Consider the following 57671-nt stretch of genomic DNA (forward strand, 5'->3'; position numbering starts at 1 on the left):
GAACAAGGTATTAAAGTATCGGTATCCGTGAGTGTTTAAGAAAAATCTATTGATAAATTCAGGGGGGGTCACTGATTGGCTCCCTAAATCTTTTAATTCATCAAGCATCATAGAGGAGGGATACTTTGTATTACGAATATATTTCTAAAGCGATGCTTGAAAACTGTATGAAAGTGATCGTTAGAAGGACTAAACAATCTAGAAATTTATCTGTTGGTATGTATGTAAATCATGGATCGAAAGATGAAAACAACAAAAATAACGGAATTTCCCATTTCATTGAACATATGGCATTTAGCCACGAGAATATGAATCCCAATGCAAAGAAGATGGTAGGGAATTTACTGGACAGTGGAGCGTTATATGAAGCATTCACTGGAAAAGAGATGACAAGGTGTTGTATTACGTCACAGAGAAAATACCTACCTGATATCATAAAAACATTATCTGAGATAGTGAAGCTTCACAACCTTCCTGATGAGAGAATTCAACATGAAAGAGCAATCATACTACAGGAGGCGGAAACCTATTTTGCTTCTTCAAAAGTCAAAACCGAACTTGCAGAACGTGCACTATGGGGTGAGCGATCTTTAGGTTTATTTGTCATCGGAAACCAAGATAATATTTCTCGATTTACAAAGGAAGAAATAGAAAGCCGATTTAGACAATTTTATTCACCTAGTAACACCATGATTGTTATCCAAGGTGATGTCGATCCAGACGAAACAATCGGGCAGATTGCAGAAGCGTTTGATTTTTGGAAAAGTGAAGCAGTCAGTAACCCGTCACCATTGCTTGAGGTTTCTCCAAGTGTATTAGGAATAGGAAATGCCAATAGAGTCAATTTGACTGCGACATTTGTAGGACCTTCATTTCGATCGAGAAAAAGACATGCGATGGCTTTGCTCTCAGACATTTTGGGAGAAGGATTGAAATCACGGTTATTTGTAGAACTTAGAGAAAAAAGAGAGCTAGTCTATTCGGTATATTCGTATGCACTGAGTTACGGTCTTGGTGGATACATGGCAATTGATTTCAATTGTTCCAAAGAGTCACTCGAAGAAAGTTTTAAGGTTGTAATGAACATCATCGATGATATTCAAAACAACGGTGTCACAGATGAGGAAATCGAACGTGCACGTGCTTCGCGTATTACCTCGACATTACAGATCCCTAATGATGCAGTCAGACATTTGAATACAACAGGTCGCTATGCATTATATAACAAAGATTTTTTCGTAGATACTGAAGTTTTTGATTTAATGAGCGTAACCAAGGAAGAAGTTAGAGAGATTGCTAGGGAAATGTGTGATCAGTCTAATATGGCTTTGTCTGCACTTGGCACAGATTCTGAGTCACTGGTAACTCTACTTTAAAAAAGAGGTGGTAATATGACAAAACCAGCTGAATACATAGCTAATGCTGATAGCAATTTCCTGGATACGATCTTACATGAGGGCGGTATGGAAGTATTGAGCCTTCTATCAGTTTCTTCTCTTACAGCAACAGAAGTTTCAAGGCAAGTTAAAGTTCCGTTAGCAAAAGTAAACTATATCCTAAAAATCTTAGAAAAAAACAACCTAGTTTATGTAGGGAGTAAAAGATATAAAGAAGATTTCGTGGAGTCAGCGTATAAAGCAGATGTAAACTCATTTGGAATTAAATTAAGTAATCAAAATTCCAATGAGGTTGAAAAAATAAGATTAATCTCTTATATGATTGAAGAAGTACGAAATGGAATGCTTAACGCAGTATCTGGGAAAGCGCCGGCTGAATTTTCAATTGTAAAAGCCAGAATACCGAAAGAAAAATTAAAGGAATATATCCAAGGTTTGAATGACCTGAAAGATGATATTGACTCGAACCAGGAAAGTGATGATGATCCTTACACATTTGCCGTATCATTGTTCCCCGATATCAAAAAGGATGGAGTGAATTAAATAATGTTATCATTCCTACAACCTTCAAGTATGGAAAATGATCAAATTTATAAACTCAGTATAAGATATTTTTCTAAAAAGCTCGAAACAGTCTTAAGGAAATTTGAAAAATCAGGAAGTATACCTCCTGATATTGCATCAAATATAAAAGATGCATTATACAATCCTGATTTTATAAGAGATGTGTACCATCCAGGGCTGAATTATTTCATAAGTTTGATGAAAACATTTTCTACCGAAGAATTCCTCAATAAAATTAATGGTTCCAACTTGACTGAGAAATTCATGAATTATTTAATTGTACCCTGCGCAAAGCATGGGGTGACACTTCGAAGCAAAATCGAGTGTAACGGTGACGGGATAATAGATATTCCTAGTTTAAATTACAAAATTAAGTTAGCAGATCGTGTACCAAATTGCTCAGTGATAACCTCTAAAAATAAGGTAACATTTTTGATAGATGGTGTGAGTATGGGGAGCATTCGTATAGAATATGATTCTAATATACAGGTTGAACTAACAGATGCAAAGGATATTAGCTTAATTCGTAAATCTTGTGACACTACCGGAGTTATTAACTTCGAGCTGACAGATTCGACTATCAGTCAATACCTTGCAGAGAATTCGGAATTACTTAATATTAGAAAAAAGGATTTGGAAGATAATCAATTCCGAAGCATTGAGTTTACGACGAATGATCATGCCTTCTATAATACTTGTTTAAATTCAATTCGAGATATTTGGCCCGAATATTATTTGGAGATAGAAGGCCACATAAAATTGATTGCAATTATGGATACGAATGCATTTGGGGGGTTCACCTCAGGTGTATTGCCTGATGCTATCTTCCTATCACATAACCCCTATGATTACTTGTGGGTAACTGAAAACATTATCCATGAATGTGCCCACTCAAGGTTGGATCAACTTTTTGTCATTGATCCGATCATCTTGAACGATGATGACGAAAGATACAAGTCTCCTTGGCGGGAAGATCCACGACCACTAAAAGGCGTGTTACATGGTGCCTATGCTTTTGCAAGAGTAGCAATTTGGTTGGAAAAGCTTCACCACTTCTACCCTGTTGATGAAGTTTTGAATAGGCTGGATGTTGTGAAACAACAATTGAGCGAAGCAATAGAGGTAATAGAGAAAAATGGATATCTAAGTCCGATAGGTGAACATTTATTTAAGGAGATATCATCTGTTGTAAAGCCTTTATCATACACTTAATTCGATGTAGAAATATCTTCAGAAGCCCAATGATAATTTAGGAGTTTAATATCTCAGTCTGATGTAATAAGTAAATTGCAGCAATCATTTGATTGATGACTTTACAGGGTGATTGAGTATCTACTTGGAAAAATAATTGAGATGGAGGGGAAACATGTCTGAATCATCAGCAGAAGCTAAGATCATTACGGAAAGTGAAGAACAAAAGGATAGTTTCAAGAACCTGATCGCAATTAAAGATTATCGTTTATTGATTGCTGGCCAGTTTGTTTCTGCATTGGGAGATGGGGTATATGCCCTATCACTTATTTGGGCTATGAAAATATTGACTGGATCAGCTTTGCTTATGTCATTTGTATTGGCTGCCGAAGTGGTTCCAACGATACTATTTGGTATCATATCTGGGGTACTTGTTGATAGAGGAAACCAAAAAATGTATATGCTTCTAGCAGATATTTTCAGAGGTATAGTGGTAGTCACCCTTGTACTTCTATTCTGGTTCAATATGCTCAACCCTTGGATGCTGATTGCAGCAGCAGTATTGGTATCTTCGTTCGATGCATTTTTCTTGCCTGCTAAGACAGTGGCCATCAAAACGATTGTACCTGATCATTTAATGACTCGTGCTCAAAGTGTATCTGCTACCATCCAAACCGTTGTAGGTTTAGCAGCTCCTGCACTTGCCGGTGTATTGTTGTTATATAGCCTTTCAACTGCATTCCTTTTCAATGCTGCGACTTTCTTTATTTCGTTCCTTTTCATTCTGTTTATAAAAAACAAAGCTTTGTCAGAAAAATCAACAGAAAAATTGAATTTAAAAATATTCGGTAAAGATCTCAAAACCGGGTTTAAAACAATTGTAAAAGTGCCGATTTTAAGAGGAATGATTATATATTTAGTACTAATCAATTTCATGTTGGCGCCAATTGCTATATTATTTCCGTTATTCGTAGACAATGTGTCCCAGCTTGCGATTGTAGAAATTGCATTTTTCATTGGTATTCTCGTTGGATCAATTTCAATCAACTTTATGAATAAATTCCCCAAAATTGTACCTATGGTCACAGGGTTAATTCTCATGTTAGGTGCATTTGGCGCATTAGCATTTACAAATAACTTTATCATTATTACAGCTTTAGTAGCTATTGCAGGGATTGGTAGCCCATTAGTAAGCATCGCATTGCAATCATTGTTTATGGTGAAGGTACCTAGGGAAGTATTAGGAAGATCTCAAAGTACGATGAGGGTGTTATTGGAATCAAGTAAACCAATCTCACTCCTGTTAACAGGTGCATTACTGGTACATTTCAGCATCAGTTCATTCTTCCTCGGAATCGCCATCTTCGGTGGTATCGTCGTTCTTATGATGATCTTGAATCCTGTCATTAGAAAAGCAGAGTAATAGGTCACCTATACAAACGTTCTATGTATCTACATAGAACGTTTTCTTTATGCTTTATTGAAGGAAATTAATGATTGAGTTCACCAAGTTAATTTGAAATAATTTGTATTAAGAGAATGAGAAGAAATGTGCTGAAGATTGTGGGGGAGATAAATTGAAATTTCTTGTTGTTATTCCGCTTATTCTTTTTGGGGCTTTTTTGTTTGGACTAACAATTGACAGCCTTGGAGATATTGGAAACTTAATATTGAAATTACTAGGTGGAGTTTGTCTATTTGTTGCAATATTAATTGGTAGAAAGAAGAAATAGCACATCATAAATAAATGTTATTTAAGGAGATTGGTATGTTCGTTGGTCGAATTTTGTTTTTATTAGGTATAGTATTTGTTTTATTTAGTATCGTTATGTTAATTTTGGTTCCTTTTTCAAATGGTGGAGGTGGTTATACTATGCCATTATTTGGATTGCTTAATGGATTTATTGCCATAGGAGTCGGTGAGATGGTCATCGATTTGAATCATAGAAGAGTCTCGAATCCAGAAACTAAATAGTTTTATCATTTTACATGGTTTATGCGAGGGGATTAAGGAGGGGAAATATTTACTGGGAGACGTTGCCAAACTGGGTTTGGGTAATCTATTACACGGTTTTAGTTGTAACGTTCGTAGCTGCAATATTTAGTATGACTATTAAAAAGCACATGATCGTTTTTTCCTTTGTAGTAATTTTGAACACAATTACATTACCGATTGCAGGCTTAATGAATAGTATGGGGCGAGGAAAAGGAATGAATGAACTAGAATTTTTTATTATTCAGTTACAAAAAGGTTCATTTTGGTCCATTTCTATAGTAATTGGGTATTTGTTTTTATTAGTATGGTGGGTTTTATTCATTAAAAAGCATACGAGTTTGGAGGTTTAAATTGAATTTTTTCACAGGTGTAAGTTTAGTAACCTTAATTGCAATATATCTATGGATTAGTCAGTACTATTTAAAAAGACACCTTGGTATACAGAACAAATGGCGTTGGTTACTTTCAGAGGATAGAAATAAGCTCGCTGTTATGATTGATGTTATTATATTAGTCTTATTCATCTTTACATATATGTTTTTCAATTTTGAGGAAAATCATTATTCAACAATGGTAAGAGTTAGCCCGATGTTTATGTTGTTTTTCCTTCAAAATATTAATCAAGGCATTGAAAAATTTCTTGTACACCGATCTGATCAATCATATTACCATAATTGGTTAGGAGCATTTGTCATACTAGTCACATTCATTATTATGTTTATAGGAGAACAACAGTAAGGAAATATCTATCCTATGTTTAATTTTGTGGAGGAGAATATACACACATCACAAGGGAAGATGAACATGATTCCTTTATAATGAGTAATGATACGAAAAAGGCACGCTCACTGAATGCGAACGTGCCTTTTTTCATTCTTCTTATTTAATATATGATTCTGTTTGATCTATCCATTCTTCAATATATGATAAAACCGGTTTTAGACTGTTTGCTTCAAATGGAGAGGAAATATGGGCTTGTTTTATTAGATCATTAAATGGAAGCTTACCTCCATTTCGACACATCTCCAAATAGTTCACCCATGTTTCCTTTGGACTCTCTTGATTGTTTTTCCATAGCTGGACTGCACAAAAGTGTGCGAGATCATAGTCCATAAAATAAAATGGGGTAGTAAACAAATGACCTATTTCATAAAATTTTGTTCCACTTTCTAAAAATTCATTTCCATCATAATCTCGTTCTGGAAGATATTTATGTTCTAGTTCTCTCCACTTAGTTTTCCTTTGATTGACTGAAACATCTGGATGATCATATAGGTAGTGTTCGAATTCATCTACAGCACTTGCAAAAGGCATATACATAAAAGGAGTAATCAACTGCTCATACTGGTAACGTTTTGAATCCTCACCAAAGAAAGACTCAAACCATGGCCATGCAAGACGCTCCATTCCAAATGAAAATATTTCTGCAGAGTCGTATGGGATAATATATTCAGGTATATTCCAGTGTCGTGACATAGTAAATTGAAAAGCATGTCCGGTTTCATGTGTTAGAATGCGTACGTCATTTGCTGTTCCCTGTAAATTAGCAAACAGATAGGGGTGTTTATTATAACTGATGTATGTAGCAAAGTTCCCACCCATTTTATTCGTTCGTGAACTTAGATCCATTAAATTGTTGGCTATCAGTTCATTGTAAAAAGCTTTTGTCTCTGGCGATTGTTCAGTAAGGAACTTTCTATAATGATTTAATACATCTTGATGAGAGTCAGTAATAGTTCGGGATCCGTTCTCGAATAAATATCCTTCATCATAGTATTTTAGTTTTTCAACACCAATTCGATTTTTTTGAGATTCACGTAGTTTAGATACAAATGGAACACCATAATTTTTAACTTGGTTGCGATAAATGGATAAATCCGATGAAGTATGTCCAGTTCGATTCATTCTTTTGTAACCTAATTGTATAAAGGAGGAATATCCTAACTTAGTTGCAATTTTGTTTCTTGTACAAACAAGTTCATGTAATATTTCATCAAATTGGCTTTCATTATCTTTGAAAAACTTATATTTTGCTTCATGCGCTTTTTTACGTGTGAGTTTATCTGAGGAGTTTAGATATGGAGTGATGGTTGAAAGACTTAATTCTTTATTAGAGAAGCTGATTACTGCCTCTCCTAGAAGAGCGTGGTACTCCATAATGAGCTGGCTTTCTTTTTTTAGATCATCTTCAATAGCTTTAGAGTATGTATCATGCTTTAATTCTGCAAGTTGAAAAATTTGTTTACCCCATTGTTCTTCTAGATAATTTCTATAAGTGGCATTAAGAATGGAATTATAGTATTGCCCCACTAAAGTTTGATAACGAGGCTCTATCTTACTAAGAATCGAGAACTCCTCTTTGAACATTCCATCATTCATATCTCGAAAATGTTGAAGTCTTACATAGTTATAGGTAGTTTCAAAAATAAAACGTTGGTCGTTAATTTTACGGAACCACTCAGACTGCTCCTTGTAATTACTAGCTTTCTCAAATCGATTTAACAAATAATTAAACTCATTTTCATACTTTTCCATATTGATACCGATATATTTCTCAATAATTTCTCCCATATTCGTCCAATCCCTTCAGTGTGATTACATATATTGTAATGTATATTACCCTTTAAAGTAAATATAATTATTTTGAAGCGTAATAATTCTAATGGTGGGTTTTGGCTCTCATCATTTTTATAGAGGCGGTTTCATATGTTTAAACAGTATATAAGATTTAATTTGTTACTACTGCCACTTTACCTACTATTAGGTATGGCACTAATCATAGGCATACTATTGACCGCAGAACGTGAAGGGTACTTTACCCATATGGCAATAGTTATCCTGCAATTATGGGTGTTAACAATCATTCCAAATATTATTTACTGTGTGATGAAAAGAAATGAGCCGGGGAATATTTTAGGATTTCTAATCACATTGGTGGTATGCCCTGTTCCATACTTCATCATAGCTGTAATAATGAGGGTGACATATGTTCAACAGTTTTAATATGAATCAGATGGAAAATTAGGATAAATTCATTGGAATAAAAAGGATAATGATAGATGGTTATGGAAGATTTCTGAAGAAGCTTAGATAACCTAAAATGATGAGAGGAGACTGAACTTATGGAAAAAGTTAATTCTATTAGGACATGTGGAGTAGAGGAGGTTTCCGAAAAGAAGCTGGTCGGCTTTCGCGTCGTTTGTGACGATATGAACGGATATATCCAAGAAATTCCTAAGGCCTAGATGTTACTAAGTAGACGTAAATCAGAAATAAAGCACTTAGTAGAACCAGTCAAGCTTATTGGTGCATTCAAATCTTCTGAGACTAAAGAAGACAATGGCTACTGGGTTTGTTATGAAGTCCGAAATTTTGAGGATGTTCCTGAAGGGATGGTTCGTCTCTTTACCCCAGCACAAATGTATGCAGTTCTTCACTATGAAGGTCACGCCTCTAAAATTCACCAAGTTTATTCTCATTTGCATCAATGGATTGAGGAGAACGGCTACAATAGACTACGAGAAAAATGGTCACTAGAAATTTATTCTAAATGGACAGAAAACGAAGACAATGTGAAACTTTGTGATCCAGTCGACTAATTGCAATTAGAAAGATTACAGTCTATCAGTGTACAAATGTTCATTTTTTTCATCTCTATTATATTCAATCTGGATGAAAGTCTATCTTTTTGTTATAAAGGAAAGAGTACAACGTTATAGAGAATTGTGAGCGATGCCTTATTTAGAGTAATCGCTCCTTTTTATTTTGAATACAGTATAAATGGTGCATTAATCCAGTTAAAGGGGTTGTTGGCATGACAGATAAAAAGGGATAAGATAAGTCTTCTAAAGGTGGTCCATACATAGGTGTTGGGATCGCATTAGGAGTTGCGCTCGGTGTAGCTTTTGATCGAATTGCAATCGGAATTGCGCTTGGTGTTGCTCTTGGAGCAGCAGCTGATCATTACAAAAAAATCAAAAAATAAACAAATAGATAGTGGGACAAGGTACCTGTCCCCTCGTCCCAGGAGGATTATTGAATGTTAAATAGGCAACAGATTGAAGCAGTGGAATATATAGAAGGACCATTATTGATTTTAGCTGGTCCGGGTTCTGGGAAAACTCGAACCATTTCAAGTCGTTATGAACACTTGTTAAGACTTGGCGTGAAACCGAAAGAAATTCTGATGGTAACATTCACGCGTAAAGCTGCGAACGAGATGAAATCTAGGATCGCTCATAACTTTCAAAATTTCAGAATGGAAGAGACCTGGGTAGAGACTTTTCATAGGATCTGTATGGAGATCTTGAAGAAAGATGGGAATCATTTAGGTGTCCCTAGGGACTTTAAAATTTGTAATCAATATGAATCCAAAACGATTGTGCAAAATATTATTAATCGTTTTGATTTGAGAGATGGAAATGATGAGGAAGAGGATCGAGTAACTAAAGAGGTAGCATTAGATGCTATGAATAAATTAAAGACGAACCTTATATCTCCTCATGCGCTAAAAAATGAGGTTCCGACTCTCCGTTGTATGAACTGGGATCAGTCTAAGAAGATTATTGATGATTTGAAAGAGAATGACACTAGTCTGTTCAATGCGCTTAAAGTAATCTACCCAGAATATCAGAAGGAATTATTAAGGAATAGATTAATGGATTTCGATGACATGATGTTCTATACCGTAGGATTGCTTGATAAGTGTCCAGAAGTGTTAGAAAGGTATCAAGAGCAGTTCAAATATATCATGGTCGATGAAATGCAGGACACAAATCATGTGCAATTTAAAATACTAGAGCTTCTAGCTGGAGATAAACAGAATATTTGTGTCGTAGGCGATGATGCTCAAAGCATTTACGGCTTCCGGGGTGCTGCAATTGAAAACATCTTAGACTTTGATCGCCATTTTTCAGGAACTAACGTCGTGAAATTAGAGCAAAACTACCGTTCGACAAAACGGATTGTTGATTTTTCTAATTCTATTATTCGTCATAATAAAAACCAGAAAGTAAAATCGTTATTTACTGAAAATGAACTAGGTGAAAAGATTACAGTCATGAAAGCTGATAATGATGAACAGGAAGCGGAAGTAGTTGCTAAGCGTATTCTAGCAATGCATCAAGAAGAACGTTTTGACTTTAACGAATTGGCTGTACTTTTCAGAAATAACTCTCACATGAATAAATTTGCGAAAGTTTTCGATGAACATAGCATTCCTTTTCGAATTACTGGGGATATTGAATTTGTTGATCGCATCGAAATAAGAGATATCTTGGCTTATCTAAAACTGATTGAAAATCCTGAAGATGCAACACAATTAAGAAGGATTATTAATAAGCCGAAGAGAGGCATCGGTCGAAAGTCTATAGAGTATATCTTTGATCATATCGGTGAAAATGCGATTGGCTTTTTAAAGGAGAAAGAAACACTTTCTAAGATGACAAAAGCTGGACAAAAAGGGATTAAAGATTTAGTAGCTGTTATTGAATCATGCGGTCCTATTTTACATGAAAGAGGTCTTTCGTACACAATTGAACACCTGTTAAGAGCATTGGATTATGAAAATAAGGTATATAGCAAAAGTTTAGATTGGATGAAGGACGAGGTTTCGGAAAGCTTGAATGAGCTAATCAGATTAGCGAAAATGGCAGAGTCAGAAAAGCCTGGTCTGTCCGTTGAAGCGTTCAGAGAATATCTTGCTAATCTTTATGTGGAGGATGAGAATCAAAAGTCAAAAGTGACATTGATGACGATTCATAAATCAAAAGGACTTGAGTTTCCTGTCGTGTTTGTATCTGGAATGGACAATTTAACGTTCCCGAACGAACAGAAAGAGGACTTCGAATCAGAACTGGAAGAAGAGAGAAGAGTCCTTTACGTAGCAGCAACGAGAGCAGAAAAAAGACTATTCCTTTCCTATCCACTTTCAAGGGAAAAACGGGTAGAAGGTACGATGAAAAAGTTAAAATCCGAAAAGTCATTGTTCCTTAAAGAAATCGGTGACTCTGAATATATTGAAGAATTGTAAAAGGAATCATGCTTACATTCTGTCATGTGCGTATTAAACTCGTGTTAGAGTAAAGAAAGGAGTCTGTACGATGAATATATATATTGTACGACACTGTAAAGCTGAGGGGCAGCCAGCTGAGTCACCGCTCACAGATGTTGGAAAAAAACAAGCTGAGGAGTTAGCTAGCTTTTTTGCTGATAAAAGCATAGACACGATAGTTTCAAGTCCATTTAGACGAGCGCGACAATCTATTGAACCTACAGCTATTAAACTTGGAATACAGTTAAAACTAGATGATCGTTTGTCTGAACGTGTACTTTGCTCAGAATCTACTGAAGACTGGAAACAAAAATTAAGGGGCTCATTTAATGAGTTAGATCTTAAATTAGCTGGTGGTGAATCTAGTAGAGAAGCTATGAGTAGAGCAGTAGAGGTTGTTGGTGATTTAAGGACCTCGGGAGTTGAAAACACAATACTTGTTACGCATGGAAATTTGATGACTTTATTGCTTAAGCATTTTAATGATCGTTTCGGATATGATGAATGGGAGCAATTAAAAAACCCGGATGTTTTTCTTTTAACAATTAATAATCATGAACACAATTTAACTAGGGTTTGGGAGTAAGAACGCTCAAACTCTTAATTTTATTAATGCTTCTTTCACATTTCGAACTGTGCGGATTGTGGAGATATCTTGTCCGAGTTGAACCGTCTTTTGGGCAAGCGCTGGTCTGATTCCTGATAATACGGGTTGGATTCCGAGTAATTGTAGAATTGAATTGATCTTAAATAGGAAATTGACGACATCAAGATTCATTTGATAGATACCTGAAAAATCGATAATCAAATACTCTAGCTGATGCTTAGTCAGTTGGTTGGGAATGAAGTCTAAAAGGTGGTTTACTTTGTCTGAATCAAATGATCCAACAAGTGGGATGATGCCGATGCCTTCAGAAATAGGAACTATGGTAGAAGAAATCTCCATAATTTCTTTGGATGCTGTCTTTAATTGTCTTTCTGCTTCTTTACGTGAGGTAATATCTCTAATAATGGATTGAACTGCGATATGATTACCGAATAGAACTGGATGACAATAGATTTCAATGTCTGCAAGAGTCCCATCATTTAGATAGATTCTGTCTTCGATTAATTCACCAATCAGATCTTCTTCTTGATTGCGACGAATCCGTTCTCTTATAAAAGGTCGTGAACGTTCTTCAAATAGATCAACAATATTAGCCCCAATTATCTCTTCTTTTTTTGCTTTCAAAAATTGAGCACCAGATTCGTTAATAAAAAGGACTTTTTGGTCTGAATGGATGATTGTTGTTTCAAAAGAGAACTCGACAATTTGACGATACAAATCCTCAGGGTCAAGTGTGGCAAGACTAGTTCTAGACACCTTTCTCATAACCATACCCCCAAACACCCGAAATTTTTTATGTTCCCTTTATTGTATCACCGATTCGTACTTATTGAATGTGGCTCGTTGCAAACTTTTTGTTATGAATAAAAAAAGAGGCGCTGCATTATCAAGTGTAAGTAACGCTATGATCAGCGGTTAATGCACCAATTTAGAATATGTAATCTAGTAAATATAGCATGTTTTCGAAACCTTCCTGAAAAACTTCATGGAATAATATGCTAAAATTGTAGTTAGATACAATTGCTCGTTATTCAGCAAAAGGGCAGCATTCTATACTAAGAGGTTACTAAAATTATTCTATAATAGGGCTAGATTGTTGAATAAGTGGATTTGAATATAATTAATTGAAAGATTCATGGTATAATATGGATTAAAAAAGCAGACGGAAGAACTTACTGGAAAGGAAAACAAATTTTGATAAACGTGGAATATAATCAATTTAAAAGTATGGAAAAGAGAGACTTACATGTGCACCTTAATGGTGCAATTCCTAAGGAAAATATTATTAAATTTATTAAAGAACAAAATATAGTAATACCGGATGGGTTTAATCTTAATACAAACTTACAGATCAAAAACCCTGTAAGTTCTTTAAGAGAATATTTTTTACCTTGGGAAGTTTTAAAATTACTTCCTAGAGATTATGACACACTATGTAACATGGTTGAAAAAGCTATTGAAAAGTTAGTGAGTGACAATATTAATTATGTTGAGTTTAGGAACTCGCCTTTTTACATAAGTAAATTAAATAATATTCCTTTGAACGAAGCTGTCTCTTGGCTTGTAAACGCTTTACTTGACAACTCTATAAAATTTAACATTGATGCTAGATTAATACTCTCCTTAACTAGGCATGAATTAAATGATGGTCAAGGAATTGAATTATTAAAAGCTATAAAAGCATCCAATAGATATAACGTTATTGTTGGTGTTGATATGTCTGGAGATGAAGATGTCTTTGTTCCAAAGGAAATTAATAAATTTTTTCTAAAAGCAAAAGAAGAATACGGCCTTAACATAACTATACATGCAGGAGAAACGGGGAATTTTGAAAATATAAAATGGGCTATTTCTGAGTGTAATGCGGATAGGATTGGCCACGGCAGTGCAGCTAAGTTCTCGGAATACACATTAAATTTAATTAAAGAAAGAGACGTGTGCCTAGAAGTATGCTTATATAGTAATTTAATGTCAGGTAATTGTGCGGATCTTTATGAACATCCTATAAGAACTTTTTTGGAATGGGATATTCCATTTGTTCTATGTACCGATAACCCTTCAGTACATGGCAAGCTATTATCGGAAGAATATTTATTATTCTTAAAATATTTTGATAGATTAGATGTAATAAATGATATGGAAATCAGAACAGAAAAATATTCTTTTGGTTAAGGAGAAAAAAATGAAAATAAGATTCATGTCAGGGAATGTAAATAAACTAAAAGAAGCTCAGGATATTTTGTCAACAATAGGACTTGAAGTTGTGTCTGTGAATACAAAAATTAATGAAATTCAAACTGAGGATTCAATAGAACTTGTTTATGATAAGGTTATAAAGGCATTCAAACAAGTAGGTAGACCGCTTTTTGTTGAACATACTGGATTATATGTTGAACACTTTGAAGGGTTGCCTGGAGGGCTTACTCAAATTTTTTGGGATAAGTTGCAAGCAGATAAGTTTTGTGAAATTTTTGGCAATAACCATAATGTGAAAGCAGTGGCTAAAACAACTATCGGTTATATTGATGGTAAAAACACAAAAATATTTGAAGGGGAAATTGAAGGTGAAATATCTACATCTCCTAGAGGCGATAGAAGTTTTCAGTGGGATTGTGTATTTATACCAAAGGGTTATGATAAGACATTTGCTGAACTCGGAGAAAAGAAGAATGAAATTTCAATGAGAAGAAAAGCATTAGACAAATTTTCTTTGTATTTAAGGGAGGGTGAAGATGAATAAAAATTACCAAGAGTTAATCGAAGCGATTAGAAAAAAGAATATTATATTGTTTGTTGGTGCTGGAGTGTCTGCAAGTCTTGGCCTACCAACCTTTAGAGATTTAATAAACCATATAGCTGAAAGAATGGGTTATGAACAGGAAATTTATAATGTCTTGGGAGGGGGAGATTATTTAACATTAGCTGAATACTATAAAATCAAAAAAGGCTCAATTGGTGAGCTAAGAAGTTGGATGGACACTAATTGGCATAATCCTAACATAAAAATTAATGAATCTAAAATACATGAATTAATTATCAAACTTGATTTCCCTATAATTTACACAACAAATTATGATAGATGGATTGAGAAAGCATATGATTATCATAAAAAAGGCTATACAAAGATAAAAAATGTAGCTGATATAAAAGATACTAAAAATGGAAAAACACAAATCATTAAATTCCACGGTGATTTTGATGATGATAACTCCATTGTCTTAACAGAAACTAGTTACTTCGATAGATTAAATTTTGATGGCCCATTAGATATTAAACTAAGATCCGATACCTTAGGTAAAGGTATTTTGTTTATTGGTTACAGTTTAGATGACATAAACATCAGGTATTTACTTTACAAATTAACAAAGTTATGGGAATCATCTTCTAGACCTGAACTAAAGCCAAAGTCATTTGTTTTTCTACCACGTCCTAACGAAATTAAAAAGACCATATTAGAAAACAAAGGTGTAAATGTAATTAATTCAGAAATAGACAATTTAAGTAAAGCAACTGAAGAATTTCTTGAGACCTTATGGCTTGAAATAAAAAATAGTTAGTACATCTTCAACAATCGGGCGCAATTCTAGAGTATTGGAGTGCGTCCATTGTTCCGTTATAGGGGCGAAGATGGAAGATAAATACTCCAGCAATCCTTAGTTACTTTAAAATCACTTAAAGAAACGAGGGAGAAGATGACAGAGATTTAAGAAATTGGTTTTATTTGTGTCACCAACGAACAAGGAATAATTGTGAATGAATCGAACTTGAACAAAATGGGTTCGAATTTTGGATATTTATGTTTACTCCAATAAGTGATGAAATTATTTCGGTATTTTTGGATTAAAGTGTGGTATAGATATATGACTGACCAGCTACTATATAATTTCACTAAAGGTGCTAAAGTAAAAGAGCAATAGAGTTGAAGCACAAAATATGAGTAGCTTATGGGAGGGAGGATATATTGAGTACAATTGTTTATATGGTGAGACATGGTGAATCGCCAAAAGAGGGAAATGATAGGACAAGAGGTTTAACAGAAAAAGGTTATATGGATGCTCAACGAGTAACTGACATATTGAAGAAAGATAAGAAAATTGATGTAGTTGTTTCAAGTCCATACATACGTTCAATATCAACTGTTAAAGAGTTAGCTAAACAGATAGGGCAGCAAGTTTTAGTTTTTGAGGATTTAAGGGAGAGGGATTTTTCAACTAAAGTGAGTAGATTAGCTGATAATGAACTACGTCCACTTTTGGAAGAGTCATTTCTTGATTCGTATTACTCCTTCGAAGGAGGAGAATCAAACGCTGATTGTCAAAAAAGAGCTATAAAAGTTTTAAAAGAATTACTAAACACTTATAGAGGTAAGGAAATAGTGATAGGAACCCACGGTGCTGTTATGACCTTGATGATGCGATATTTTGATAGCAATTATGACTTGAATTTTTTACATAGTACATCAAAACCTGATATTTATAGAATGGAATTCAATGAACAGGAATTGGTGAATGTCGAAAGAATCTGGGGAAAAGCCTAAGTATCTTGATTTGAGGTCTTTCACAATAGGGAGCATTGAATTATATAAGCATTGGAACAAACAAAAGCCGCATCTCGCTCCGTTAAGGATTGAGATGCGGCTTATTTTAGCTTTTATAATGATTAAGCTTTTCTAGTAAGGGCTTGTTGCAGTGAAAGTGAATGGTACGTTTGCGCCAGTGTATAGACCGACATAGACGTATTTCGTTCCACCTGGGATCACGCCTGATTCATTTGCCCCGGCTGTAGCAACGCCACCGATTGGTTCGAAGTTTTTGTTATAGAAATACACATCGTAATCATACTCCCCATCACTTGCACCTTCTAATTTGAAGTTGTGGATGCCATCTGCATATTGTTCAGGAAGCGTGATGACATATCCATCTGCACCTTGGGATGCAGGCTCAGGATTTTGAGTTGTGACAAACTCGTTTTCTGTTACTGCAAGCGTTGCTGGGACACCAGCTAAGCTTCCGATACCTGTTCCAGCGTTACCTGCTTGAACGGTTCCTTCCGCTACAAATGGTTCTTCTGTAGCAATCGTTATTGGCTCAATTTTCGATTTGCCAGAAGCGAACGCTTGAATTTCAGCAACCTGTACGTAGCCTTTAGAGTTATCCTGTGCATCATGCGAAATGAACTTCAAGTACTTCGCTTTAACAGGTTCAGCTAAGTCATAACCTCTGTAGTGCAAGTCTGCAACTGTTGGACGAGGTTTTTGTGCTGTGAACTTTTCTCTCACCACTGTCGTCCAGTTTTCACCGTCTTCAGAAACTTGAACGCTGAAGTTTTTCAGAGTAGCAAATCGTGCTTTCGAAACGTCTTTCATTGCACTCACTTGAATGTGTGAAACGTTGACCGCTTGATCACCAGCTAGGTCGACAACGAACTCGGATCCTTTAAATCCATTTTCTTGCGTGTCGGTTGCGTATACACTTGCTTCTGTATCATCAATCGCAAGTTTCACCGGATTACTGTCGGACTCTCCAGAAACGCTCTTGATCGATGCACCGTTAAAGGAAGAAGCTACGTTAGGCTCTAGCTTGAACTTGAGCTTGTTTTTTTGACCAGGTGTGATTTCTACGTCACGGATCGTTCTAGAACCGAATCCACGGGCTTGAATGGTGATGTCATATGTTCCTTCAACAATATAAGAAGCAAATCCACCTTTGTTAGAAGTGGTTGACACTGGCGTCGTACGTGCTTCAAATTCACCAATCATGATACGAGCATCTTCAATTGGTTTGTTGGTAGCTGCATTAATGACTTTACCGACAAGTTGGCCATTTCGCTCACCGTCAGGGTGGTTGAATCCAGGAATCGGATCTGTATCGTCACCACTGTTAGAGTATGCGTTAGCGCCTAATCCACGTTGTGCGAAAGCTGTCCATAACGCATCATAGTGAGCACCATCATATCTCTCGAAATCAGCTGCGATAATTGCCGTTCTCATATCTTCCATCGATGGGTCGGGAACAGAAATCGGCATCGCATCCATAACGAGGTGTTCTGCAATCGATTCGCCTTCACTTTTACCATAGCGCTCAATTAACTCTTCTCTCATCTGCCATAAAATTGCCGCCCAAATGTCTCCGTCAGAGTGAACTTCCGGTCCGCCTACATCATAACCGACATCACTGTAGTTGTAAGGTGCGTCGTCTAGTGAGTAGCTTCGGATTCCGCGCTCGTCGTTACCCGTCACATATGCACCGACAACAGGCTTCTCTTGCTTACCGTTCTTGATGAGGTAATGCATGCCGAACCAGTCACCCCAGCCTTCGCCCATCGATCCAGATTGATGGCTGCCAAGTGCTTCTCCCCCGGCTACGTAACGGTTGGAAAGGGCATGAGAGTATTCGTGATAGATGATTCCTGCATCATAGTCCCCATCTGCATATTCTCCTTCAAATGCACCTGCGATTGGCTCCCATAAGAACATTCCGCTCCACGCTGGAATGCCATCCGGCAATGTCAGCATGTAGGCGTTATCTCGACCGGTGTAAGTTGGAGCGCCACCAGAAGCTGCGCCTGCTTGAACGAGACCGAGAATCGCATCTCCATCTAATCCGCCTTTACCGAAGTTAGATGCTTGTAAGTTCCCTGCAGGTTCTGTCCATCCAAGGTTATAGAAGTAATCATGGAACAAGTTGTGATGGTAGAAAAGGTTCGTCGCCGCACTGTGGACATCTTCTGCATAGGATGGAGGCACCGTTGCACCTTGTGTTTCTTGCCATGCATTATTGAAGTTGTATTTAAGTTTGCCAGTTGGAGCGACAGGACGTACTGCTTGGTCAGCAGGTACGAGGAAGTTACTCCAGTTCGCATAAGAGTTAGCATTGTTTCCGAACGTCGTCACACCAAGATTTGTACCAGGCGTCATCCATCCATAAGGAGATGCATTTGAATCACCTTTGAATGATTTAACGACTTGAGTTCCACCTTGTGGTGCTCCTGGATAGTTTTCAAAGATCAATCCTTCAGGATCTGTCAGGTAATCGACGAGAGAACGCTTATATAGCTGTTCGCCTGTTTCTGCATCAATGACCATTTCATAACCTTCGTTCAATTTTTCAATGAAAAGGACACGGTAAGCTGGTCGTACACCATTTTTCGTGATGAAGGTCGCCTTTTTAACGCGTTGTTCTGTCGGTAGAACATCACCCGCAGCAAATACGTCCCAGCCTTTTTCAGTACCTGTTAATTCTGGTGTATATTGAAGGCTCTTTGCCTCTAAGTCGATCGCTTTGTTGAGAGCGTCCGTCGAACTTAACACAAATTCACCAGCAAGTGATTTCGAACGACTTGCATTTCCTGTTACCGATAAAATTTTCCCTTCTTTGTTGACGGCTACAATGATTCGTCCACCGTAAACGGATTCGATTCCGTCAAACGTCTGTTGGAACGTAACAGGATGAAGGCCAGTGCCCTTCATTGCATAATCACGTACAACTTTTAACGAATCGATTTCAGCTGCTTTTAATCCGAAAAGGGATGCATTTTCTTTCAGCCATTCTCGAGCGATTGTTTCTGCATTTTTGTTTGAAGCTTCTGAGAGATAACCTTTCTCTTTTACAATCGTAGATGGTGTACCAAAGAGGTTGTTCCATTTTATTTTAACTCCAGCACCAGCTTGTTCAATCAATGTATCTGCAGCACCGAGTTGAACACTCGTCGGAACGACTTGATTCAACACATTCCGCACATCGTAATTTGCTGATAGGTTATGTTCATGCAAAATATTTTCTACATTATGACCCGCCGTTTCTGCAGCATTACCGCCACTACTTACAAGAACTTGACCTGCAAGTAAGCTGACGCTGAGTGCAGTAAGTATACTTCTCTTTTTCAATTTAAATCCTCCCCAAGTGTTTTAGCATTACTAGCCTTTTTCGCCAGTATATAGGCGTTCCCTTCCCGTCATACCGCAAATACTGACAACAGTCTATATGGTTTATTTGTTAGCACTACACCTACGTAATACGAAGGATATAGAAGGTGTAGACTTTCCTAATAAGATAGAACTAGAAAAGGAAATTGCGTTTTTTTCAAGAATAAGGAAGGGAGATAAAAAGGGGGATTGAGAAATGTTAATGTATCCAACTGCAACAACAAGAGAAGAGAAGTTTGAAATGATCGAACGTGTAAAAAGTCGATTAATCGAAGCCTATGGCGAGAAGATAATCGCAATCGGTGTTTACGGGTCGATTGGTCAGGAAAAGGAAGGAGCATATTCAGATATCGAGATGCACGTTGTATCTGAGGATGGTTTTAAGGTTGAAAGACAAGAGTTCATCATAGGTAAATTTAAGATTGAGCTAGATACGTCAGAGAGAAGTGAACTGTTTGCTGAGGCAGCTGAAGTAACAGACAACTGGCCGATTAAAGCAGGTTCATTCGTACATATTAGGTCGATTTATGATCCAATTGGTTTGTTTGAGGAAATAAAAAAGCTACCACATACAGGAACAGACAGTGAATTTAGAGATGTAATGAGAGAGTTCATGATCTGGGAGCCTTACGAAACGATGGGTAAAATGAGGAACAATTATGAGAGTGGTAACTTAGAATACATACCAGTCGGAGCGCGGGACCTTGCTTGGCAAACAGCGAAATTGATTGGTTTAGCGAATCGGAAGTTTTACACAACAAGAGCTCGAACCTTTGAAGAATCACTTCATATGGAGACGAAGCCAGAAGGGTATGAAGTCATAGCACGAAAAGTAATGGAAGGTGACTTCACAGATAAAGAAGATGTTTACGAAATGTGTGAGAAGCTTTGGACTGGATTGAACGCATGGTTTGAAGAGCTTGGAATTGAATATAGAGTGGAAGAGTTACCATTTTAATAAGAACAAGAGTGTACGTCCAAGGGTTTCACTCTCCTCTTTAGTACACTCTAAGATTGTATTTTATTGCCTAAACTGATTCGGTTGTTGAGCTGGCGCGAAGCTATGGAGCATTTGGTTCATGTCTTGTGGAGTGAGCTGCGGTACTTGGTAATAATGGCGCTTGTTTTGATATAAGAAAATTTCGTATGCCATTTCGATAAAGTTCGGCACACTGTCCGCAATCACTCGGCGCAACACAGGATTGGTCATTTCGAATGCTGTCATCCCTAACAACGATCCAGTCGATTTGATTAAGCCGAGCATGTATCCAGATACACCTTGGTCGTTCACCTCATTAGCTGAAGTAAAAGGCTTTTTCGGTTGTCCTGGCGTCAAACCGTAAACGGTATTATTATTTTGTTGCATTTTATAAACGCGTGTTGAGTGAGACGGTTTTTCTCCAGTTGAGAACGCTTCGACACAGATGTTATACAAATCTGTAATGAAAGCGTGCTGGCGATAAAGTATCGTACGAAGCTCTTGATCCTTTACGTATTGATCGAAAATCAAATATTGATCTAGCACACTGATGAACGTTGCGAGCACTTCATGGCTGTCGAACATTTCGTGCCCGCCATGATTCATGTTTGGTGGTGTCGGTGCAGGATTTGGCTGCATTCCGGGCTGCTGCGTGCGATTTTGTGGCATAGCGGCAGCTGGTGGTGTACCGAATTGATTCATTTTAGGTTGTTGCATCCCTGGTTGCGGTTGTTGACCGCCACCTTGATTCATTGAATTGTTCATATGTTTTTCCTCCTATACAATTCTAGCTACGTAGTTAGTGTTTCATTTGGATAGGAAATCATGTATACAATGTGGAATATAGAGAGGAAGGGAGAAGTGAGTAGATGTTAAAAGAACGATTAACAACACTTAATGAAATGCCTGATGAAGAAATACATAAGGTAGATCTTGAAGATCTTACACGAAAGATGATTGAATCAATTGGTGATACAGACCCAGAGTTAAGGGACAAGCTTATTTTCAGTACTTTTGCAAAGTTGATTACAGGTCGTCACCTGTCAGAAACGTTAATGATAGAAATACTTAGCTCATGTATGAATGATGACCATTTGTATTACTGTATCGGAGAGAAGGGTACAGACTCCGTTTTCACACGATCTTTCTCTGCTCTTGTCGTGGCAGTGATTTTAATGGAAGACGGAAAGAATAGGTTTATACCAGAAGAGCTAGCTAAAGAAGCTTGTGATCGAGCGTTTAATTATCTTTTAATAGAAAAAGATCTACGAGGGTGTGTCGAGGGCAAAGGATGGGCACATGCTGTGGCACATGGTGCAGATCAGCTGGCAGTTGCCATCCAACATCCAGTGATCGACACTTCAACCTTTTTCGCGAAGGGTCTTGAAGCTGTGAAACATTGTGTACTTCGAGATGAAGGTGTTTACACGGACAATGAAGAAGAGCGTTTACTTATGGTGATTCACAGTTTGATTGAAAGAGGCATATCCGAAAAAGATCTGAATCATTGGATCCACGCCATGTGGCATCAGCTTAGTGAAAAGAAAGACCAAGAAGGTTGGTCTGATTCATACTTTCATATGCGGACAAATCTCAATCACTTTATGCGCACGATGTATTTCCTGCCGCTTCTTGAAGAGAAGATGCCATCCATTCGTATGAAAATTGAACAACACTTAATGGATGCCCATCGGTCAATGTACCAAATGAGCTAAATACTATGATGAATAGTATAGTTGAAAAAGAAAAACTTGGCTTTGCCAAGTTTTCTTTATCTCATATTTTCCAATAAACCATCATCATTTACATTTCGTATCAATGTAATTTTACCATCGTCATTGATGTTGATGACGCCAGTGACGGTAGCAGTGTTGGTTTGATCATTTCTACTGTATTCCAATTCGACTTCGTAGTTGTACGCATACTGATCAGTTTGATCTACCTTTTGTATGACAATCGATTTTGACTGAAGTTGATATCCGCCACCATGTGCGAATCGTAGAAATAAGAGTGCGTTATTTGTATTCACCATCTTCTCCAAGTCAGCTACGAGAGGGTCGTAGTGTTTTTTCATATAGGCTTCTAGTTCAGGTGGATAAGCCCCCTCTTGATCAAGAATCTTGCTTAATTTTTCATTTGGGCCATTGAACTCGTTTTCAAGATACGCTTGTATGGTTTGTATATGTTCTTGATCTTTCGAAGTCGAACACCCGACAACAAAAATGAAGACAACAGCTATAATGGCGAATTTCTTAATGAACCCGAACAACCAACCTTTTCTCATATTTCTTCACCCTCTCCTTGGTTTCCAAAACCTTCCTTATTTTTATATACGAATGACCTTAAGATAAGTTTCAGTAACCTAAATAAAAGGATCCAAATCAATTTGCGATTTGGACCTAATAAGCTACCCTTTGATGTTCTAAGAATCTAAATTCACCCAAATGACGGCTCCCATCGGATGTTGATAAGGCACAGGATTTGCAAATATTTGCGGGTTTTCAAGCACCCATGCATGCGTGTTCTTGTATGGCATCACCTGACATTCATCTCTAGAAATCCCATGATAACGCTCGCCAGATTGATACGTGGTTGCATTTAATTTTTTACAATCTACTAAATCGACTGTTCCATAAACATGACCAGACCCACTTTTTATGAGAGCGATTTGACCTCGAATTTTCGTGTTTGATCCTCGGATTTCCCACGTTTTGTGACCTTCTAGGATCTGTTCGATCCACGGCGATTTGATGATTAATCCTTTCATATGTACATCCTTTCTTATTCGTTTGCGCTCCTTTTTCGCTTAAAATCCACTGTGATCGGTTTAAAATCTTTTTTTGTGAGTATAGTATTTGATCGTTCATTGGATCTTTGTATTATTTTCGGTGCAACAGATAAACGGTTGTACTCCTGTTCGAAGCCCATCAAGGCCATTTTGGCTGCTAAAATTGTTAATGTAAAAAACAATACAGGAACAGCTGTGATTTGTGGGTGACCAGCCCATATGAACTCCCACCACGAACCAAGCAACCCGGACCATTCGTTAGATATTGAATATTCTCTAGAAGTATCATACATGTCCTTCGTAATACCTAAACCACCTAGAAAAATTCTTAATAATCCAAGATGTGCAAGTAACAATAGAACTTGAATCAATTCACGTAAGAAAATCATGAAAAACTGAGGGAGTAGGTAGGGCATTAAGTGCTTACGAATCATTTGCCACTTACTTGCACCAAGTACTCTCACACCTTCCATGAACTCTTTCTTCATGATCCGGTCTGTCTCATTCATGACGAGAGCTGATATAGTAGGTATGGCAATGGCTGTGAACACGATTACTATGATGAAGAATTGTTTAGAAAAGCTGAGCGAATAGCCACCTTCATAAAAGCGTTCATATAAGAGCACCCAAATTAAACTAAAATAAGCAAGTAATGTCGCTGGAAAGTAGTTGACAGCATCTGCAATTGAAGCTACCCACTTCTTCATTTTACCGAAAAACATCCCAAAGAAAATGCCGAGTGTAGATGAAATCAGCAACCTTAACAGTGCTACTGCAAATGCAATCCCTAACGTATATTTCGTCCCAATCAACATTAAGTATAAGATGTCTCGACCGAAATGGTCTGTTCCAAAGGGAAAATAGTCTGTCGGTTTGTATGGATGCTTAATGGGCTCGCCGTTTTCATCAAATAAAAAATAAATGACAGGGATTTCATCATTCTTGAAAAAATAATAACCAAGGCTTGTGAAAAAGAGACCGAGAATGAAAAGTGTTCCAATCATGAACAACGGATTGCGCAGTAAACGAATGCCTAACATCATATGATCACCTCTTTACCAGTTGTTCGACGAATGATCATTTTACTTAGTAATAAAATGATGAAAATAGGTATGTAAAAGAGAATGAGACTGAGCGCGATTACGTCAGTTTGTTGGTAATTCAGTATGTATTTGGTTAGCCCGCTAATGTTGAATAGCCGCTCTAAAATAATCAAGTTCGATAACATGATCCAGATAATCGAATTTGTATGACTTGTAATTCCGATAATTGCATTACGAAAAATGTGTTTTAGATAGAGAAAATTAGGCCGCAAACCTTTGCTGGCCGCAAATTCTACATAGGGTTGCTCATATTCCTCCAGTGTCATGAACAAGGACACTTTAAAGAAGAAAAGCATCGGTAGGAGCGATAAGACAACAATTGGAACGAAGTACACTTTCTCAAAGCCTCCAGCAATGGGAAACAGTAGGATGTCCGTTTTCTTAAACAACCAAATGATGAAGAATTGAACAACAAAAATGACAAAGATGTCAGGTAACGCTTCCAAAAGTGAAAGAACATTGGAAATCCTCTGTTTGATTCGTTTGGAGAAAAAAGAGGTCAAATATGTTAGTAAAACCCCACCTAAGACGGCAACGAAAAGAGCGCTTAGAAAGATGCGCATTGAATAAAAGTAATAATCCCAAAAGACAGGAAATACGGAATACTGCTTATCACTCCAATTGTAAAAATCTTGCCTGAATTTGAAACTGTAGATGTCTTTATACACCATCATTTCATGAGGATGAATCAATGAGAGGACTGTACTTTTTACATAGCCGAAATAATTGGACAAACTGAAATCAAAACCATACATCGTCATTCCAAGGAATGAAGAGATGAGCACAATGCCTACAACGACAGCTAATAAACGCAACGCACTATTTATAATTGTTCGAAACAAGAGACCACCACCATAACCCCTTTTATATAAAGACGATGATTAATGTGGCCGGTTGGGAAAAAAAGGGGATTTGCATCCAACATACAATTGACTATTCTAAAAAAACAAATCATATGATAAGTTAATACTATCAAAATTTTCCAATAATGTGGAAGGTGAGATGTTTTGAAAAAGAACTATACCGTATTATTCATCCTCTTGTTTAGTGCTTCCATTACAGGTGGATTGGCACTCGATGGTGTTGTTGAGTATTCTATGCTTTTCGGATATGGAATGGCAACGATCTTTCTATTGCTTGCAGGATACGCTCAAGGTAGAAGAAGCAAGAAGACAGAGTAGATAGGTTAGGTATCGGAGGAATATTGATGAGCTTTTTGACTTGGATGGCAATCGCAATCGTAATTACAACGAGTATAGTAGCTGTCAACAGTCGTAAGAAAACGGAGAAGAAACATGTCGTTGCTCTTATTTGGTTTATAGTCGCAGTTATTTTGTTTTTCGTATGGTGGTTTACTCGGAAGTGAATGCCAGACTCTTAAGGAGTTCATATGAAACGAGACAAGAGTACACTTAAAAGGAAAGTGCAAGCGACATATAGAAAGAATCTAAATGAACAGCAGAAAAGAGAGGAAGGCTTAGGATTTCTTATACTCGTCTTTTTCGTATCAAGCCTGTTCCTACTGATTACTTCTTGTTTTAGTGGGTTGTAATAAATACAAGCTCAGAATCATTCAGGTTATATACATATAGCAACATGAAGTGAATTGAAATGATATGTTGAAAGTAGTGAGGAGAATCAATGGTTTCTTCCGTATCAAATATAAATTTGAAAGTAAGTTTTATCATTTTATGTACATTTATATTTACAGTTTTATCATTGATCATTTCATATGGATACATTAATAGTAAAGAAATAAGTTCACTGACTTCTCAATGCTACGCAACAGATGGGGAAGTCATTTTGGAAATTAGTAATAACCTTACAAATAGTTATTCGTTTGAGTGTAAAAGATAGGTAGTTAAACTAGTGTAACGTATTGAGGTGTGTGTCCATGGCGAATACTTGTGTTAAATGTGAATCAATCATGGTGGAGGCTAAGCTAGACAGTTATCCAATTAGAGTATTCAATGCAAAGGAAAAGCCGAATTCTAAGACTATGAGTGAAGTATTACCTTGTTATGTATGCTCAAATTGTGGCTTTATCGAACTTTACGCTACAAATCCTGAAAAATTAAGTTATTAGTGACATAAGGGAAGTGGGAACATAGACAAAAAGAAAATCGTTTTCGGTCTGACTTTTATTATCGTTTTAGTGTTTTACTATAAAGCTTTTCAGTTAATAGAAACCTATGTATTTCCACTGTGGTTTACGGATCCGACAATTATTCAACTCCTTATCATGTTACTAGCTGGAATGTTCTTAATCATTATCTCTCTAGTTACTACCAAAAAACTTATCGATTATTATATTCAATTCAAATAGGTAGCTATTATTAGATTCATTATTAATAGTTTGTTTATGCTTTCCGGAGAGATTTTTCTAAAGGTGTAATTCTTTCTATTGGAAAAGATTATCGGTGAATTTAGAGCAATATGTGTCACCAATTAGGGAGGACAACCAGAATGAAAATCATTGTTACAAGTATTTTCGTACAAGACCAAGACAAAGCACTAGAGTTTTATTCAAGATTTCTGGGCTTTATAAAAAAGCAGGACGTACCCGTAGGACTCTGATTCAAATCATACAGAAATAACTTTTTCATAAAAAGTACGAATATAGAATCAAGAGGCTGACCTAAGTAGGCAGGTAAATGTCCCTTATTAGTCAGCCCTCATGTACATTTATTCTTTTATTCCATATTGATAACTGGTATTCAGCTCACACTTTTCAAATCAGGTCTTTCTTTCTGTTGCTTCTTTTTATAGATCATTTTGGCGAAGGATATGCTGATCTCATAGAGTAATAGCAATGGCACAGTTACTAAAATATCTGAGATAAAGTCAGGTGGTGTAACTGAAACTGCGACAACAACTAGCACAAAATAGGCGATTTTCCTGGCTTTGATCAGAATCATCGGGTTTAATAATCCGATAGTCGTAAGGAACGTGATGACGACTGGTAATTCAAATAGCAAACCAAAAGGTAACGTCATCTGTAACATAAACCTAAAGTATTTTTCAGTCGTATACATCTGTTGGAAATGGTCACCTGATAATCCTTCCATAAAAGATAAGACCATTGGAAATACAATAAAATAACCGAATGAAATACCAATCAGAAATAATATGAATAATACTGGGATGAATAAGAGTGTCGCTTTCCGTTCTTTCATATTTAAAGCAGGAAAAATATATTTATACGTTTGATAAGCTGCAAATGGAATCGTCAATGAAAGCGCACAAACACCAGCAAGTATGACATAGACCCAAAGAATTTCAGAAGGACCAAGGATAACAAGCTTTTGGTCGATATCCCTGATTAACCATTCATAAATCTCTTCAACAAAAATGAAGGCTGTGATAAAGAATCCGATGAACATCACTAACGTCCATATAATCCTCTTTCTTAGCTCCTCTAAATGCTCTGTAACTTCCATTTCTTGATCCATAATTAGAATACCCCACCTTTCCATAGTGGAAGAGGTTGACTAAATGGTATCATCAACCCAATTAGCCAACCCCATATTAAATCAGTGTTTTTCAACCTTTTCTGTCGTTTGTTGTTTCTTTTCATCTGATTCAGAATCCGATGAAATGAGATCTTTAGTTGAGTTCTTGAATTCTTTTAATGTACTTCCTGCTGCTCGTCCAAGCTCTGGAAGTTTAGAAGGTCCGAATATGATCAAGGCGATGACTAAAATGATAATTAATCCTGGGATTCCAATTTGACCGAATGGCATAATTTTTTCCTCCTTTATTAAAAGCCTCTAATTGCAACGACTGCAGGTCTTGGCATTTTGTCTCCTGGTCTGTGCGGCCACATACTCGTTGGTTTGGAAAGGTCTTCAGTTTCTTCCCCTGGGTGTTGGACGGATAAAAATAGTGACCTTTCATTTGGTGTAAACGAAGGACCAGTCAATTCTGCTTCAATCGGTGCTGATGCGAATTGGAAAGCCTCTCCTTCTTGAGGACCTGAAGTTGGGATTGCAAACATGCCATTATTCTTAAATGGCTTCCAAACTTTCTTATTCTGTTTGCTACTAGAAATATCGGTAACAGTCCACAATGTCCCGTATTGATCAAAAGTAAGGTTATCTGGTGCACTGAAACCACTCTGGATTCCACCGGCTGCGAAAATAGAGAATTGGAATTCTAAAGAGCCGTGGTCGCCGTTATTTTCGAAGAAACGAGTGATATGCCCGTGGATATTTCCGTGTTTATCATTATTTGTGTGTGCAACGAACACGGTACCGTCAAATGGACTGATTTCTACATCTTCAGGTCGATCCGTAGGCGTTGCACCAAGAAGGATTGCTGCATCGTGTGTATGAACAAGGACATCAGCCTGTGTTTTAAACTTATCAAGGAGCTCTTTGTCATTTTTGGCAGCTTCTCTTACAGCTTCAATTGATAACTCAATCCATTCTCCACTACTTAAGTCTGCAGCATAAAGTGTTCCTTTGCTGAGGAGTTGAGAGTTGTTCTTACCAACTTTTTCGTTGTATTTACCATCACTAATAAATTTATAAACACACGCATCTTTTTTATCATCACCCATGTAAACGACGACTCGTCCGTCTTTTGAAAGACCTACCGAGGCATTTTCATGGTTAAATCGTCCTAATGCTGTATGTTTTCGAACACGGAAGTTTGGGTCGAAAGGGTCTACCTCTACGACCCAGCCGTAATGTGTTTCATCTAATCCAGCTGCTTCAGCTGTGTCCTCATAATTCTCTTCACAGGATAATAAAGTACCCCATAACGTTCTTCCGCCAGAACAGTTTGCGAATGTCCCTTGCACCTTGGTTGAACCATTCACCGCATCAGATCCTTTTGCTGGACCTGTCAGATCAATTTCCGTTAATCCTGTAACCCGTCTAGCATACTTGGAGGTCGTATCCATCTTCCAAGAGTTATCTTCTTCGTAAACCTCGATAATCGATCCACCTTGGTTATATAAGAACGTTTTAGTTTGTTCTTTTGAATATTCATCATTTTCTTTGCCAAATACGAAAAGGTCAGATACATATTCATGGTTAACCCACAAGAGACCTCTTTCAGACCCATTCGATTGGTCTATAGGGAAATAAAGAGTGAAATCATTATTGAATCCAAAAGTATCACCTTTTTGATTGATTTGATCACCATATGCGGCAATGACGTTATATTGATACCCTCTTGGTAGTATGAGGTCGTCTTTCGAAGAGGGCTCAATTGGTTTAAATTTAATCTGCCCGAGTTTTGGTTTTTTCTGACCACCTTTATGAAAATTACCAGCTTGGACTGGTTGTGTAAGTACATTTAACCCTGTACTTGAAGCTGCGAGAGCAGTTGCACCAGTTCCTAAGTATGTTAAGAATTTTCTGCGATTGACTTTACCCAAAACCTTTCACTCCTTAAGTAATGAATGTAAGTTGCTACAAATTTGATGATAAACATCAATCTTTAAGAGAAAGTTGAGAAATGATTACAACATTGAAATAGTTTCATTTTTAAAGGTTTTCGGGTATAAAAGACTATTTTATTCTGTAATTTTATGGTTCTAAAGCATTATTTTAATCAAGTTATAATGGGGTGAATTGATATGACATCCAAATTCCAGAAGTTTTTCACCGCCTTTGTAAAGAAATTATGAAGTTCAAAATGGTGATTTTCTAATGAAAATGATCATCACTATAAAAGTTTTGAAAAATGTGTAAAACGTTTTGTGATTCTGTAAATGGTTTATAAAAATAACCACACCTGAATCCGTTATGGATTCAGGTGCGGCTCAGAATGAATTGAGTTACTTTTTTTATAGTGGCAAATTTCGTCGTTTAAATACTAAGACTGCAAGTAAGAAAGAAACGACTCCTATGCTTGTTAATATTAAGGTTGAAAACCAAAGGTTCGCGTCACCACTTGCGATTTTCCCAGGTTCATATAATGAAAATATAGAAAAGTTTCGTAACCAATCAACATCTAATACAATTTTCCCAGCCATGTCTAAACCGTAAAAGACAAACGTCAATGCGCCAGCAACAGCAAATGCTCGTTTCTCATCATTAAACATTGATGAAATCAAGAACGAATAGCCACCAACTGCAAAGAATAAAAGGAATCCGAGTACATTAATCTGTAGGAAATTTCCGATTTCAATTGAGTATTGCTCATCGATCAGCCATCCCCCTGCAAGAAGACCGCCGGCAATAGTCATCAAAATAATGATTGCTAAACCAGTAATTAGTACCATAGCTTGAGTAAAGGCAACGTTGGCACGAGAAACTTTTGTAGAAAGGAGGTAGGCCATCGACCCTCGATCCACAAGTTTTGCCAACAACTGAACGGCGGTCATAACTGCAAAAACACCTAGGATGAATATGAAGAAAAGCCCGTAGTATTCAGCAGAAATAAATTGACCATAGGAACTAAATGATTCTAAACCCATTGCTCGCATAAGAGCTTCTGGAAACAGCTCGGTCATGCTATTGATTTCTTCCATATTATCCGCAATCATCGGAAATAAGGAGGTCATTAATGTCACATAAACTGCTGAACCAAGTCCGAAGTTGATGAAGCTTTTCATATTGGATTTCATCATTGTTCTGTACAAGGACATGTTCATTTTGCAGCCTCCTCTGCATTATAATAATCCATGAAAATTTGCTCCAGACTTTGATTAGCAGCACTCATGTTAGTAATTTGGTACTTTGATAACTCGTTAAAGAATTCATCATAACTGCCTTGAATGACAATTCGGATGATATTACTCTCTGTCTTTTCAACTAGTAAACTAGATTCTTGAATCGCTGCAACATCCTCAGGATTTTGCAACGTAATATCAAACACTTTTCTTTGCATGGATTGAAGTTCATGTATATCTTTTACCGTAATGATTTTGCCATTTCGAATGATTGCTGCTCTGTCGCATGTACGTTCGATTTCTGCAAAACTATGGGAAGACATTAAGAATGTTTTTCCTTTATCCTTTTCTTCTAGAACAAGATCAATGAAAGTTTTCTGCATTAAAGGATCTAATCCAGAGGTCGGTTCATCTAAAATATAGATATCAGGATCGTGCATGAATGTAGCAACAATGCCAACTTTTTGTTTCATTCCTTTAGACATTTTTCGAATCGGTGTTTTAGGATCGAATTGCAGTAAATGAATCAAATCATCACGTTTCTTCTTATCAAAACCCTTTTGCATCCCTGCCATCATTTTTAAGAAATCCATCCCACTCATGTCATCAAGGAATGCAATTTCTCCAGGTAAGTATCCGACTCGCTCACGCGCTTTAGATTGTTCATCCCATGCATCAAATCCGTTGACGGATGCTTTTCCTTTTTGAGGTTTCATATAGCCCATTAAATGCCGGATTGTAGTTGATTTACCTGCACCGTTCGGACCTAAAAAGCCAAATACCTCGCCTTGTTGAATATCAAAGGATACATCGAATATACCTTTTCCATTTGAAAACTCTTGGGTAAGGTTTTGAATGTTAATCATTGTAGATCCTCCCGTCATTTAATGAAATATTTAATATCATATGTTACATTAATTTTATGATTCCAATAGAAAATTGTCAATGATATAATGAAATAAATATACTTCATCATTTCATAAATTATGCATAAAGGTAGGTGTTAATGGTGAATGGATTTGAAAAGAGAGCACAAAAAATAAAAGAAAAGTTGATCCATACAACATTAGATTTATTAAGTATGATGGAACCTAGGAATATAAGGATTTCAGATATAGCTAATCAAGCCAATGTGTCTCAAGTAACCATTTATAATCATTTTGGGAGTAAGGAAGACTTAATAAAAGAATCGTTAAAGACGTTCTATCTACAGTCAATCAATGAATTTGAAGTTTTAATAAAGGACAAAGATAGAAGTTTTCAAGAAACGATTGAACTAATGATGTTCTATAAAAAGGAAACGATTCAGAAGTACTCAACGAGTAAACTTCAAGAATACCTTCTACAAGATCCAGAAGTGAAAAATTTTGTTGAGGAGATTTATACGAACCGAACATTGCCACTCATGATCGAGCTTATTGATAATGCTAAGGAAAAAGGTGAAATTCAAAGGGACATTCCTCATTCTCTCATTATGTTTTACTTAGATATCTTTAAAGAAAAAGCGGAGGAGTTTGCAAACCTATCTAAGACCTACGAAAGTGAAGAAAAGTTTGTAGAGGACATGATGAATTTATTTTTTTATGGAGTCGCTGGTAAAGGGTAAGATGAGAGTTTTAAAATTAATTAACACAAATAATAAGTTGCTCTTACTAGGTGCGGCTTATTTTTGTAGAAAGAAAAAAGGATTGAGAGTTCTGATGAAACCTATGATACACTTATTTTGTGAATATTTACTAAAAATAAGGATGGGTTAGTAAATGGAGAAATGGGGACTTGTTATTGGTTTACTATTGGTATTAGCGGGTTGCTCACCTAAAGAGACAGTGGTAAAGCCCGAAGAGGGAACACCCGCAATCACCTATAAACTTATGAATGAAGCTGGATTGTCACAAGAAGAGCTGGATCATGTTTCTGATCAAGTGAAGGAAGCGACAATCATCATAAGTCAATTAATTGAAACAGATTATGAACCTGCAAAAAGTATTGATATTGTGCTCTATAAGGAAAGTGGAATGTCATACGGAGATGTGAGTCAAATTACATTACACATGGATAATGGCGTGTTTCCTATATTCCACGAACTAACACACACGTTGTTAGGATACGGTAATGTTGAAGAAGGAAAGTTTATAGGTAATAATGGCTTCTTTACTCAAGAGGGTTTTGCTGAGTATGTTGAAAGTGAATATGGTTCAGGGACAATCCCAGGTTATGAAATCTCGCTACATAAAATGATGAGGCAAACTATAGCATTAAAACGCAACTTACCATTAAGAAAGTTAACAGACAATATACTAAGTAGCACTTATTTTCGTTCTTACGTTAGCAGTGATGAAGAAAATGCGCTCAGGTTTCTTAGCTATATACATGCCGGCTCATTCGTAACATACTTAATTGAGGAGTATGGGTTACATACATTTGAAGGTATTTACGATACAGGGAATGTGAAACTTGCTGTTAAAGAAACATATGGTAAAGACATCGAGACATTAGAATCGGAGTGGCTGGATTATATTAAAAAGAATGAAAAGAGTTTCTCAGACAAAGAAAAAATGGATATGAAAGGATATGCAGATCTAGAAAAATCGATTTTACAAATAGATGAACGATACTATTAAAAACGGACCTGTAAAAAAGGGATTAGCTGCAATAAATCGAATAGAGTGATGGAATCTTTTTTAAGGAGGAGTTCTCCATTAAAGTGATGAAATTCGTATTCTTAATGATTTGTTTCATCTTAATTGTTGGTTGCTCACAACCTGGTGAGAAAGAAGAAATAATTATCGGCGATGTGGACAAACCACCAACTGAGGAAAAGCAAACGAAATAAAATAATTTCTTTAAAATGAGAACAAATGTTCTTGATTAGTTGATTTGTTTGTATTATAATCTAAATTGTTGAACAACATTTATGAGGAGAGTGATTGGAATGAAACATCAAGCTACACCTTACTTTACATTTGACGGAAATGCATCTGAAGCTTTGGCATATTACAAAGAAATATTCGATGGAGAAGTCCTACAAGTACAAACTTTTGGTGAGGCTGATTTCCCAACACCTCCAGAGGCTGATGACCGTGTTATGCACGCACAATTCAAGAAGGATGACTTATTTATAATGATGTCTGATACATTTCCAGGACAACCGAGTGAGAAGGGAAGTTCAATTTCTTTAGCGCTTGAAATGGAAAGTGAAGAAGAAGCTGAAACACTTTACAGCAAACTAAGTGAAAAAGGAACCGTACTAATGGAATTACAAGATACATTCTGGGGAGCAAAGTACGGGAAAGTGAAAGATGCTTTCGGAATTACGTGGGACCTGAATTATACCAAACCTGAATAATATATGACCGCAGAAGAAAACCCGCATCTTAGTAGATACGGGTTTTTTCATTATTTGTTCGTCTCATCTGTAAGTTTAACTAATACGTGAGCCATGTGTTTACGCTCATCTTCATTTGCTACATTCCATAGTTCATTCAAAACTTTTTCTTCACGGTTTCTAGGCTCTTCATGTTTTGCCAAATAGTCAGCAACTCGTTTTGCGCCTTTTGTTAAACCTTCTTCGCCAAGTCCAAGCTTCTCACCTTTGTGAACCTGATCTCCTAAGTAGTCTTTGAAAGTCTGGAAATTCTCCATGATTTCATCTTTCTTTTCTTCGTTTAACTCAGCTGCGGCATTCATTGGGTCTTTCATGATATCCACTCCTTTTGCTGTGCTACTATATACATACCACAAGGAGCAGATGGTAAAACATTCCTTATCATCATACTTTTATAGGATGTTAATTTAATGGGAATCTTAAGCGACATTTTTAGATAAATCAGGTTGCCTGCGATCAATTCCGTTTACAACGACAACTCCTGATATAGCAATTAAACCACCAATGAGTGATAAAGTACTTGGCCATTCCTGGAGCCAGATCCATGCTGTGAATATCGCTACGACAGGCTCAATATACAACATGCTCGTAACAGAACTTGCTCGACCTAATGATAGGGCAGTTGCCCATGTGAGATACGCGACGGATGCTGGGAAGATGCCTGTATAAAGGGCAGAAAGATTAGCCTCCAATGTAGCATTCTGAATCGTTTCAATCAGTCCTGGCGAGAAAAACAAGAACGGAATCGTTCCTGCCCACGTAAAATAGGCGGTTAACTCCAATGGTGAATAACGAATATGTAGTGATTTTTGAAATACAAAAAACACAGATGTTGCAATTGCAGCCATTAGAACAAGGACTGCACCTATAGAAATTCTTAATGTTGCATCAGATGTTCCTAACGTGATGAGTAGTATTCCTATAAACCCAATAAACATGCCGATCCAGCCTGATTTGCCTAGTTTTTCTTTTAAGAAAGATACGGCAATAAGTGCTGTGAAAATTGGAGTAGACCCGATCAGCATACCGGCATTACCTGCTGAAATTGTCAATTCACCGAAAGTAACCCCAATGTTATAAAGGCTAATGCCAACAAACCCTAGGATAAGTATCTTGAATAAATCCTTACGGTGCGGAACCCTTATCTTAACCCTAGGAATGAGAGCGATCAAAATAAAAATAATCGAAGCAATACCATAACGCGTCAAGACTAAGTGACCAGCGGAATATCCGCCATGCAAACTTGCTCGGATTGCTGCAAATGTTGAACCCCAAATGACAACGGTCGTAAATGCCATTAAAAACGCCTTTGTACTCAAACAAACACCCCCAATCGATATCTAATTCGAAATTAACACTTTAATGTAGTGGAGTAAATAATGTTTTTGAAAAATTAACCAAAAAACGTGTTTGGTAGCCGAATGACCTCCAAAGCACGTTATCAAACTTATTAATTTATAGGTTCAGGTTTATGTAAGAGGTTGCGCCTCATTCAACCTCTTGGTAATTATATATCTTTTGCTATATCATTTGGTGTCTTCTTAAAACGGTGATAAGTCATTCTTTTGGTGGGCCGTTTAAACGAAAAGAATCTTAAGAATCTATTCATATAGTAAATGGATTTGCCAGTAAAAATGATGATGTTTGTTGATTGGTAAATAGCGATCGTTTTACATATAGCTTTACCACCGACGGTAAGTGCAGCAATGATACTTGTTAGAATGACGGTTAAGAAAATAAACAAAAAGGAACCATTAGTTGTGTTTAAAATCTTTGCTGCTTGAAACACAACCGCGGTAGAGGCAGCTCCACTAACAATGCCGGCTATATCTCCAACAACGTCGTTAAAGAAACTTGAAAAAACCGGTGCATTCTTTGAAATGTAGGCAGCTTCTTTTGCGCCTTTCACTTTTTTTGAGGCCATGGCATGAAAGTGTACTTCTTTAGAGGTTGCAGCTGCTAATCCAATCGTGTCACCGATGATCCCAATTAGTATAAAAAATAATACAACAAACAAACTCAACAAGAGACTAGACCCACTACGGAACAATGTTGAAATGATAGAAAAGATAATCGCTAAACCAAATGTCAATAAGCTGATTTTACTACTCCAAGGGATCGATTCATGTAAAAGACGAAGCATATCTTACCTCCTTTTTGCCATGCGCTTATTTATTAGCCGGTAGCATTATTTTTGCTCATGGGAAACTTTCTTCAAATTGTAACTTATGACCTCACTTATGTAAACGATTTTCCGTACGGTAGGTTATTAATGGAAAATTTGAAAATTAAGTAAACGAAAAGGAGAGGTTTGCCGATATATAGGATAGATGGACTATATTTGATATGAGGTGAACGTGTTGGAACAGAATTCTTTGCAGCTTGAAGGGTTAATGCAAAAGAACAGAATCATGTTAATCGTTGCTGGTGTATGTACCGTATTAGCAACCGGAATTGATATTAGTTTAGGCGCACCACTTTTGAACATCTTGATTATATTGTTTGGCGGTTTAATTTTAACTAGTGTACTTGCCTTTTCTTATTTTAAGAAGAAGTTTATTAGAGCAACGCCCTACATATCAGTAATCGGATTGAGTGCTATACTTGCTACAATCATGCACACATCACCTTCCGACCAGAACGCGTTTCTTGTTTATTTTCTATTAGCTTGTTCAATATTGTATCTAGATAAGAAAGTGTATTTTGTCGGCACAGCAATTGCGGTTGGTCTAGTAGTTTCCTACTATTTGATGTATGGTTCGACTTTAGAGACAAACCTAGGTAAAACGATGCTAATCATGACGCTTGTGCTTGTCGTATTCTATCTACAGCTTGCAATTGCAAAAAAACTTAACGATAAAATGGAGAAACTCCAAAGTGAAGTGGAAACACGATTCCAGCGTGAAAAAGAAGTAAGACAACGTTTAGATCGTGAAACGAAAGAGATAGCTGTAGACCTTCAAGATGTAACGAAGACGAGTGAATATAACCAACAATCGTTCATTCAGATGAATACCGCTATTCAAGAGATCGCTTCTGGCACACAATCTCAAAGTGAGACAGTTAGTACAATTATGAACTCTATTGAAAGCACGAGTGAACTCGTTACGCGTATGCTCGAAAGTGCGGAAGTTATTTTAGAAAAGACTGAAAAAACGGGTGACAGCTCAAAGCAAGGAACCGCTCGAATAGAGCAGCTACATAAACAAATTAATGAATTCAAAGTCCTCGTATCAACAATGGCAGAAGATATGAACATTTTGTCAAAGCATGTTGGAGACTCAGTTACATCGCTTAACTCTATTCAAGAGATTACATCTCAAACGAACCTGCTTGCACTGAATGCATCTATTGAAGCAGCAAGAGCAGGGGAAGCAGGAAAAGGATTTGCCGTCGTTGCTGATGAAATCCGTAAACTAGCGGATGTTACTGAAAGAACAGCCCATGATATCTCTAAGAACCTGACTGAGATTCAGCAAAGTAACGGACGTACACAAAAGCAAATGAAGAGCATTGCAAATGAAATGGAAGAAAACATCCGAGAAACAGAACAAACGAAAGTAATCTTTGAAGACATCAATGGATCTGTACAAATGCTGAATAAAGAAATGAATGAATTCCAATCTCTTGCAACTCATGTGAGTAAAGATACGAGAGATGTTGAAAGCTCAGTAAATGACTTTGCTGCTGTGATTGAAGAGTCTACTGCTACGACAGAAGAGATTTCGGCTTCAATTCAACAACAAACTTCTCAGAATGAAATGATCGTTCAGCAAATTGAGCAAATTAACAATAAAGTCTCAAGCCTCGTTGAGAAAGAAAATAGATAAACTACTAGGAGAGCACACCTTAAATAAAGGGAAAGTGCTCTTTATTTATGAATGTGGGAAGGAATTGAGAAGGGGTTAAGGGAAGTTTCCTAGAGATATTAGTAGAAAGGATGTACCGATATGACAGTCATTAATCAAAATCGTAAGGCATGGAACAAAAAAGTGGAAGACGGGGTTGTGTATACAAAGGCAGTTAGTAAAGAGTTGATTGATAGGTGTAAAACTGGAGAATGGGAGATAGGTGTAACGGCTGGGAAACCTGTCCCAAGAAATTGGTTTCCTGAATCTCTTGAAGGAATGAAAGTCCTTTGCCTTGCTTCGGGCGGTGGTCAACAAGGACCGGTATTAGCAGCTGCTGGTGCAGACGTTACTGTTGTTGATCTCTCAGAAAAACAACTTGAACAAGATGAACAAGTTGCAATGAGGAATGGTTTACAGTTAAAAACCATACAAGGTGACATGACGGACCTTCAATTCTTTGAGGATGAGCAATTCGATTTCATCGTACATCCCGTATCGAATCTGTTTGTTGAAGATATTAAGCCTGTTTGGAATGAAGCTGCAAGAGTACTCAAAGATAGAGGTGTATTGATTTCAGGTTTTACAAATCCGTTACTGTACATTTTTGATGATGAAGAAGAGCAGAAAGGAAATCTCGAAGTGAGGCATTCAATCCCGACTTCGACAATCGCAAACTTTACTGAAAAAGAGCTAGAAGAATATTATAAAGGCGATGTCACCGTTGAGTTTGCCCATACCCTTGAGGACCAAATCCAAGGACAAATTGATGCCGGGTTTGTAATTGCTGGGTTTTATGAAGATGATTTCGGAGGAAACCGAATTCTCGATGAGTATATCAAATGCTTCATGGGAACAAGAGCAGTGAAACTGAGTTTGTAAAAGGAGTAGCATGACATGGATTGGCAAGAAAATTTTAAGAAAAATATTCACTTATACTTTGGAGAGGTTGGGGACGCTTGGTTAGAAAACCTACCCAAACTCATCAAATATTGTGAAGTGAAGTGGTCACTCGCTATGAATGAACCTTATTCTCTTTCCATTAACTATGTAGCACCTGCTGAAATGGAAGATGGTCGGGATGTTGTAATCAAGATTTGTATACCGGGTAATGATTTTCTTGATGAGGTAGAAGCGTTGAAGTTGTTCAGAGATAAGGGAATGGTTAAACTCATTGACTATGATATTAATAATGGGATTTTGATTCTTGAAAAACTCTTACCAGGATTTACATTGGCCAAAGTAGAGGACCAGGATGAAGCATGTGGGATTGCAGCCCGAGAAATGAAAAAACTGATCACGCCTGCACCAAAGGATTCAAGGTTACCTACAACTAAAGCACGTGAACAAAACCTCAGAAAGCAGGTAGACGATCATCCTTATGGGGTTGGGCAAATTGACCGAGCTACAATGGATCGGGCGTTACGAATATTTACATACTTAAACGATACGATTGAACACAAATATCTTCTACATGGGGATTTCCACCATTACAATATTTTGTCATCTGGAGTGGAAGAGTGGACAGTGATTGATCCAAAAGGGTTAATCGGAGAAATAGAGTATGATCTTATCCAATTCATGCTAAATAAGTTGCCTGAAGAAGATGCATATAAAGTGATTAAACGTAGGTGTGACATATTTACAGAAGAGCTGAACTTAAACAAGGAGCGGCTCCTATTATGGGGATACTGTCACACGGTGCTTGCTACCGTTTGGTCAGTCGATATGAAAGATGGTAGTTATAATAAAAGCTTCTTGAAGGGCATTAGAATTTTTGAAAATTTGTACGAAAGTGAGTTCGGAAAAAAACAAGACCCCACCAGTAGGTAGGGTCTTGTTTCTTGTAATCTATTATGATGACTTATCGAGTTGCTTTTTCTCGATCTTCTTTTCGATCTTTTCCATTTCTTTCGGATCGTTAATTAACTTATCCCGATTTTGGATGAATAGTTCTTCGAATGAAGTTTTCCTCTTTCCCATAGATATCAACTCCTTCGATACTATATTACCACTTTATACTATTTTATAATCGTTAAAATTATTACAAAAATGTGAAAATTCTATACAAATAGATATATTAGACGACTAAAGGCGATAGAGATGTGAGGTTGAGGTATTTTACGATAATATAATTTCTGGTGAAAAATAAATATTGATATTTTTGGGTTATGTGGTTAAGTGTTCCATTTTACTAGGAAGTAGTATAGATAAGGAGTACTATTCAGAGTATCTTTTCGTACTATCGAGGTCTCATATAAAATCTGCTTATATTCTCTGAAAATAGTAAAATATCAGTAACTATCGTGAATTTGAAAGGATTTTGTAGAAGATTGAAGAATCCTCTGCACAGCCCGAAAAAATAAGCTATACCGGGACTAATTCAGAGGAGTGATTGGATGTTGAAACGATTTGCAGCACTTGCTGCATCTGCAACACTACTTATGTCAGGAGCATTACCCGCATCTGCGGCATCTGTTGGGGAGGAGCGTTCACCACTAAAAGCACCTTTAGAACAAATAGCTTCACAAGAATTAATCGTACACTTTAACGATACGGTTTCTTCTACATATGCTGAAGAGGTTGTTGAAAATTTTGGCGCTGAGGTCATTGAAAAGACAGATGACTTTTTCGTAGTGAAAGTGGACGGCTCAGTTACAAATGCTATTAGCGGACTTGAGGCAATTGACGCTGTCGAATATGCGGAGCAAAATGCAACCTACCATGCTAGTTATACGCCAAATGATCCATTCTATGAGTCAGAACAATACGCACCACAAAAGGTAGAAGCCGATCAAGCTTGGGATGTCACCCAAAGTGCATCTTCCATCAAAATTGCGGTCATCGATACAGGAGTGGATTACAATCACCCTGACTTAGCAGGAAAAGTCATTAAAGGATATGACTTTGTCCAAGATGACAACGATCCAATGGATGAGCATTACCACGGGACACATGTTTCTGGAATCGCAGCAGCGAACACGAATAATGGAGAGGGAATAGCAGGTCTGGCACCTAATGCATCTATCCTAGCCGTTCGAGTTCTTGATGCTGAAGGAAGCGGTACTTTGGATGATGTCGCACAAGGAATTCGTTATGCAGCTGACCAAGGTGCACAAGTCATTAACTTGAGCTTAGGTGGATTGCTTGGCACACAAACGTTAAAAGATGCAGTCGATTATGCATGGAATAAAGGATCTGTCGTAGTTGCAGCAGCAGGAAATGAAAGCTCTGCGAAACCAAGCTATCCAGCCTATTACTCTAATGCAATCGCAGTAGCAGCAACGGATCAAAACGACAATCTTGCTTACTATTCTAACTACGGTACATGGGTTGATATCGCAGCGCCTGGTTCAAGCGTTTACTCAACTATGCCAGGCAACACATATGACAATCTTTCTGGGACATCAATGGCATCACCAGTTGTTGCTGGGGTAGCCGGATTGTTAGCGTCACAAGGGCGAACAGCTTCAGAAATTCGCACTGCACTTGAAGATACAGCTGACAACATAACCGGAACAGGTGTCTTATTCCAAAACGGACGTGTAAATGCAGCAAACGCAGTGAATCATTAATCAGATTTAATTCATTTTGAGTGAATAGAGAGATTCAAAGGCCATATTCAGGCTTTTGGATCTCTTTTTTATGCTATTCGATGATTAATCTCGACATTTCCCGGATTAATCTCGACATTTCCCGGATTAATCTCGACATTTCCCGGATTAATCTCGACATTTCCCGGATTAATCTCGACATTTCAGAAGATCATTAAGACATTTCAGTAATATAGTCAATGCTGATTTAGAAACCTCTTGCTCACTCATCCGTATGTAAGGTAGATAACTTAAAGAGGAGCGGTACTAATGAAAAAGTACATGATCGGGCTCATAGTAGTTATAATAGCGATTATGACAGGGTGCAATAAAGAAGAGAGTGGAACGGAAATGCTTATTGGAACATGGAATGGTGCGATTCAGGTGCCTAGTCAACCGCTTGATATTATTTTGAATTTTAATAGTAATGATGATTTAACTGGAACGATTAGCATTCCCGTGCAAAATGTTGATGAATTTGAGTTGACGCAAATTAATCTGAAAGAGGATACGGTCACTTTCAAAATGCCGTTATCCGGACAAAACATCTATTTTAAAGGAAAGTTAGATGATGATAAGATCTCAGGAACGTTTACCCAACAAGGAAAATCGTTTCCATTTGAAGTTGTAAGAGGAGAACCGAAAACGGATCAATCAGAAGAGGAGGAAAATTTCTTAACCATAGAGTCTCCAACAGGTAAGCTTTATGGTTCACTGCTGACATCTGAAAAGAGTGGTCCAACGCCAATTGCTATTATCATTCCAGGGTCTGGTCCGACGGATCGCAATGGAAATTCACCTTTACTTCCTGGAAAGAATAATAGCTTGAAGCTTTTAGCAGAAGGACTTTCAGAACAAGGCATCGCGAGTCTCAGATATGACAAGCGAGGGGCTGGGAAAAATGCGCAAGCTATTACGAAAGAAGAAGATTTACGATTTGAAACGTTCGTTGATGACGCAAAACAATGGATAAATAAACTTGAAGAAGATGAACGATTTTCAGATATATATGTCATTGGGCATAGCCAAGGATCGCTCGTAGGTATGTTGGCTGCACAAGATTCATCAGCTGACGCTTTCATTTCCATTGCAGGGGCAGGTCGTTCGATTGACCAAGTATTAGCTGAACAGCTCGCGACATTACCTGAAGAACTCCTCAAGGAAAGCGAACAAATTCTTGCTTCGTTAAAACGTGGAAAAACCGTAAACGAGGTCGATACTCAGTTAATGAATGTGTTCAAACCAAGGATTCAGCCGTTTCTTATTTCTTGGATGAAGTATGATCCAACAAAAGAAATCGAGAAACTGAGTATCCCGACAATGATCATTAATGGTAAAAACGACATCCAAGTGCCGGCAATGGACGCCGAGCTACTCGCTAAGGCGAAACCAAAAGCGGAACTCCTGCTTATTGACCAAATGAACCATGTGCTAAAAGAAGCACCAGCCGTTCGAGAAAAAAATCTCGCAACCTACTCGGATCCAACACTTCCGTTAGCAGAAGGACTGCTTTCAGGTATAAAGAAATTTTTGAAGTAAAGGACTGATTCCTATCACACATCATCATTTAGCATCTCCTTTACTTCTTTTGACAACGTTATTCTCAATAGGGATAGGGTTGGCGATTACTGTTCATTATGCATTTGGGGTGCTTTCAATTGTAAGTAGTTTTTTCCTAGGACTTGCACCAGTTTTATCGAAAAACATTGAATTGAACCAACAAGGGAAGAAACTACTTTTAGGAGCAACAATCTTTCTTGTAATATTGATGACATCAGGCTTTTTGTTAACTGCTCACTTTTTACCAAAATTATTAATTTAATGTATTGTTTTGACTTTCATTAAAGAATCCAGCAAAATATAGGGACGAAGAGGTGAGACGTGATGGCTGAAAAAGTATCGAATACAAAGTGGTTTGGGATGGCGTTGCAAGCGCTCATCGTTCTTGCCGATCAAGATGGTCTTTGTCCGAGTGGCAAGATGGCAGAAAAGCTCGAATCTCAATCAGCTTTTTTACGAAAAATATTAACACACTTGGTGAAGGCAGATTTAATACAGGCTCAAGAGGGGCGGTATGGTGGATACTCACTCGTGAAAAAACCAGAAGAGATTACGCTTGCTGAAGTGTATGATGCTATGAAAGCAGAGAATTCACCAACTGGATTTCTCGGTGTTGAGAGCAAAGAATGTTTTCCGCCACCGACTAGAGAAGCATTGTTTCAGCTGAAAGACGAAATGGAAGGCTGGATTGTCGACGGATTGAAGCAAAAAACAGTTGCAGACCTACTTAATAAGTAGTTGAAAACGAAACTGAGGTTTCGTTTTTATTTTTACAGTTAACTGTTCTTGACAAAGTTACAGTTAAGAGCCTATACTGTTCCTGTAATCATTACAGTTAAAACAGAGGAGCGGTTCAATATGTCAGAGAAAACAATGACAAAGGAAGAATATTTAAATAAAGCTAAAGACTTGAATAAAGGGGCAGGTGCACCAAAAGAGCTTGAGGATACTGATTTCTTTACAGTAGCAAAGGAACGTCGATCTGTACGACAGTATGACCCAACGGTAAAAATTGATGAAAATGAGATTCGCGAATTACTGGAGATTGCGATTCAAGCACCATCTTCTTCAAACCTTCAGCCTTGGAGATTTCTTGTTATTCAAGATCAAGCTGCTAAGGAAGAATTACTTCCTATCGCAAACAATCAACAGCAAGTCGTTGATGCATCTGCGGTAATTGCAGTACTTGGAGATAAAGATGCTTATAAGAATGCAGAGCGTATTTTCGGTCAATTGGTGGAAAAAGGAAGAATGACAGAAGAGCTGAAAAATACGTATGTGAATAGCATTCTAGAAGGATACGGAAGCTTTCCAGCTGAACGTCTATCAAAAATTGCAAATATCGATGGCGGGTTGATCTCCATGCAGTTGATGCTTGCAGCAAAAGCAAAAGGATATGACACGGTACCTATGGGAGGATACGATGCTGACAAATTTGTTGAAGCATTCAATGTTCCTGAAAACTTCGAGCCAGTTATGTTAATTGCACTAGGTAAAGGTACGCAAGCTGGGTTTGAAAAAACACGTTTACCACTAGAAGATGTGCTTGAATGGAACAAATATTAAGCGGAAAATAAATATTTATATTATGAAACAGACCAAAGGACAGGAATTGTTGTCTTTTGGTCTGTTTTTCTAATAAAAATGAACATGCTTTGATTGTAAACAGGATGTTATTCTCTTGGCTCGTGGAACTTTCAGTAGAACTCGTGGAACTTTCATGCAAACTTGGGGAACTTTTCTGCTGACTTGTGGAACTTTACGTGTAACTTGTGGAAGTCAGGACTTTTTTACTATATTCCGCCTCAGCACCACACACCTGCTAAGCCATGAAAACTTAATCGAACCGGACATAAACAAGGGTTTAAACAACATTTGGAAAAGTTTTTTCCATACCGCCCGTTCAATTTCGGAAAAAGGACATATCGTATATTAACAAGCATATTGGGGGTGTAGTTATGTCTGGAGGATATGGTTCGGGCTTTGCTCTAATTGTAGTTTTGTTTGTCCTTTTGATTATCGTAGGGGCAGCATTCGTAGGCGGTGGCGGTTACTAAGATAGACAGGGAAGATGTTGAAGTGTGACCCCCTGTACTTCAATAGATAAAAAGTGAAAGCTGGAGATCGTATCTTCAGCTTTTTTTGCGGATAAAAAAAGAGAGTGGAAGCCACTCTCTCAACTGTTAATACTTACGTTCTTCAACTACTTCTCGATCCTGGTCTAGGATAAGAAGTTTACTTGGTGTATTTTCACTTGCTACACGTTCCGCAACTTCGATCGCATCTGATTTCATCTCATAATGATCAATTGGTGCAGCATCCTCTAATTTAATATACCAACCATTCACATCTCGGTCTGGTACTACATGATAATTTTTCATATGCACAACCCTCCAAAAATCTGATGTACACAACACTTTCCCGCGAGAAAATATCCTTAAACATACTTTTCTGTGTGAATCAAAGTATGTTTTGGAACCGAAGAGGACAGAATGGAGACTAATTAAATTAAGGGAGGAAGACAATGGAAGCGAGTATGAGTCTTGAAGAAGTTGTCCAGCAAATTACTCATTTGGCACAATCGGCTGGGGAGGCACCTCGTAAAAAGCAGGTGAAGAAATCCAATCCAGAATTGATGAGAAACGCATTGTATTATTTTCCGAACTGGGATGCAGCACTCGAACAAAGTGCAAAGCATGCCTGAATAATCCTCCAGACGAAATGAAAGAAACCGAGCAATTAGCCAACATCATGGCATGCTCGGTTTTTCATGTGATTTGATTTAGAACCGCAAAAAAAAAGCCCCGTAAAACTTTTCGGGGCTTTCGGGGCTCACGGTCTTTATTATGATTGAATTTGCTTCAAATGTGCATCCAGTTTTTCAAATTGAGATGAAGTACCTTCAACTACACCCATGTCCATAATTTGCTTCAGAACCTCTTCAGTTGCGAATTGTGTACGTGTAACGAGTTTCGTCTTTCCTTCATGATCAACGAATTCCATCGAAATTAGCATTTCTGGCATGCCATCAAGCTTATTCCCTTCTTGATCAGTGAATGAATCTGTATAGACGATTTTTTCAGGGGATGTAATTTCCTGATACACTGCTAACCCACATGATTCATGACCAAAGAAATCCTCTTGATTTTTATCTACACACTTCATGCAATATCGCCATTCTCCACCAGGTGTAAAATCAAATCTTTGAATGGTTGTTTCCCATCCTTGAGGTCCCCACCAACGTGCTAAGTGGTCAGCCTCTGAATAAGCCTTGAAAACTAGTTCTCTCGGTGCATCGAAAATTCGTTCCATGATGAGGTCTCGACCTTCTACTTGTGTCCTAATGCTTTTTGTCGCTTTTGACATTTTCATTCCTCCAATATCATTGTTTAATTATAAGAATTACTGCTTGTTGCTTTTGTCAATTTCCTGACTTTGTAATTCCTTGAGGTAATCATCTAGTCGGTCAAATCTCTCATTCATGATGTTTCGATACGATGCGATCCAGGTGTCAAGTTCCTTAAATGGCTCAGCTCTCAGCTCGTAAATGCGCTGATTTGCAACCGGATGTACGTCAACAAGACCGGCTTCACTTAGGACCTTCAAATGTTTAGAGGCTTGAGGCTGTCGAATCTGGAGTTGTTCAGCGATTTCTCCGACTGTAAGTCGTTGCTCACGCAGGAGTTCTACAATTTTTAATCGATTGGGCTCTGCTAGAGCACTTAATATCTTTTCCATACTAACAATATACTTTGACTAGAATATTCCTGTCAAGGAATATTAAAAACGTTTTTTGATAACAATAATCAGCGTCTAGATGTGTAACAATGCCCAACCTTCGTACATATTTTGATGAAGAGAGTGTTGGTAGTGGGTCTTTTCAGTATGGATTTCATACCAATGAACATATGGAGGTAATGGGATGAGCAATTTTCATAAAGATATTAAGGATTTAAACGTAGGTGACTTTAAAGCGAACGACTTGGTGCCGAGTGAACAACATGCTGATTCCGATGAGGACCGTATCATTGTCGGAGGTTGCTTCGGATGTTTTCGATGTTTCGGCTGTGTCGGTTGTGCGGGCTGTGCAGGGTGTGCGGGATGTGGAGGCTGTGCTCGTTGCGGAGGCTGTGCGAGATGTGGCGGGTGCGCACGTTGTGGCGGATGTGGTGGTCGTTGTGGTGGATGCGGCGGCGGACGTTGCGGTGGACCGAGATAACTTGAGAAACAAGAACCCTGGCGAAAACGCTAGGGTTCTTTTCTTTTTATTGAATTGGAATTAATGGGATAAGTTCAATCAAAACTAACAACCGATTTTCATGAGATAAGATGAATAGCCTTTTCTCAATAACATATTTTGGAGGATCCTTCACCTAAAGAATATAAGACAAATCTTCGGTCATACAATCTGTAAGAAGGATGTTTCATAGGTTAGGACAGCTCTTGGGTTAGGAGGATTGGTCTTATGGCCAAATTAAGCGGTAAGATGCGTATTAAGGTGAATCGGGACACATTCTTTTTACCAGATACGATTGGTCGGGTGTACTTCCGAAACAATGCAAGTTCTTTTCATATGGAAGGAGAGTCAATTGATCGTTGGATTGAGAAGTTGTTGCCGATGTTTAACGGAGAGTATACTTTGGCGGAGTTGACTGACGATCTGCCACCTCAGTATAAGAACAGGGTGTTTGAAATTGCTGAAGTTCTTTACAACAATGCGTTCGTTCGTGACGTCAGCAGTGATCAGCCTCATGAGTTGAAGGAGGATGTTCTCAAGAAATATGCGTCACAGATTGAATTTCTAAATAGTTTCGGGGGATCAGGTGCTTACCGTTTTCAAGAATACCGGAAAAAGAAAGTGCTCGCAGTGGGCTCAGGTCCGTTTTTCTTATCGCTCGTCCATGCACTATTAGCGTCTGGTTTACCAGGGTTTCATGTCATGATGGACGGTGATGTTCCTACAAACAAAAAGCGTCTCGCAGAAATCACATATCACGCTAGAAAAAGCGATCCAGAAGTTGCGATAGAGGTCGTGACGCGCGTGGAAGCCGAGCAAAGTTTAAGGGAAGTTTTAGAGCCTTTTGAAGCGGTTTATTATGTTTCAGAAATAGGCAATATAGAGAAGTTACGAGCTTTCCAGACCGTTTGTCGTGATGAGCAGAAGACCTTTATACCTAGTGTTTGTCTTGAAAAAGTCGGGCTTGCAGGTCCTGTGGTCGCGCCTCATTCATCTGGTTGTTGGGAGTCCGCATACAGAAGTCTCCATCAGGACATTTTTAAAGGTGAAGCCGAACCGTTTTCACCAACAGCCGGCGCATTACTTGCAAATATGTGTGCGTTCGAAGGCTTCAAAACAATAACAGGCGTAACTACTCCAAATATCAATCAAATTTACACACTCGATCTGTTTACGATGGAAGGGTCATGGCACTCGTTTGTCCCTCATCCACGTGTAACAGACTGTGTTTCAATGGAGAAAATAAAGTGCTATCCAGAAAAACGAGAAGCGGATCTCACTAAGATGTTCCTTTCGTTAAGCAAATTAACTTCAAAGGTATCTGGCATTTTTCATCAGTGGGAGGAAGGGAATCTCAATCAGATTCCACTATCACAATGCGCTGTTCAAGCTGTCGATCCTACGAGCAACGGTCCAGCTGAACTTTTACCTGCAAAAGTATGCAGTGGCATGACGCATGAGGGAGCTCGTAAAGAGGCAGGTTTGACTGGAATGGAAGATTACTGTACGCGGTTGATTCATACGTCAAATCAAACGAACGTGAGTTTAGGAGCAGGTGGAACTTTTGATGAAGGCGTCGGCCGGGCAATTCAAAAGTGTTTACTTGAACAGTTAAATAACCAGTCAGACTATAAAGCATCACCTGTAAAAATAGACAATATCTACGATGACCATTGCCGGTATTACTATCAAGCACTCACGACTTTAAAAGGAGAACCGACAGTCGCATTAGGCGAAGACTTGTCTGGTTGTCCGGTCGTTTGGGTCAGTGTGAAAAATAAGTGGTACGGGAGTGTCGGGTTGGATACGGCTGAAGCCCTTCGGCATGCTTTACAATTTGCGATCAATCCGTCGATTCGTGCAATCGCATCGAAAAACGTAAAGGTCAGCGATACAGATCCAACGTGTATCAATATTGAAAAAAGTAATCCAGATATTAAAGCGTACGTAGGTAAATTTGACGTCTTTGAACTAAGAATTGACGGTCTTTTTGAAAACAATGAAGTATTCGTGTATGGTGTGCAGCTACGAGAGGAGGCGAGTCGATGAGGGCTTCCATTCTCGTTGTCGGTCATGGTCTACTCGCCGATTACGTCATGAAACTGTTAGCCAATCAATACGACGTGAAGCGACGAGCAGAAATCGAAGCGGAGGTTCCGCTACCGACGGATCTTATTCTCGTATTGCACGATACGTGGACACCAGCTGTGCATCAACAAGCAGAAGAAGTTTATCGTTCACTGCGAATCCCATGGCTAAGGGGATTTGTTGCATTCGGTGAAGGGGTAATCGGACCACTCGTTCATCCGGATCAAGACGGTTGTTCTCAATGTGCCGATACGAGGAGATTAATGGCTGGACGCGACAGGAAGGAAATGTGGGACCTTCAACAGCAACGTATTGCTGAGCAAGATCTAAGTGCAGATGCATGGGCATCGAACTGTGGTCTTCTGCAAATGGCACAGCTTCTCCATTATGAAGCGCTTAACGTACTTGAACGTAAGCAGGCTAAATCAGAAGACCACATCTACTTATTGAACATGAAGACGTTCGAAGGTTCGTGGCGATTTATTTTACCAGATGCGTTATGTCCGGTATGTAATACGATTCCTAGAGATGAACCGGTCCACATGGCGCTAGAATCCAGTCCGAAAATCAATTCGAACAGCTTTAGATGCAGGCCGATAGATGAGCTGAAAGAGGTACTCGCGAAAGATTATCTCGATCATCGAACGGGACTGCTCAATACGAAAGTGTACGATTCAACGACCTTATTTGCTGATGCAATCGTAAATTTACCCCTATTTAACGGAGATGAAGGGACAGCGGGACGCACGCATTCCTATGAACTGAGTGAATCAACGGCGATTCTTGAAGCGCTCGAACGGTCTTGTGGCGTTGGTGCACGTGGCAAGCAAACCGTCGTCTATGACACTTACAAAAATATTGCACCTGATGCGCTCAATCCATTATCAGTTGGGGTTCATTCTGATGCACAGTACGATGAGCCGCATTTTCCATTTATGAAATTTGACCCTGAGCGGAAGATGAACTGGGTGTGGGGTTATTCATTTTTACAGGAGAAGCCGATTCTCGTGCCTGAACTCCTCGCTTACTACAGCATGGGATGCGGTGGAGGGATGTTTTTTGAAACGTCGAATGGTTGCGCGCTCGGTGGTAGTCGTGAGGAAGCGATTTTTTACGGAATGATGGAGGTCGTTGAGCGGGATGCGTTCCTACTGACGTGGTATGCCCAATTGAATTTGCCACAACTCGATCCGTATTCTTCTGAAGACAAGGAACTACAGCTAATGGTCGACCGGATGAGAGAAGTGGCAGGGTATGACCTTCATCTATACAATGCGACGATGGAAAACGGGATTCCGAGCGTGTGGGCAATGGCGAAGAACCGGAAAGAGGAGGGAATGAACCTCATTTGTGCTGCTGGTGCTCACCTTGATCCGATTCGCGCTACGAAAAGTGCAGTTTACGAGCTCGCGGGTATGGTGCTCGCGATGGATGAACAGTTTGAATCTAAAAAGACAGAACACGAGAAAATGCTAACAGATCCTTATCTTGTTAGGAAGATGGATGATCACGGCATGCTGTATGGACTGAAGGAAGCAGAGGAACGGCTGAACTTTTTACTGAAAAAAGAAGGAGAAGTGCAATCGTTTATAGAGGCATTTCAGCCTAGGGCAAAGCATCATGACTTAACCGACGACCTGAAAGAAGTGATGCAAACGTTTTTTGATCGTAATATGGATGTGATTGTAGTCGATCAAACGACTTCAGAAATCCGACGGAACGGATTGCACTGCGTCAAAGTCATTATCCCAGGCATGCTACCGATGACGTTTGGCCATCATTTGACACGTGTGAAAGGATTGGAGCGCGTTTTACATGTTCCGGTGGAGCTCGGTTATCGGCAAGAGCCGCTGACGTACGATCAGCTCAACCAGCATCCACATCCGTTTCCGTAGAAAGAGGTTGACCAATGAACCTAGATGCATTTCTTCATACCCTCCACTATGATGTCGATCGAGTGAGTCCGGTAGATTGGGAAGTTGATTGGGATGATGCGCCGCTACCTTATAAGCTATACCGTGACTTACCTGTCATTCCGCTAGAAAATCATCATATCGGGCAATTTCTTAAAGCCGTCTATGGATTAACCCACGTTTCCCAAACGAATGAAATGGATGTATGGATGCAATCGCTCCGCCGGTTTGTACCCTCTGGCGGAGGACTATATCCGAACGAATTATACGTTTATTTAAAAGTAGAAGGCTTCAGCACAGGGGTTTACCATTACGATGTTGCCCATCACCAGTTGGTCAGATTACGAAGAGGGAATTTCGATGACTATATTGAGCAAGCAACGGGTGTTACAAGCGACATTGGCACGGTGTTCATTTCAACGATGTTTTGGAAGAACTTCTATAAATACAACAACTTCGCTTACCGACTTCAAGGGTTGGATGCAGGCGTGATCATCGAACAACTGAAGGTAGCAGGTGAACACTGCGGATACCAAACAAAAGTTCATTATGAGTTTCTCGACCGCGCAATCAACCATTTACTCGGATTAGACGACCAAGAGGAAAGTGTGTACGCAGTCGTGCCTTTAGGTGATGGAGATCTAAACTTGGACCGAACAATCTGTACAACTGAATTATGCGGAGAAATACCTGCAATTCAAACGAAACATTATATGCGTTCGAAAAAGGTACTCGACTTCCCGATGATTAACCAGATAAATGAAGCGTCGTTGAGTGAACGTGTAGAAGTTGTTAAAGCTGTAAAGAGCACGAAAATAGAAGGCGAGATTCTGTTACCGAAAGGAGAACGTCTCGATTTAATACGGGGATGCGAGAATCGATATTCACCAGGGATGGATTTTACGATGGGCAGTGGTTCATTACAGCAGCTCGCAACGCTTTTACAAGTAACCGTCCTTAAAGAATCGCGACTCACCTTGAAGGGCTGCTTTTACAATGTGGAAGGTTTGCCCGACGGTGCTTACACATATGACCGTCAGACACACGCACTCCATCTACAAAAAGTGGGTGACTTCCGGACGTATTTGCAATCCGGCATGTCAGCCCACAATGTCAATCTTTATCAAGTGCCGCTTTGTTTTCACATTACAGGATCCAAAAGTCGAAATAGATATCGTGACTACCGTATTCAACAGATGGAAGCGGGTAGACTCGTCCATCGGCTCTTGCTAGCGGCATCCACACTCGGTATGAACGGTCATCCGTTGTTAGGATTCGATGTTCAGCTGTGCGATGACATTTACGAACACGTAGAGGATACGACGCTTATCCAAATTCCAGTCGGACCAAGTCAGCCGAGATCCTGGTTACGAGGCCGCCTTTTCTAACTTTGGTAGGCGGAGTAATTTTGCCTGAACTAAACGTTTTCGAACCGTAATCCCGATTGTGCTCGCTAAAAATGCCTTAATTAAGCCAACGATGATAAATGGATAAACGCCGACAGTTAGCGCTTGTGTCCATGACATGTCTAATACGAATTTAAGCTGCACGCATCCCATGACGAGCGTAATAATCATCCCGATCGTGTTCGCAAAGAGAGCCCACGCGAGGGTGAATTTCGTTTTTTCTAAAATCCAGCCAGTCACAAATGCAGTAACGATAAATCCGAATATATAACCACCAGTCGGACCGATCAACACTTGTGCGCCGCCTTTTGCTTCAGCAAATACAGGTAAGCCAATTGCACCAAGCGCAACATAACAAAGCATTGCAACAGCGCCATACCGGCTACCTAAAATCGTAGCTGTTAATCCTACCGCAAGCGTTTGTCCACTAATTGGAACAATCGGTAACGGAATTTCAACTTGTGCAAAAATAGCTGTAACCGCAGCAAACATCGCACATAACGTAATCATTCTTACTCGATCTACTTTCATAATCATAACCCCCTGAATATATGTAAACTTAATCATAAATAAAGTTAACATAAATTTTCGGGCTTGAGTAGTTATATTTAGGATAATAAGGAGGTCATCACCATGCCGTTTCTGAAAGTGGAGGATCAAGTCGAGTTGTATTATGAGGACGTCGGTGAGGGCACGCCGGTCATTTTCATCCATGGGGTATGGATGAGCAGCAAATTCTTTCAAAAACAGACCGACTATTTCAGTAAAAATCACAGGGCAATCCTGCTCGATTTACGCGGTCACGGGGAGTCTTCGAAAGTTCCTCACGGACACACCGTTGCGAATTACGCACGGGATTTGCACTGTTTTATTAAAAAACTCAACTTGAAAGACGTTGTTCTCGTAGGATGGTCAATGGGTGCGTTTGTTGCGTGGGATTATCTTGAGCAATTTGGTGAGGACAATGTTAAAGGAACGGTCATTGTCGATGAGCTACCATCCGATTTCAAATGGGATGACTTTCCGATGGGCGCATTCGATTTCCCGACGCTTATTCATCTCATGCGTGAAGTACAGAATAACCGGACCGGATTCCTAAAGGAGTTCATTCCACTTATGTTTAAAAATGAGCTTTCTCAAGACGATTTTGATTGGATGCTTGAAGAAACAACGAAACTACCAGAAGCGGTTGCAAGCGCTATCCTTTTCGATCAAACGGTTGTTGATTACCGAGAACATTTTGACAGCATCAATGTCCCGACCCTCCTGTGCTTCGGTAGGGACGAAAAACTCATCCCAGTTGCAGCAGGTGAATATATCCATGAACGGCTCCAAAACTCACAGCTCACCCTCTTTGAAAACAGCTGTCATTGTCCGTTTTTAGAAGAAGCTGATGCGTTCAACCGAACCTTAAATACGTTCATACATTCTCTATAAGTTAAAGATGAAAAGAAAACGGGGTCTTTTGATTAAGTTATCAGAGGACACCGTTTTTTTATATTCTGTTAAATGGTCCTATTTAACTATTTTTATAAATAGAGGAATACTTCTTTTGGTGTATAGGGGCGAACTTTTATTCATTTTGTAAGAATGATCACTCAAAAATATACATAAACAATGGGAATTGTAGGGAATTAATGGAAAGGCGGTACATGTTGTTTTTAAGTAGGTGTAATGATGCAACAAAAGAGTCGTAAATGCACAAATGAAAGATGAGAAACTGTGATTTAGTCTACCTTTAATTTAAATAATTTGGATTTTACAACAGACTTATGGACTAATTTTACATAATAGGTAAAAACTTTACAAAAATAGACATAAAATTCATACTCGTTCGTGTAGTCGGAATATTTGAAATAAATAGAAGGTGGTGAAATAAATGGCAGATACAAAAGGTAAGAATCCAGTGAAAAAGCCGACAGGAGTTCGCTCTAAATTCGGTACAGGTGTCAGCGGTACACCAGTAAGAAATGCAGATACAAACCCAGGTGCTTGTGGATGTTCAAGCGGTTGTGGAGCTGCGACTAAAGTGAAAAAAGCATAACCTAATTATTAAGATTGTCAAAATCTAAGTAATGGTGGTGATACATATGTCAGAAACAAAAGCTAAGAATCCAGTAAAAAAGCCGACAGGAGTCCGCTCTAAATTCGGTACAGGTGTCAGTGGTACACCAGTAAGAAATGCAGATACAAATCCAGGTGCTTGTTCATGTTCAAGTGGCTGTGGAGCTGCAACTAAAGTAAAAAAATAGTCAGTCTAGTAGAGTGATGGTCATAGACCATTACTCTACTTCTCTTTAAAGGAGCTATGAAACGAAATGAAGCAAACATACATAATCAATAAATTCATATACCATGTTCTATCCAATGGTGAAGCTGTTATCCAAACGCAATCAGGAATGGTTCGTACAGATAATGTCGACATGATGAGACTGATTGAGACTTGGGACCAGAAGAATCAAACTATTGCAAATCTAGAAGAGTTCAAAAGTGCTTTCGGTGCTGATTATATAGATGCGATAGAGTTCTTAGAATCTTATAGAATCATAGAAGAAATGAAAGAGAAGAAATTGGACATCGATCGTCTGTCCATCATTTCTAATCATAGTGAAATCTTAACTTTATTACATAAAACGATTCAAACTGATTATGGAAAGTATTCAGACGTAAATGTTTACGATATCGATTCAATTAAGCCTAGCCAAGAAAAAGAATTGTCCATCGTTTTCTTGAATCCTTATAACAAAGCACTCGGTCTGGAATTAAGAAACCGTCAGATGAAATCAACAAACTCCATCATGTTGATGAGTTATGTTTATGAGAGTAATTTCTATATCGATTGTCTCTACAGTCCTGATTGGAAGACGCCTTGTCATCAATGTCACATGGGGCATATCGAAACGCAATCATTGGTTGCTGATTCGGATACGATGACTTATCAGCAAATGGTATCGTCTCTTTATGCAGTCGATCAAAACTTTAAGATAGAAATACCCATGACAGGCACGCAACAAATGAACATTGTGACATTGATCAGTAACAAACTGAATCAGTTCATGAATGACTATCATACTTCGAAACTACATCCTGAAGAAATGTCTGATTGTACATTACTGGATTTGAAAACGATGAAATCCTATAAAGATACGTCCATTCATTGGGAGCTGTGTGATTGTTATGAATAAAGGCACAGTAGCTTCACCATCCGTAGATATTTTCAAAAAGAAACGAGATGTTTTCTTCGCTGAAGCCATACAAGATAAAATTCTAGATGAAAAGACTTTACATGCTGTTACGAAATTCCATCAATCTACGAGCTGGCATATGCCGTTTAACTGGGGATTGGATGAGGATACCCAGGAATGGATGGACCTTGTCGAGAATACGGACGTATTACCTGAAAATGTGGATGATGAAATTGTGTTCGATCGAGACACACAGTATGAACACCAGTATGGAAGTTCGAGAAATTTTAAATTAGACTATGCTTTCTCCAAATATCAAGTAGGGAAAATTCTAGAAAATGCCTTTGGGCGGACTCATCTTCTAGGATCTAAACCATATCCATCTGCAGGTGCACTTTACCCGGTGATTCCATTGTTGTTTGTACTGGATTCAAAAGCGATTGAGGATGAGGGATCAGAAGGTTGTTATGTCTATGATTCTACCAACCACAAACTCTTATTAATCAAGTCTTTCACGACTTCGGATATAGAAAAGCTGAAACGACATCTATGCCCAAATGATGGTTTCTTTTCACATTTAGCAATGGGTTATGCCATTGATTTCAAAAGAGCCATTACAAAATATAAAAAGAGAGGCTATCGACACGGGTTGATTGAAGTAGGATTGATGGCTCAAAGTTTCAGACACAGTCTTGATGCATTCCCCGACATGGGCGAGTTTTGTTGGTCTGGTTTCAATGATAACGCACTTACTCATCTAGCGGGTCTGAATCCGAAGTTGGCACCGATCACTTTGATGCAGTGGTTTGGAATGAAACGATGATTTTTCAAACGAACAAAGGAGAAATATATGGTTATAAGACGAGAAGGTTTCAAGCAACGGAACCAATGGTGCAAGCTTTCTCACGGATACCGAATTTTTTGGACGAGGATGGATATACTGGTCCAATTGAATGTGGTGGAATCGACAAAAGCACCTCTCTTTCAATTAAAAAAGCCTTCTCAGAATCGGTTGAAAGAAGAGCAGTGACAATCGGGGCTAAAGTGGTCTCCAAGCATGATCCTTTACACGAACAACTGCAGCACCTTTCATTTGGAATAGAAGACTGCGAAGAATATAGTTGCGGATTCGATGTCATCAATCAAAAGCCTGTACTCATACCTAAGGCAGTCACAACACTACGGACGACAAAGCCGTACATTGTGGATACCACAGGTACAGCAGTCCAC

At 38.3% G+C, this 57671-nt stretch carries 67 protein-coding genes and 2 pseudogenes (2 of these 69 cut by a window edge); 48 read left to right on the top strand and 21 right to left on the bottom strand.

The genetic code is table 11. From position 1 onward, the window contains the following. The 8 genes from L2716_RS01830 to L2716_RS01865 all read left to right on the top strand — a co-directional run. A protein-coding gene (locus L2716_RS01830) for a hypothetical protein (protein WP_236331184.1) crosses the window boundary here: on the top strand, positions 1-39 show its end. Its footprint begins 126 nt before the window's first position; the window shows 39 of its 165 coding nt (coding positions 127-165); the start codon falls outside the window, past its left edge; its stop codon occupies positions 37-39. 86 nt (positions 40-125) lie between these two features. Next, complete coding sequence (locus L2716_RS01835; RefSeq protein WP_236331187.1) at positions 126-1376, top strand: M16 family metallopeptidase; 1251 nt, start codon at positions 126-128, stop codon at positions 1374-1376. A 15-nt stretch (positions 1377-1391) separates the two neighbouring features. After that, positions 1392-1940, top strand: coding sequence for a hypothetical protein (locus L2716_RS01840; protein WP_236331192.1), 549 nt, complete (start codon positions 1392-1394; stop codon positions 1938-1940). Between the two features lie 30 nt (positions 1941-1970). Next, positions 1971-3173: an aKG-HExxH-type peptide beta-hydroxylase gene (locus tag L2716_RS01845; RefSeq protein WP_236331195.1), complete on the top strand. Its 1203-nt coding sequence runs from the start codon at positions 1971-1973 to the stop codon at positions 3171-3173. Between the two features lie 154 nt (positions 3174-3327). Then, a complete protein-coding gene (locus L2716_RS01850) occupies positions 3328-4575 on the top strand; it encodes an MFS transporter (RefSeq protein WP_236331198.1) in 1248 nt (415 codons plus the stop codon). Between the two features lie 154 nt (positions 4576-4729). Then, on the top strand, positions 4730-4885 hold the full coding sequence (locus L2716_RS01855; protein ID WP_236331201.1) for a serine kinase: 156 nt from the start codon (positions 4730-4732) through the stop codon (positions 4883-4885). Positions 4886-5189: 304 nt separating this feature from the next. After that, complete coding sequence (locus L2716_RS01860; protein WP_236331205.1) at positions 5190-5498, top strand: hypothetical protein; 309 nt, start codon at positions 5190-5192, stop codon at positions 5496-5498. A gap of 1 nt (position 5499) precedes the next feature. Further along, positions 5500-5886: a DUF4181 domain-containing protein gene (locus L2716_RS01865; protein ID WP_236331208.1), complete on the top strand. Its 387-nt coding sequence runs from the start codon at positions 5500-5502 to the stop codon at positions 5884-5886. Positions 5887-6027: 141 nt separating this feature from the next. Here L2716_RS01865 and L2716_RS01870 read toward each other — a convergent pair whose 3' ends face one another. Continuing rightward, positions 6028-7719 carry a M3 family oligoendopeptidase gene (locus L2716_RS01870; protein WP_236331211.1) on the bottom strand — a complete coding sequence of 564 codons (1692 nt, stop codon included), beginning with the start codon at positions 7717-7719 and terminating at the stop codon, positions 6028-6030. 135 nt (positions 7720-7854) lie between these two features. On the opposite strand from L2716_RS01870, the gene L2716_RS01875 reads away from it, so the two are divergent. From L2716_RS01875 to L2716_RS01890, 6 genes and pseudogenes are all read left to right on the top strand, one after another. Next, positions 7855-8151 (top strand): hypothetical protein, encoded by a 297-nt coding sequence (locus L2716_RS01875; RefSeq protein WP_236331214.1) that lies wholly within the window; start codon positions 7855-7857, stop codon positions 8149-8151. Between the two features lie 119 nt (positions 8152-8270). After that, positions 8271-8393, top strand: a complete 123-nt coding sequence (locus tag L2716_RS18255; protein ID WP_268963923.1) for a hypothetical protein — start codon at positions 8271-8273, stop codon at positions 8391-8393. Beyond that, complete coding sequence (locus L2716_RS01880) at positions 8394-8747, top strand: GyrI-like domain-containing protein (protein ID WP_236331217.1); 354 nt, start codon at positions 8394-8396, stop codon at positions 8745-8747. It begins immediately after the preceding gene. A gap of 251 nt (positions 8748-8998) precedes the next feature. Further along, positions 8999-9133, top strand: a pseudogene (locus tag L2716_RS18470) (glycine zipper domain-containing protein); the annotation flags it as partial. Between the two features lie 54 nt (positions 9134-9187). After that, complete coding sequence (locus L2716_RS01885; protein ID WP_236331220.1) at positions 9188-11179, top strand: ATP-dependent helicase; 1992 nt, start codon at positions 9188-9190, stop codon at positions 11177-11179. Positions 11180-11249: 70 nt separating this feature from the next. Next, a complete protein-coding gene (locus L2716_RS01890; RefSeq protein ID WP_236331223.1) occupies positions 11250-11786 on the top strand; it encodes a histidine phosphatase family protein in 537 nt (178 codons plus the stop codon). 6 nt (positions 11787-11792) lie between these two features. On the opposite strand, the gene L2716_RS01895 is transcribed toward L2716_RS01890, so the two are convergent. Further along, positions 11793-12572 carry a PAS domain S-box protein gene (locus L2716_RS01895; RefSeq protein ID WP_236331226.1) on the bottom strand — a complete coding sequence of 260 codons (780 nt, stop codon included), beginning with the start codon at positions 12570-12572 and terminating at the stop codon, positions 11793-11795. 438 nt (positions 12573-13010) lie between these two features. On the opposite strand from L2716_RS01895, the gene L2716_RS01900 reads away from it, so the two are divergent. The 4 genes from L2716_RS01900 (at position 13011) to L2716_RS01915 (ending at position 16344) form a co-directional block, all read left to right on the top strand. After that, positions 13011-13979, top strand: coding sequence for an amidohydrolase family protein (locus L2716_RS01900; protein WP_236331230.1), 969 nt, complete (start codon positions 13011-13013; stop codon positions 13977-13979). A gap of 10 nt (positions 13980-13989) precedes the next feature. After that, positions 13990-14547 (top strand): non-canonical purine NTP pyrophosphatase, encoded by a 558-nt coding sequence (locus L2716_RS01905; protein WP_236331232.1) that lies wholly within the window; start codon positions 13990-13992, stop codon positions 14545-14547. Then, a complete protein-coding gene (locus L2716_RS01910; protein WP_236331235.1) occupies positions 14540-15364 on the top strand; it encodes an SIR2 family NAD-dependent protein deacylase in 825 nt (274 codons plus the stop codon). The genes L2716_RS01905 and L2716_RS01910 overlap by 8 nt, the downstream gene beginning before the upstream one ends. Positions 15365-15768: 404 nt before the next feature. Further along, on the top strand, positions 15769-16344 hold the full coding sequence (locus L2716_RS01915; RefSeq protein WP_236331238.1) for a histidine phosphatase family protein: 576 nt from the start codon (positions 15769-15771) through the stop codon (positions 16342-16344). A gap of 132 nt (positions 16345-16476) precedes the next feature. Here the strand turns inward: L2716_RS01915 and L2716_RS01920 are convergent, their stop codons facing one another. Continuing rightward, on the bottom strand, positions 16477-19692 hold the full coding sequence (locus L2716_RS01920) for a M36 family metallopeptidase (protein ID WP_236331241.1): 3216 nt from the start codon (positions 19690-19692) through the stop codon (positions 16477-16479). Between the two features lie 235 nt (positions 19693-19927). Between L2716_RS01920 and L2716_RS01925 the strand changes: the two genes are divergently transcribed. Further along, the gene (locus L2716_RS01925; protein WP_236331244.1) at positions 19928-20689 is read left to right on the top strand and encodes a kanamycin nucleotidyltransferase C-terminal domain-containing protein; all 762 of its coding nucleotides are present in this window, start codon (positions 19928-19930) and stop codon (positions 20687-20689) included. A 63-nt stretch (positions 20690-20752) separates the two neighbouring features. Here the strand turns inward: L2716_RS01925 and L2716_RS01930 are convergent, their stop codons facing one another. Then, positions 20753-21379 carry a spore coat protein gene (locus L2716_RS01930; protein ID WP_408005316.1) on the bottom strand — a complete coding sequence of 209 codons (627 nt, stop codon included), beginning with the start codon at positions 21377-21379 and terminating at the stop codon, positions 20753-20755. A 200-nt stretch (positions 21380-21579) separates the two neighbouring features. Here L2716_RS01930 and L2716_RS01935 point away from each other — a divergent pair, with 200 nt between their 5' ends. Then, entirely contained in the window at positions 21580-22425 is an 846-nt protein-coding gene (locus L2716_RS01935) for a DUF2785 domain-containing protein (RefSeq protein ID WP_236331247.1), read from the top strand. Positions 22426-22481: 56 nt separating this feature from the next. On the opposite strand, the gene L2716_RS01940 is transcribed toward L2716_RS01935, so the two are convergent. From L2716_RS01940 to L2716_RS01955, 4 genes are all read right to left on the bottom strand, one after another. Next, complete coding sequence (locus L2716_RS01940) at positions 22482-22994, bottom strand: hypothetical protein (protein ID WP_236331250.1); 513 nt, start codon at positions 22992-22994, stop codon at positions 22482-22484. Positions 22995-23132: 138 nt separating this feature from the next. After that, complete coding sequence (locus L2716_RS01945) at positions 23133-23477, bottom strand: ASCH domain-containing protein (RefSeq protein WP_236331253.1); 345 nt, start codon at positions 23475-23477, stop codon at positions 23133-23135. Between the two features lie 14 nt (positions 23478-23491). Further along, positions 23492-24541: an ABC transporter permease gene (locus L2716_RS01950; RefSeq protein ID WP_236331256.1), complete on the bottom strand. Its 1050-nt coding sequence runs from the start codon at positions 24539-24541 to the stop codon at positions 23492-23494. Then, complete coding sequence (locus tag L2716_RS01955; RefSeq protein WP_236331259.1) at positions 24538-25443, bottom strand: ABC transporter permease subunit; 906 nt, start codon at positions 25441-25443, stop codon at positions 24538-24540. Before L2716_RS01955 ends, L2716_RS01950 begins: the two co-directional genes overlap by 4 nt. A gap of 165 nt (positions 25444-25608) precedes the next feature. On the opposite strand from L2716_RS01955, the gene L2716_RS01960 reads away from it, so the two are divergent. From L2716_RS01960 to L2716_RS01975, 4 genes and pseudogenes are all read left to right on the top strand, one after another. Further along, positions 25609-25782, top strand: coding sequence for a hypothetical protein (locus tag L2716_RS01960; protein ID WP_236331262.1), 174 nt, complete (start codon positions 25609-25611; stop codon positions 25780-25782). 26 nt (positions 25783-25808) lie between these two features. Further along, entirely contained in the window at positions 25809-25967 is a 159-nt protein-coding gene (locus L2716_RS01965) for a hypothetical protein (protein WP_236331265.1), read from the top strand. A 24-nt stretch (positions 25968-25991) separates the two neighbouring features. After that, a complete protein-coding gene (locus L2716_RS01970) occupies positions 25992-26153 on the top strand; it encodes a hypothetical protein (protein ID WP_236331267.1) in 162 nt (53 codons plus the stop codon). Positions 26154-27067: 914 nt separating this feature from the next. After that, positions 27068-27172: pseudogene (locus L2716_RS01975) on the top strand (VOC family protein); the annotation flags it as partial. A gap of 146 nt (positions 27173-27318) precedes the next feature. Here the strand turns inward: L2716_RS01975 and tatC are convergent. From tatC to L2716_RS02000, 5 genes are all read right to left on the bottom strand, one after another. After that, positions 27319-28053 (bottom strand): twin-arginine translocase subunit TatC, encoded by a 735-nt coding sequence (gene tatC / locus L2716_RS01980; RefSeq protein WP_236331268.1) that lies wholly within the window; start codon positions 28051-28053, stop codon positions 27319-27321. Between the two features lie 81 nt (positions 28054-28134). Continuing rightward, the gene (gene tatA / locus L2716_RS01985; RefSeq protein ID WP_236331270.1) at positions 28135-28344 is read right to left on the bottom strand and encodes a twin-arginine translocase TatA/TatE family subunit; all 210 of its coding nucleotides are present in this window, start codon (positions 28342-28344) and stop codon (positions 28135-28137) included. A 17-nt stretch (positions 28345-28361) separates the two neighbouring features. After that, positions 28362-29987 carry a PhoX family protein gene (locus L2716_RS01990; RefSeq protein WP_236331272.1) on the bottom strand — a complete coding sequence of 542 codons (1626 nt, stop codon included), beginning with the start codon at positions 29985-29987 and terminating at the stop codon, positions 28362-28364. A gap of 411 nt (positions 29988-30398) precedes the next feature. Beyond that, positions 30399-31208, bottom strand: coding sequence for an ABC transporter permease subunit (locus tag L2716_RS01995; RefSeq protein ID WP_236331274.1), 810 nt, complete (start codon positions 31206-31208; stop codon positions 30399-30401). Beyond that, a complete protein-coding gene (locus L2716_RS02000; protein ID WP_236331276.1) occupies positions 31205-32092 on the bottom strand; it encodes an ABC transporter ATP-binding protein in 888 nt (295 codons plus the stop codon). The genes L2716_RS01995 and L2716_RS02000 overlap by 4 nt, the downstream gene beginning before the upstream one ends. A 140-nt stretch (positions 32093-32232) precedes the next feature. On the opposite strand from L2716_RS02000, the gene L2716_RS02005 reads away from it, so the two are divergent. The 4 genes from L2716_RS02005 (at position 32233) to L2716_RS02015 (ending at position 34572) form a co-directional block, all read left to right on the top strand. Then, positions 32233-32832, top strand: coding sequence for a TetR/AcrR family transcriptional regulator (locus L2716_RS02005; protein ID WP_236331278.1), 600 nt, complete (start codon positions 32233-32235; stop codon positions 32830-32832). Positions 32833-32986: 154 nt separating this feature from the next. Further along, on the top strand, positions 32987-33847 hold the full coding sequence (locus L2716_RS02010) for a gluzincin family metallopeptidase (RefSeq protein ID WP_236331280.1): 861 nt from the start codon (positions 32987-32989) through the stop codon (positions 33845-33847). An 83-nt stretch (positions 33848-33930) separates the two neighbouring features. Continuing rightward, positions 33931-34059, top strand: a complete 129-nt coding sequence (locus L2716_RS18260) for a hypothetical protein (protein WP_268963924.1) — start codon at positions 33931-33933, stop codon at positions 34057-34059. 99 nt (positions 34060-34158) lie between these two features. Further along, positions 34159-34572, top strand: coding sequence for a VOC family protein (locus L2716_RS02015; RefSeq protein WP_236331282.1), 414 nt, complete (start codon positions 34159-34161; stop codon positions 34570-34572). Positions 34573-34622: 50 nt separating this feature from the next. Here the strand turns inward: L2716_RS02015 and L2716_RS02020 are convergent, their stop codons facing one another. The 3 genes from L2716_RS02020 to L2716_RS02030 all read right to left on the bottom strand — a co-directional run bounded on the left by L2716_RS02020 (position 34623) and on the right by L2716_RS02030 (position 36754). Further along, positions 34623-34925, bottom strand: a complete 303-nt coding sequence (locus tag L2716_RS02020; protein WP_236331284.1) for a DUF3243 domain-containing protein — start codon at positions 34923-34925, stop codon at positions 34623-34625. A 105-nt stretch (positions 34926-35030) separates the two neighbouring features. Then, positions 35031-35930: a DMT family transporter gene (locus L2716_RS02025; protein WP_236331286.1), complete on the bottom strand. Its 900-nt coding sequence runs from the start codon at positions 35928-35930 to the stop codon at positions 35031-35033. 188 nt (positions 35931-36118) lie between these two features. Further along, positions 36119-36754, bottom strand: coding sequence for a hypothetical protein (locus tag L2716_RS02030; protein WP_236331288.1), 636 nt, complete (start codon positions 36752-36754; stop codon positions 36119-36121). A 217-nt stretch (positions 36755-36971) separates the two neighbouring features. Between L2716_RS02030 and L2716_RS02035 the strand changes: the two genes are divergently transcribed. The 3 genes from L2716_RS02035 (at position 36972) to L2716_RS02045 (ending at position 40292) form a co-directional block, all read left to right on the top strand. Beyond that, positions 36972-38441 (top strand): methyl-accepting chemotaxis protein, encoded by a 1470-nt coding sequence (locus L2716_RS02035; protein ID WP_236331290.1) that lies wholly within the window; start codon positions 36972-36974, stop codon positions 38439-38441. A 120-nt stretch (positions 38442-38561) separates the two neighbouring features. Beyond that, positions 38562-39341, top strand: coding sequence for a class I SAM-dependent methyltransferase (locus L2716_RS02040; RefSeq protein ID WP_236331292.1), 780 nt, complete (start codon positions 38562-38564; stop codon positions 39339-39341). Positions 39342-39356: 15 nt separating this feature from the next. After that, positions 39357-40292, top strand: a complete 936-nt coding sequence (locus L2716_RS02045) for an aminoglycoside phosphotransferase family protein (protein WP_236331294.1) — start codon at positions 39357-39359, stop codon at positions 40290-40292. 21 nt (positions 40293-40313) lie between these two features. On the opposite strand, the gene L2716_RS02050 is transcribed toward L2716_RS02045, so the two are convergent. Continuing rightward, positions 40314-40442, bottom strand: a complete 129-nt coding sequence (locus L2716_RS02050; protein ID WP_236331295.1) for an FbpB family small basic protein — start codon at positions 40440-40442, stop codon at positions 40314-40316. Positions 40443-40858: 416 nt separating this feature from the next. Between L2716_RS02050 and L2716_RS02055 the strand changes: the two genes are divergently transcribed. From L2716_RS02055 to L2716_RS02080, 6 genes are all read left to right on the top strand, one after another. Continuing rightward, the gene (locus tag L2716_RS02055; RefSeq protein ID WP_236331297.1) at positions 40859-42034 is read left to right on the top strand and encodes a S8 family peptidase; all 1176 of its coding nucleotides are present in this window, start codon (positions 40859-40861) and stop codon (positions 42032-42034) included. A 288-nt stretch (positions 42035-42322) separates the two neighbouring features. Beyond that, positions 42323-43591: an alpha/beta hydrolase gene (locus L2716_RS02060; RefSeq protein ID WP_236331299.1), complete on the top strand. Its 1269-nt coding sequence runs from the start codon at positions 42323-42325 to the stop codon at positions 43589-43591. A gap of 109 nt (positions 43592-43700) precedes the next feature. Then, positions 43701-43874: a hypothetical protein gene (locus L2716_RS02065; RefSeq protein WP_236331301.1), complete on the top strand. Its 174-nt coding sequence runs from the start codon at positions 43701-43703 to the stop codon at positions 43872-43874. Between the two features lie 62 nt (positions 43875-43936). Beyond that, positions 43937-44350, top strand: coding sequence for an RrF2 family transcriptional regulator (locus tag L2716_RS02070; protein ID WP_236331303.1), 414 nt, complete (start codon positions 43937-43939; stop codon positions 44348-44350). 120 nt (positions 44351-44470) lie between these two features. Beyond that, the gene (locus L2716_RS02075) at positions 44471-45178 is read left to right on the top strand and encodes a nitroreductase family protein (protein WP_236337768.1); all 708 of its coding nucleotides are present in this window, start codon (positions 44471-44473) and stop codon (positions 45176-45178) included. Between the two features lie 392 nt (positions 45179-45570). After that, positions 45571-45669 carry a YjcZ family sporulation protein gene (locus L2716_RS02080; protein ID WP_236331305.1) on the top strand — a complete coding sequence of 33 codons (99 nt, stop codon included), beginning with the start codon at positions 45571-45573 and terminating at the stop codon, positions 45667-45669. Between the two features lie 126 nt (positions 45670-45795). Here L2716_RS02080 and L2716_RS02085 read toward each other — a convergent pair whose 3' ends face one another. Next, complete coding sequence (locus L2716_RS02085; RefSeq protein WP_236331307.1) at positions 45796-45993, bottom strand: DUF2188 domain-containing protein; 198 nt, start codon at positions 45991-45993, stop codon at positions 45796-45798. Positions 45994-46136: 143 nt separating this feature from the next. Here L2716_RS02085 and L2716_RS02090 point away from each other — a divergent pair, with 143 nt between their 5' ends. Beyond that, a complete protein-coding gene (locus L2716_RS02090) occupies positions 46137-46316 on the top strand; it encodes a hypothetical protein (RefSeq protein ID WP_236331309.1) in 180 nt (59 codons plus the stop codon). Positions 46317-46456: 140 nt separating this feature from the next. On the opposite strand, the gene L2716_RS02095 is transcribed toward L2716_RS02090, so the two are convergent. After that, a complete protein-coding gene (locus tag L2716_RS02095; RefSeq protein ID WP_408005283.1) occupies positions 46457-46984 on the bottom strand; it encodes an SRPBCC domain-containing protein in 528 nt (175 codons plus the stop codon). Between the two features lie 30 nt (positions 46985-47014). Further along, entirely contained in the window at positions 47015-47350 is a 336-nt protein-coding gene (locus tag L2716_RS02100) for a metalloregulator ArsR/SmtB family transcription factor (RefSeq protein ID WP_236331313.1), read from the bottom strand. A gap of 184 nt (positions 47351-47534) precedes the next feature. Here L2716_RS02100 and L2716_RS02105 point away from each other — a divergent pair, with 184 nt between their 5' ends. The 4 genes from L2716_RS02105 (at position 47535) to L2716_RS02120 (ending at position 53238) form a co-directional block, all read left to right on the top strand. Beyond that, complete coding sequence (locus L2716_RS02105) at positions 47535-47831, top strand: heterocycloanthracin/sonorensin family bacteriocin (RefSeq protein WP_236331315.1); 297 nt, start codon at positions 47535-47537, stop codon at positions 47829-47831. A 246-nt stretch (positions 47832-48077) separates the two neighbouring features. Beyond that, the gene (locus tag L2716_RS02110; RefSeq protein ID WP_236331317.1) at positions 48078-49898 is read left to right on the top strand and encodes a putative thiazole-containing bacteriocin maturation protein; all 1821 of its coding nucleotides are present in this window, start codon (positions 48078-48080) and stop codon (positions 49896-49898) included. Further along, a complete protein-coding gene (locus tag L2716_RS02115) occupies positions 49895-51832 on the top strand; it encodes a TOMM precursor leader peptide-binding protein (RefSeq protein ID WP_236331319.1) in 1938 nt (645 codons plus the stop codon). The genes L2716_RS02110 and L2716_RS02115 overlap by 4 nt, the downstream gene beginning before the upstream one ends. 14 nt (positions 51833-51846) lie before the next feature. Continuing rightward, positions 51847-53238: a SagB family peptide dehydrogenase gene (locus L2716_RS02120; protein ID WP_236331322.1), complete on the top strand. Its 1392-nt coding sequence runs from the start codon at positions 51847-51849 to the stop codon at positions 53236-53238. Here the strand turns inward: L2716_RS02120 and L2716_RS02125 are convergent. After that, the gene (locus L2716_RS02125; RefSeq protein ID WP_236331324.1) at positions 53218-53787 is read right to left on the bottom strand and encodes a biotin transporter BioY; all 570 of its coding nucleotides are present in this window, start codon (positions 53785-53787) and stop codon (positions 53218-53220) included. The two genes, L2716_RS02120 and L2716_RS02125, sit on opposite strands and share 21 nt — an antisense overlap. 102 nt (positions 53788-53889) lie before the next feature. Between L2716_RS02125 and L2716_RS02130 the strand changes: the two genes are divergently transcribed. From L2716_RS02130 to L2716_RS02155, 6 genes are all read left to right on the top strand, one after another. Further along, positions 53890-54693 (top strand): alpha/beta fold hydrolase, encoded by an 804-nt coding sequence (locus L2716_RS02130; protein ID WP_236331326.1) that lies wholly within the window; start codon positions 53890-53892, stop codon positions 54691-54693. A 442-nt stretch (positions 54694-55135) separates the two neighbouring features. After that, entirely contained in the window at positions 55136-55300 is a 165-nt protein-coding gene (locus L2716_RS02135) for a hypothetical protein (RefSeq protein ID WP_236331328.1), read from the top strand. Positions 55301-55346: 46 nt separating this feature from the next. Next, on the top strand, positions 55347-55508 hold the full coding sequence (locus L2716_RS02140) for a hypothetical protein (RefSeq protein ID WP_236331329.1): 162 nt from the start codon (positions 55347-55349) through the stop codon (positions 55506-55508). Between the two features lie 66 nt (positions 55509-55574). Continuing rightward, positions 55575-56441, top strand: coding sequence for an McbB family protein (locus tag L2716_RS02145; RefSeq protein ID WP_236331331.1), 867 nt, complete (start codon positions 55575-55577; stop codon positions 56439-56441). Beyond that, on the top strand, positions 56434-57264 hold the full coding sequence (locus L2716_RS02150; protein WP_236331333.1) for a nitroreductase family protein: 831 nt from the start codon (positions 56434-56436) through the stop codon (positions 57262-57264). Before L2716_RS02145 ends, L2716_RS02150 begins: the two co-directional genes overlap by 8 nt. Continuing rightward, positions 57261-57671: the beginning of a YcaO-like family protein gene (locus L2716_RS02155; RefSeq protein WP_236331335.1), read on the top strand. 711 nt of this gene lie beyond the right edge of the window; 411 of the gene's 1122 nt are visible here — the first part of the coding sequence; its start codon is at positions 57261-57263; its stop codon lies beyond the right edge, outside the window. The genes L2716_RS02150 and L2716_RS02155 overlap by 4 nt, the downstream gene beginning before the upstream one ends.

The organism is Pseudalkalibacillus berkeleyi (assembly GCF_021608225.1).
GTDB classification, from domain to species: Bacteria; Bacillota; Bacilli; order Bacillales; family Fictibacillaceae; genus Pseudalkalibacillus; species Pseudalkalibacillus berkeleyi.

Excerpts from the sequence above, each read along its gene's own strand:
- L2716_RS01840 (WP_236331192.1), top strand. The coding sequence starts at position 1,392 with ATGACAAAACCAGCTGAATACATAGCTAATGCTGATAGCAATTTCCTG.
- L2716_RS01845 (WP_236331195.1), top strand. The coding sequence starts at position 1,971 with ATGGAAAATGATCAAATTTATAAACTCAGTATAAGATATTTTTCTAAA.
- L2716_RS01850 (WP_236331198.1), top strand. The coding sequence starts at position 3,328 with ATGTCTGAATCATCAGCAGAAGCTAAGATCATTACGGAAAGTGAAGAA.
- L2716_RS01870 (WP_236331211.1), bottom strand. The coding sequence starts at position 7,719 with ATGGGAGAAATTATTGAGAAATATATCGGTATCAATATGGAAAAGTAT.
- L2716_RS01875 (WP_236331214.1), top strand. The coding sequence starts at position 7,855 with ATGTTTAAACAGTATATAAGATTTAATTTGTTACTACTGCCACTTTAC.
- L2716_RS18255 (WP_268963923.1), top strand. The coding sequence starts at position 8,271 with ATGGAAAAAGTTAATTCTATTAGGACATGTGGAGTAGAGGAGGTTTCC.
- L2716_RS01880 (WP_236331217.1), top strand. The coding sequence starts at position 8,394 with ATGTTACTAAGTAGACGTAAATCAGAAATAAAGCACTTAGTAGAACCA.
- L2716_RS01885 (WP_236331220.1), top strand. The coding sequence starts at position 9,188 with ATGTTAAATAGGCAACAGATTGAAGCAGTGGAATATATAGAAGGACCA.
- L2716_RS01890 (WP_236331223.1), top strand. The coding sequence starts at position 11,250 with ATGAATATATATATTGTACGACACTGTAAAGCTGAGGGGCAGCCAGCT.
- L2716_RS01895 (WP_236331226.1), bottom strand. The coding sequence starts at position 12,572 with ATGAGAAAGGTGTCTAGAACTAGTCTTGCCACACTTGACCCTGAGGAT.
- L2716_RS01905 (WP_236331232.1), top strand. The coding sequence starts at position 13,990 with ATGAAAATAAGATTCATGTCAGGGAATGTAAATAAACTAAAAGAAGCT.
- L2716_RS01910 (WP_236331235.1), top strand. The coding sequence starts at position 14,540 with ATGAATAAAAATTACCAAGAGTTAATCGAAGCGATTAGAAAAAAGAAT.
- L2716_RS01925 (WP_236331244.1), top strand. The coding sequence starts at position 19,928 with ATGTTAATGTATCCAACTGCAACAACAAGAGAAGAGAAGTTTGAAATG.
- L2716_RS01930 (WP_408005316.1), bottom strand. The coding sequence starts at position 21,379 with ATGCCACAAAATCGCACGCAGCAGCCCGGAATGCAGCCAAATCCTGCA.
- L2716_RS01935 (WP_236331247.1), top strand. The coding sequence starts at position 21,580 with ATGTTAAAAGAACGATTAACAACACTTAATGAAATGCCTGATGAAGAA.
- L2716_RS01940 (WP_236331250.1), bottom strand. The coding sequence starts at position 22,994 with ATGAGAAAAGGTTGGTTGTTCGGGTTCATTAAGAAATTCGCCATTATA.
- L2716_RS01945 (WP_236331253.1), bottom strand. The coding sequence starts at position 23,477 with ATGAAAGGATTAATCATCAAATCGCCGTGGATCGAACAGATCCTAGAA.
- L2716_RS01950 (WP_236331256.1), bottom strand. The coding sequence starts at position 24,541 with ATGATGTTAGGCATTCGTTTACTGCGCAATCCGTTGTTCATGATTGGA.
- L2716_RS01965 (WP_236331265.1), top strand. The coding sequence starts at position 25,809 with ATGAGCTTTTTGACTTGGATGGCAATCGCAATCGTAATTACAACGAGT.
- L2716_RS01970 (WP_236331267.1), top strand. The coding sequence starts at position 25,992 with ATGAAACGAGACAAGAGTACACTTAAAAGGAAAGTGCAAGCGACATAT.
- tatC (WP_236331268.1), bottom strand. The coding sequence starts at position 28,053 with ATGGATCAAGAAATGGAAGTTACAGAGCATTTAGAGGAGCTAAGAAAG.
- tatA (WP_236331270.1), bottom strand. The coding sequence starts at position 28,344 with ATGCCATTCGGTCAAATTGGAATCCCAGGATTAATTATCATTTTAGTC.
- L2716_RS01995 (WP_236331274.1), bottom strand. The coding sequence starts at position 31,208 with ATGAACATGTCCTTGTACAGAACAATGATGAAATCCAATATGAAAAGC.
- L2716_RS02000 (WP_236331276.1), bottom strand. The coding sequence starts at position 32,092 with ATGATTAACATTCAAAACCTTACCCAAGAGTTTTCAAATGGAAAAGGT.
- L2716_RS02005 (WP_236331278.1), top strand. The coding sequence starts at position 32,233 with ATGGTGAATGGATTTGAAAAGAGAGCACAAAAAATAAAAGAAAAGTTG.
- L2716_RS02010 (WP_236331280.1), top strand. The coding sequence starts at position 32,987 with ATGGAGAAATGGGGACTTGTTATTGGTTTACTATTGGTATTAGCGGGT.
- L2716_RS02015 (WP_236331282.1), top strand. The coding sequence starts at position 34,159 with ATGAAACATCAAGCTACACCTTACTTTACATTTGACGGAAATGCATCT.
- L2716_RS02020 (WP_236331284.1), bottom strand. The coding sequence starts at position 34,925 with ATGAAAGACCCAATGAATGCCGCAGCTGAGTTAAACGAAGAAAAGAAA.
- L2716_RS02030 (WP_236331288.1), bottom strand. The coding sequence starts at position 36,754 with ATGCTTCGTCTTTTACATGAATCGATCCCTTGGAGTAGTAAAATCAGC.
- L2716_RS02040 (WP_236331292.1), top strand. The coding sequence starts at position 38,562 with ATGACAGTCATTAATCAAAATCGTAAGGCATGGAACAAAAAAGTGGAA.
- L2716_RS02045 (WP_236331294.1), top strand. The coding sequence starts at position 39,357 with ATGGATTGGCAAGAAAATTTTAAGAAAAATATTCACTTATACTTTGGA.
- L2716_RS02050 (WP_236331295.1), bottom strand. The coding sequence starts at position 40,442 with ATGGGAAAGAGGAAAACTTCATTCGAAGAACTATTCATCCAAAATCGG.
- L2716_RS02055 (WP_236331297.1), top strand. The coding sequence starts at position 40,859 with ATGTTGAAACGATTTGCAGCACTTGCTGCATCTGCAACACTACTTATG.
- L2716_RS02060 (WP_236331299.1), top strand. The coding sequence starts at position 42,323 with ATGAAAAAGTACATGATCGGGCTCATAGTAGTTATAATAGCGATTATG.
- L2716_RS02070 (WP_236331303.1), top strand. The coding sequence starts at position 43,937 with ATGGCTGAAAAAGTATCGAATACAAAGTGGTTTGGGATGGCGTTGCAA.
- L2716_RS02075 (WP_236337768.1), top strand. The coding sequence starts at position 44,471 with ATGTCAGAGAAAACAATGACAAAGGAAGAATATTTAAATAAAGCTAAA.
- L2716_RS02080 (WP_236331305.1), top strand. The coding sequence starts at position 45,571 with ATGTCTGGAGGATATGGTTCGGGCTTTGCTCTAATTGTAGTTTTGTTT.
- L2716_RS02085 (WP_236331307.1), bottom strand. The coding sequence starts at position 45,993 with ATGAAAAATTATCATGTAGTACCAGACCGAGATGTGAATGGTTGGTAT.
- L2716_RS02090 (WP_236331309.1), top strand. The coding sequence starts at position 46,137 with ATGGAAGCGAGTATGAGTCTTGAAGAAGTTGTCCAGCAAATTACTCAT.
- L2716_RS02095 (WP_408005283.1), bottom strand. The coding sequence starts at position 46,984 with ATGAAAATGTCAAAAGCGACAAAAAGCATTAGGACACAAGTAGAAGGT.
- L2716_RS02100 (WP_236331313.1), bottom strand. The coding sequence starts at position 47,350 with ATGGAAAAGATATTAAGTGCTCTAGCAGAGCCCAATCGATTAAAAATT.
- L2716_RS02105 (WP_236331315.1), top strand. The coding sequence starts at position 47,535 with ATGAGCAATTTTCATAAAGATATTAAGGATTTAAACGTAGGTGACTTT.
- L2716_RS02110 (WP_236331317.1), top strand. The coding sequence starts at position 48,078 with ATGGCCAAATTAAGCGGTAAGATGCGTATTAAGGTGAATCGGGACACA.
- L2716_RS02115 (WP_236331319.1), top strand. The coding sequence starts at position 49,895 with ATGAGGGCTTCCATTCTCGTTGTCGGTCATGGTCTACTCGCCGATTAC.
- L2716_RS02120 (WP_236331322.1), top strand. The coding sequence starts at position 51,847 with ATGAACCTAGATGCATTTCTTCATACCCTCCACTATGATGTCGATCGA.
- L2716_RS02125 (WP_236331324.1), bottom strand. The coding sequence starts at position 53,787 with ATGAAAGTAGATCGAGTAAGAATGATTACGTTATGTGCGATGTTTGCT.
- L2716_RS02130 (WP_236331326.1), top strand. The coding sequence starts at position 53,890 with ATGCCGTTTCTGAAAGTGGAGGATCAAGTCGAGTTGTATTATGAGGAC.
- L2716_RS02135 (WP_236331328.1), top strand. The coding sequence starts at position 55,136 with ATGGCAGATACAAAAGGTAAGAATCCAGTGAAAAAGCCGACAGGAGTT.
- L2716_RS02140 (WP_236331329.1), top strand. The coding sequence starts at position 55,347 with ATGTCAGAAACAAAAGCTAAGAATCCAGTAAAAAAGCCGACAGGAGTC.
- L2716_RS02145 (WP_236331331.1), top strand. The coding sequence starts at position 55,575 with ATGAAGCAAACATACATAATCAATAAATTCATATACCATGTTCTATCC.
- L2716_RS02150 (WP_236331333.1), top strand. The coding sequence starts at position 56,434 with ATGAATAAAGGCACAGTAGCTTCACCATCCGTAGATATTTTCAAAAAG.